We start from the raw sequence: 57,498 nt of genomic DNA on the forward strand, positions 1-57,498 counted from the left end.
GTCGAGGGCGATCCGGTAGACGGTCAGGCAGTGGCTGCACTGGGTGTACATCGGACTGCCAAGGTTAGCGGCCGCGAGAGCCGGCCATCGTGACCGGGTGCCGGTCCGGCATGCCGAAGCAGGCCATCAGGCGCGTTGCCCATGCAGCAGCAGCCAGCCTTCGCGTTCGCACCGGTCCATGTACCGAACGCCATGCGCGGCGTAGGCGGCGACCACCTCGTCGCCCTGCTCTGGCAGCACGCCGGACAGGGCGATCCGGCCGCCCGGCCGCAGCGCCTGGACCAGGGAACCGGCAAGCAGGACCAGGGTATTGGCCAGGATGTTGGCGACAACGACGGCGCAGTCGCCCTGCGCGGTCCAGTCCCCTGCTGCGACCGCATGCACCCGGTCGGCGACGCCGTTCGCGCTGGCATTGGCCTGGGTTGCCGTGAGCGCCTGCGGATCGTTGTCGACGGCGATCACCGATGCCGCGCCCAGGCGCGCGGCGGCGACCGCCAGGATGCCTGAGCCGCAGCCGAAATCGAGTACCCTGGCGCCATCCAGGTCCTGGCCGTCCAGCCATTCGAGGCACTGCGCGGTGGTGGCGTGGGTGCCGGTGCCGAACGCCAGTCCAGGATCGAGACGAAGCTCCACGGCGTCGGCGCCGGCCTCCTCCGGGAGGGTGTGTCCGCTCGGCACGACCCACAGCCGGCGACCGAAGCGCATCGGCCGGAAATCGTCCATCCAGGCGCGCGTCCAGTCGCGGTCGTCGACGCGGCTGACCTGCACCCGCCCCAGGTCGAGTCCCGGTTGCAGCGCCGACAGGCCGAACACGATGCCGACCTCGTCCATGTCGCCGGGGAACAGCGCCTGCACCGTGATCCTGCGCCACAGCGGCGTCTCGCCCGGTGCCGGTTCGTAGAGCGGCTGGTCCTCGGCGTCGAGCAGGGTGACGGCGACCGCGCCAAGGTCCTCCAGCGCCTGGCTCAGGCGCTGCTCGAAGCGCGGCTGGGTCGGCACGGTCAGCGCCAGCCACATGGCGTCACGGCCCCCCGCGCTGTTCGGCCAGGCGCTTCTCGAGGTAGTGGATGTTCATGCCGCCGGCCTTGAAGCCCTCGTCGGTCATGATCCGCTGCTGCAACGGGATGTTGGTGCGCACGCCGTCGATCACGGTCTCGGCCAGGGCCACGCGCATGCGGGCGATGGCCTCGGCGCGGTCGGCGCCGTGTGCGATCAGCTTGCCGATCATGGAGTCGTAGTTGGGCGGGATCCGGTAGCCGTCGTAGACATGGGTGTCGACCCGGATGCCGGGGCCGCCGGGCGCATGGAAGCGCTGCACGGTGCCGGGCGAGGGCATGAAGGTCTCCGGGTCCTCGGCGTTGATGCGGCACTCGATGGCATGGCCGCGGAGCACGATGTCCTCCTGGCGGATCGCCAGCGGTTCGCCGGACGCCACGCGGATCTGCTCGCGGACCAGGTCGATGCCGGTGATCAGCTCGGTAACCGGGTGCTCGACCTGGATGCGGGTGTTCATCTCGATGAAGTAGAAGCGGCCGTCCTCGTACAGGAACTCGAAGGTGCCGGCGCCGCGGTAGTTCATGCGCTTGCAGGCCTCGACGCAGGTGGCGCCGATCCGCGCCCGCTCGTCCTCGGTGATGAACGGCGCCGGCGCCTCCTCGACCACCTTCTGGTGCCGGCGCTGCATGGAGCAGTCGCGCTCGCCCAGATGGATGGCGTTGCCCTGGCCGTCGCCCAGCACCTGGATCTCGATGTGGCGCGGGTGCTCCAGGAACTTCTCCATGTACACCTGCGGGTTGCCGAACGCCGCCTGCGCCTCGCGCCGGGTGGTGACGATGGCGTTGAGCAGGGCGGCCTCGGTGTGCACCACGCGCATGCCGCGGCCGCCGCCGCCGCCGGCGGCCTTGATGATCACCGGGTAGCCGATCTCCCGGGCGGTGGCCAGGGCGCGCTCGGGATCGTCGCCGACCGGGCCGTTGCTGCCCGGCACGGTGGGCACGCCGGCCTCCTTCATGGCGGCGATCGCGGTGACCTTGTCGCCCATCAGGCGGATGGTGTCGGCGCGCGGCCCGATGAACACGAAACCGGACTGCTCGACCTGCTCGGCGAAATCGGCGTTCTCGGCCAGGAAGCCGTAGCCGGGGTGGATGGCCTCGGCGTCGGTGACCTCGGCGGCGGCGATGATGGCCGGTGCGCTCAGGTAGCTCTGTGCGCTGGGCGGCGGGCCGATGCACACGCTCTCGTCGGCCATCGCGACGTGCTTGAGGTTGCGGTCCACCGAGGAATGCACGGCGACCGTGCGGATGCCCAGGGCATGGCAGGCGCGCAGGATGCGCAGCGCGATCTCGCCGCGGTTGGCGATGACGATCTTGCCGATCTTCATGGCGGCGCGGCTCAGCCGATCACGAACAGCGGCTGGTCGTACTCGACCGGCTGGCCGTTGTCGACCAGGATCGCCTTGATCACGCCATCGAATTCGGCCTCGATCGGGTTGAACATCTTCATCGCCTCGATGGTGGCCAGGGTGTCGCCCTTGCTGACCGACTGGCCGACCTTCACGAACGGTTCGGCGCCCGGTGCCGGCGCCGCATAGTAGGTGCCGACCATCGGCGAGTTCACGGTACGACCTTCGGGCAGGTTCGCGGTCTCGGGGGCGGCGGCCAGGCTGGCGGGTGCGGCCACCGCCGCCGCCGCCGGCGCCGGTGCGTAGTTGGGCATCGGCGCCTGCATCATCGGCGTGGCGACCGGGTGCCGGCTCAGGCGCACGGTCTCCTCGCCCTCGCGGATCTCGAGCTCGGACAGGTTGGACTCCTCCAGCATCTCGATCAGCTTCTTGATCTTGCGCAGGTCCATGGGCGGATTCCTCGGGAAAGGGCGGTTCGGGGAAGGGCGGGACGCCGGCGTCAGGCCGCCGCCAGGCGGGCCAGCGCGGCGTCCAGGGCCAGGGCGTAGCTGTGCGGTCCGAACCCGGCCACCAGGCCGACCGCCAGGTCGGCCAGGTAGGAGTGGTGCCGGAACGGTTCGCGGGCGTGCGGGTTGCTCAGATGCAGCTCGATGAAGGGGATCGCGACCGCCGCCAGGGCGTCGCGCAGCGCCACGCTGGTGTGCGTGAACGCCGCCGGATTGATCAGGATGAACGCGGTGCCGTCGCCTCCGGCGGCCTGGATGCGTTCGACCAGGACGTGCTCGGCGTTGCTCTGCAGGCATTCCAGCCGGTGGCCGGCGGCCCCGGCCCGCTCGACCAGGCTGGCCTCGATCTGGGCCAGCGTGGCGCTGCCATAGATCGCCGGCTCGCGGTTGCCGAGCAGGTTGAGGTTGGGTCCGTTGAGCAGCAGCAGGCGGGCCACGGGCGATCCGGGGCGGGGCGGGCGGCCAAGTGTGAAGCCGGTGTCGCGATCTGTCCAGATGCCGGCCAGATCGGCGACGTTCGCGACAATTCGCGAGCGTATGGCGGGTGTCCGGGGGGGGCAGGGTGTCGGGAAGTGGAAGACGGCTGTCGGGAATCATTTCTCGGGCGGAGACTTCCGCAGTGGGCGCGATCCGGTGCGGGCGCTGCACCCGACACCCCGCCGCACCGGTGTGCCGCGCGCGGAAATTGTCCCTGACACCCTTCGCGGCGTATGCTGCATCGCCGCAACGGGAGCGATCCATGGCGCCACGCTACCGACCCGCCGAGGAACTGGCCAACAGCCTCAGCCACGGCCTGGGCGTGGTCCTGAGCATCGTCGGCCTGGCCGTCCTGGTCGGTTTCGCCAGCGCCCGCGGCAGCACGGTCGACGTGGTCGCCAGCAGCATCTTCGGCGCCACCCTGGTGCTGGTCTACACCACTTCGACCCTCTATCACGGCATTCCCATCGATGCCGCCAAGCGGGTCCTGCGCACGCTCGACCATATCGCGATCTTCCTGCTGATCGCCGGCACCTACACGCCGTTCACCCTGGCCGCCATAGGCGGCCGCGCCGGCTGGACGCTGTTCGCGGTGATCTGGGGCCTGGCCGTGCTCGGCATCCTCTTCGAACTGACCTTCCTGCGCCGCTGGACCTGGCTGGCGGTCGGCCTGTACCTGCTGATGGGCTGGGTCGGCCTGGTCGCGATCAAGCCGCTGGCTGCGGCCATGGACACCGGCGGTCTGGTGCTGCTGCTTGCCGGGGGCGCCGCCTACACGATCGGCGTGGTGTTCTACGTATGGCGCAAGCTGCCCTACGGCCATGCGATCTGGCACGGCTTCGTGCTTGCCGGCAGCGTCCTGCACTACCTGGCGATTCTCTTCTACATCGTGCTCGACTAGCGCGAGCGCGACAAGGGCGCGAAAAAGGTGTCAGGGCGAAAAGGGTGTCAGGGACATTTTCCCGTGCGGCGATCTCCGCACATCGCGAAGTCCGGCGCGGGAAAATGTCCCTGACACCCTCGCTGCCGCGGCGCGGGAAAATGTCCCTGACACCCTCGCTGCCGCGGCGCGGGAAAATGTCCCTGACACCCTCGCTGCCGACACCCCCGCTGCCCCCACCCCGCCGCGCCGCCCCCGCCCCGCCGCGTCCTGAAACGCCGCCATGCCGCGCGTCAAGGCACCTCGAAGCCATCGGCGAAGATCACGTCGCCGATCCCGAACGCGAAGGTCTGGCAGCGGCCGAGCTCGGAGGTGCCGAGGTCGCGGTAGCTGACGAACGGCGGCACGCCGCTGGTCTGCAGGCGGGTCGCGGTAGCCATCACCCGGCGCTGTTCGTCGAAGTAGGCCGGGTTGCCGGCGCGCTGCAGGCCCACACCCTGGAAGCTGCCGCTGCCGTTGGTGGAGAAGCTGCCGCCGCTGACCTGGATCACCGTCGAGCCCAGCCAGTCGCGCGCCTGGCCCCAGGCGCCGACCGGCACCGGTCCCAGGTTGAGGTTCGTGCAGCCGGGTGCGCCGTAGAAATCGATCCGGTACCAGCCGTTGGCCGTGTTCAGCGTTCCGGCGGCCCAGGCGGTGCCGGCGTCGCCGAGCACGCTGCTCAGGCGCGGCTTGTTCTGGGCGTCGTTGCCCGCGCCGATCGGGGGCGGCTGGGCATTGTTGACGTCGGCGAAATTGATGCCGTCGTCGCCCAGGTCGATGCCGATGCCGGCGTTGTCGTGGAATTCGTTGCGGCGCAGGGTGTTCTGCCGGGCCGCCGCGACGGTGATGCCATCCAGGCCGCTGAAGGCGATGCGGTTGTCGTTGACCCGGTTGCCGTCGGCGCCGTTGCGCACCAGCACGCCGTGGCCGCCGTTGCCGCGGTTGGCGCAGGTGGCGCAGACGGCCGGGATGCCGATGCGATTGCCCTCGATGCGATTGGCCATGGCCAGGGCGCCGTCCAGCTCGATGCCGTGCGAGGTGCTGTTGGATACGACGTTGCCGCGCACGATGCCGTCGAAGCCGCGGATCAGGATGCCGCGATTGTTGCCGCGGACGTCGCCGCCGCTCTGGGTGCCGATGTAGTTGTTCTCGATGGCGGTCCGCGACGGCTGGGTGCTGCCGCTGCCGGAAACGTTGATGCCGATGCCGGTGGCATTGGCGATGACGTTGCGGTCCGCCGGCTCCGGGCCGCCGATGCGGACGCCCTCGACGGCGGCGCCGACCCGCACGCCGGTGGCCGAGGGCAGCAGGGCGGTACCGACCGTGCCGCCGACCTGGTTTCCGGTGAAGCGGTGGTCGCGGCCGCCGATGAACTGCGCCGCGGCGATCGAATGGCCGGAGAAGGCAATGCCCTCGATGCTGACCGTGGCGTTGGCCGAAGCGCCGGTGTTGACGTTGAAGCCATAGGCACCGGTGATCTGGTTGGCACCGCTGAGCACCACGCACAGGGTGGCGTTCCAGCCCAGTACGGCGGTGTTGCGGGCCGAGCCCGGCTGGCTGTAGCCCTCGATGGCGACCGGATGGATGATGTCCGGCAGCAGGCTGGCCAGGGTGATGGTGCGCGGGCAGGCACCGGCGATGTTGAAGCGGATGGTGTTGAGGTCGGGCGCGGCATTGGCGTCGATCAGCGCCTGGCGCAGCGAACCGGGGCCCGAGTCGTTGGCGTTGGTCACGGTCAGCACCGGGCTGGTCGAGCCGATGTTCGACTCGAAGGCGCCGCGGTCCGGGGCCTGGCCGAACCAGCGCGGGTTGCCCTCGAAGTCCAGCTGGCCCACCAGGTTGACGTCGGTGCGTCCGGAATTGATCGCCGGCGAGGCGCCCTGCAACCGGAAGTTGCCGCCGGCGGCGTCCACGAACAGCGGGTCGACGTTGAGGGTCGCCACCGGTGCCGAGGTCAGCGGCCGGTTGGCGTCGAGGGTGGCGTAGATGTTGTTGCGCAGGGTGGCCGGGATGTTGGGTCGCGAGGGATGCTTCCTCAGCCGGATGTCCACTGGCCCGTTGTTGCGGAAGATGGTGCTGTGCAGGTTGATCGACCAGTCGTTGGCATCGGCCGCCAGGTCGGTGCCGACGCACAGGGCGCCGGCCCCTTCGCTGGCGACGAAGGTGCTGTGCCGGATCACCAGCCGCTCGAGGTAGTCGAACACCCCGTCGACCTCCAGCGCGCAGCTGGTGAAGGGCAACGCCGGTGAGGACGCGTTGCCGCCACGCCAGAACACGCTGTTGTCGATCACCACGTCGGTGGTGAACCCGACGAAGGTGGAACGGACGCGGTCGAAGACCACGCGCGAGATCCGCAGGCTGCGTTCGGGTGAACTGGAGGTCTCGGTACGCAGGTCGAGCGAGTTCAGGTTGAAGAAGCGCAGGCGCTCGAGCTCGAGATCGCCGGTTGCTCCCCCTGTGGTCTTGATGTTGACGAAGCGGGTGGTCAGCTCGCGGCTGCTGGTCAGGGTGGTCGCGGAAGGATCCTGGCTACGGCTCGTGCAGGAAGCGTTGTAACCGCCCAGGAGCGAGACCGGACGCCCGGCCGGCGTCCCGGCGGCATCGTTGCCGAGCGGCGTCAGCGCCAGGTCGTAGGCGCCCTGCGCAAGGCGGATCACCAGCGGCTCGCTGGAGCTCGCCTGCGCCACCGCCCAGGCCAAGGTGAACTCGGGCTCATTGCGGACGCAGCGTTCGACCTGGGCAGCGGCCTGGGACGCCGCCAGCAGCGGGAGGGTCAACACGATCGCGCGGGCGGCAAGTGGCATCTCGGGGCTCCTTTCGATGGTGGCGCATGCGACCGGCGCTCCGGGCCGGCCAGGATCGCCCTTGTCCAGGCCGGTCCACTGACGCCTGGGACTGGGCGCCAGGGACGCCGTACCTGCCAGCTCGCCGTTCCTGGCTCTGGGGCGCAGTCCGAAGGGTCGATTGCGACCCGGGCCTCCACAGAATCCCGTGGCGCGGAAAAGCGAACAGCACTTGGGCCGGCGCCCCCGGACGGCGGATCGGCCGCTGCGCCAGCATGGTCGGCGCCAACGGGAGCGGGCAGATCCCCGATCTCCCGGCCTGGATGGCCAGCGGACTTGCCCTTGGCGAGTTGCTGGCCGGGGGGCGCGATCGATGCCGGCGCAGGCCGGCCGGCAGGGCCCCAGGCGCACCACTGAGCCTGTCGGTGCATGCACGGCCCTGCCGCCCGGGCAAGGGCGTCGGTCGTCCACCCGTCGCGCAGGTCGACCCGTCCGATGAGCATCGACCCCGACGTTTGCGTGAAATGCATCATAAAAACAACGACAGACAATGCATAAAACTGTAAATGAACACTGCGTATGATGAGGACGCCCACCACGCTCCTCCGGGGCACTTCGGCAACCCAGGGCCACGCGGCCCTGTCCGGTGGCCGAGGCAGTCCGGTGCGCGGTAGGCGACGCCTGTTGCATTCGTTCCCGCATCCGGCCTGCGGATGCGGCATTCATCAGACAATCGGAGAACGAGCACCATGAAATGCGAACGCGATTCCCGCAGGGCTTGGCTGCGGTCGCCGGCCTCCCTGTGCCTGGCGGTGGCGACCTCCCTCGTAGGCGCCGTGGCACTGGCGTCGCCGGCGGCATCGATCGACCCGCTGACGGTCCAGGAGCCCGACCTGCTCGTGGCCATGCAGCGCGACCTCGGTGTTGCGCCGCATGAGGCCGGCCCGTGGCTGCAGCAGCAGGCCCGGATGAGCGAGCTGACGGATTTCTACCGGGCCTATCTCGACGAGTCCTTCGCAGGCGCCTGGATCGCCCAGGACGCGCAGGGCGGTGCCAGGCTCGTGGTCGCTTCGAACGCGCCGGAGCGGCGACGCCCCCGCCATGCCGAGGTCGATCTGGTCCAGGTCGACTACAGCCTGAAGGAACTGCAGGCGATGACCGCCGCCCTCGACCACGTATACCGGGGTTCGGTGCTGCGGCGTCCGGGGGGGCTCGTGATCGCCGGCTGGTATGCGGACGTCGAGCGCAACCGGATCGTCGTCGAGTTCCTGGATGGGCACGTCGAGCCCGCAATCGACCTGGTGGCTGCCAGCGGAATCCCTGTCGCCGCGGTCGATCTGCGTGCGGTCGACTCGATGCCGGCGCTGGCGAACAGCATCGTCGGCGGTCAGCGCTACAACCTCAACAGCGGGGGCTGGTGTTCGATCGGTTTCTCGGCGCGCCGTGCCGGCCAGGACGGCTACGTCACCGCCGGCCACTGCGGCCAGGTCGGCACTGGAACCACCGGATTCAACGGCCTCGCCCAGGGCGTGTTCGAGTGGTCCGTGTTCCCGACCGCCGACAGTGCGTGGGTACGCATCACCAACCCGGCCTGGACCCTGACGCCGCAGGTAGAGACCAGCAGCGGACTGCTGGCCGTGGTCGGTCAGAACGAGGCGCCCGTCAACGCCGCGATCTGCCGGTCCGGCGCGCGTACGGGATGGCGTTGCGGAACGGTGACCGGCCTCAACCAGACCGTCAACTACCCGCAGGGGACCGTGTTCGGATTGACGCGGGCCTCGGCCTGCGTGGGCCAGGGCGATTCGGGCGGCGCCTTCATCACCCCGGACGGCCACGCCCAGGGCGTCACCAGCGGCGGCCAGCTCGGCTCGGACGGGACCAATTGCGGCTTCGCCAATCCGGTGACCTTCTTCCAGCCGCTGCAGTCCTTGCTGGCGGGTGCGGGTGCCACCCTGGTTACCGGCAGTGGCGGTGGCGGAAGCCCGCCGACGATCACGGCATTCGTGTGCCCGGATCGCTTCAACAGCGGCTCCCTCATGTTCATGTGCTACGTGGAGTACCAGTCCGCGTCCCCGGCCCAGGCCCAGTGGCAGAGTTCCCACCAGGTGCCCCGGCAGGGTGAGTGGTACTTCGGCCGTTGCGGCCGGTTCGACACGGTGGCGGTGAGCGTGACCGTCTCGAATGCCTTCGGGCAGGCCAGCCGCTCGACGACCTTCGCCTGCCCGACCTGGCCGATTCCGTAGCGGCCGGTCGCTGGGTGCGACCGGGGCGCCGCTTGCCGAAGGCTGGCGGCGCCCCGGCGTTCAACCCGTTTGCAGCGACCGGATCGCCTCGATGAACCTGCTGCCTTGCCCGGGCGTGAGGAGCACCACCGGGCCGCTGGCGGGCTCGAAGATCCACGCCGGGGTCCAGCGGTTGATCAATACGAAGGCACGACGGCGGTCGCGCAGGCGGTACCAGCCCCCACGGAAGCGGGGCAGCCCGGTGCCCATGGTGCGCAGCAGGGGGCGCGAGCCGCGCTCCTGGTCCAGGTCCACCTTGCGCCAACGGGTCGGGTCCAGTTCGGCGAGCGGCACGGTGTGGCGAAACAGGCCGTGGCGCAGGTGCAGCCCCCGGGCATCCAGTCGCAGCCGGCATGGCCAGACCAGCACGCCGACCAGGGCGAGCACGAACACCATGGCCGGGAGCAGCACCGGCGTGGCGTCCGGGTCCCTGGCCAGCGCCGCTGCCATGAAGCCGATCGGCAGCAACAGCAGGCCAGCGAGCACAGCCCAGGCCAGCGGAGGCGGAGCGATGGTCTCCTGGAACGCGGGCGGGCGGGTCATCTGCGGCCCCTTGCGGTGGGTGGATGGCAGTGTTCGATTGTCCATGCCAGGCCCGCCAGGGCAAGGCGCCGCCGGTGCGCGGTGCACGCGGACGGCCGGCGTCACGCCTTCCTGCTAACGTCGGCGCCTCTTCAGACGACTCCATGACCCCAATGAGCGAACACCTGCGCCGAACCAAGATCGTCGCCACCCTGGGTCCGGCCACCGATCCCCCGGATGCCCTGGCGCGGGTCCTGGAGGCTGGCGTCGATGTGGTCCGCCTGAACTTCTCCCACGGCGATGCCGAGGAGCACGGCCGCCGCTGCCGGGCGGTGCGCGAGGCGGCGGCGAGGATCGGTCGCGAGGTGGCGGTCCTGGGCGACCTGGGCGGGCCGAAGATCCGCATCGAGCGTTTCGCCGCAGGGCGCGTCGATCTGGTCGCCGGACAGGACTTCGTGCTCGACGCGCGCCCGGATGCACCGGCCGGCGACCACGCACGGGTCGGGGTGAGCTATGCCGGCCTGCCCGGCGACGTCGTGGTCGGCGACACCTTGCTGCTCGACGACGGCCTTGTCGCCCTTGAGGTCACCGCGGTGGAGCCGCCGCGCGTGCATACCCGGGTGCTGACCGACGGCCAGCTGTCCGACCGCAAGGGACTCAACAAGCTTGGCGGCGGCCTGTCGATCGACGCGCTGACCGCCAAGGACCGCGCCGACATCGAGCTGGCCGCGCGCCTGGGCCTGGACTTCGTGGCGGTGTCGTTCTGCCGCAGCGCCGCCGACATGGAGCTGACCCGCGAGCTGATCCGCCAGGCCGGCGGCGAAGCCGGAGTGATCGCCAAGATCGAACGCGCCGAGGCGATCGCCAACCTCGCGGAGATCATCGATGCCAGCGACGCGGTGATGGTCGCGCGCGGCGATCTCGGCGTCGAGATCGGCGACGCCGAGCTGCCCGGCCTGCAGAAGAAGATCATCCGCGAGGCCGTACAGCGGCGTCGCGCGGTGATCACCGCCACCCAGATGCTGCAGTCGATGGTCGATGCGCCGGTGCCGACCCGTGCCGAGGTGCTGGACGTCGCCAACGCGGTGATCGACGGCACCGATGCGGTGATGCTCTCGGCCGAGACCGCGGTCGGGCGCTACCCCGATCGCGCTGTGGCGACAATGGCCCGGGTCTGCCGGGGCGCCGAGCGGCAGTTCGAGGCGCGCCCGGACTTTGCGGCCCAGGACAGCGCGCTGGAGCGCACCGATCAGGCGATCGCGCTGGCCGCGATGTTCCTGTCCAGCCAGGTCGGGGTCCGTGCCATCGTCGCCCTCACCGAGTCCGGCGCCACCGCCCGCTGGCTGTCCCGCTACCGGACCCAGGTGCCGATCCTGGCGCTGTCCCGCAGCCAGGCCGCGCGCCGTCGCATGGCCCTGCTGCGCGATGTCTACCCGATCGACTTCGACGCCCCCGGCGGCAACCCTCAGCTTGCCGCCCGCGAGGCGGTGCGCCGCCTGCACGAGCTCGAGTACCTGGCCGAGGGCGACCGCGTGCTGCTGACCACCGGCGACCACACCGGGGCCCTGGGCGGCACCAACACCCTGAAGCTGCTGCGGGTCGGCGTCGGCGGCATCGCCGAGGGCCTGGGCGAGCTGTAGTCAGGCGCCGTCCGCGACGATCAGGCGCCGGCGCGGCGCGTGGCCAGGCCGCACGCCGACGGCGTGGCAACCGCCGCCGACACCCGCGCGGGATGGATGGCGCCGACGCAGTCGCGCGGCACCCATACCGGGCAGTCGCGCATGTGCGTGGAGAACGCAGTGGCCAGCACACTGCACCTGGACCTGGCGGCCCAGGGTCGCGAGCAGCACGAACGACGCCGCCCAGCCCAGCCAGTCGGCCGGTTCCATGGCCCTCAGTGCCGGGCCTTGGCCATGCCGTCGCGGGCCTGTTCGGCGCGCGAGGCGCCGATCGCGGTCTCGACGTTCTTCACCTCCTCGGGCGGCGGCAGCACGGCGGGCAGGCCCAGCGCCTTCAGCCACAGCTCCCGGGTCCAGCCGCTGGTGTGGTAGAGGTGGTGGGCCTCTTCCTGGGCGACCTCGTCATGCGCGGCGCGCAGCACGGCGACGTCCTCGCCCTTGCACTTGTCGGCGACCAGGCCGATCAGCGACCAGTTGAGGTGGTCCTTGGTCTCGGCGTGCACCACGCACTCGCCGGCGACCAGCTCGGCAGCGGCGGGATCGCCCTTGGCCTTGGCCAGCTGCATGGCCTTGACCAGGGCGGCGCCGATGTGGGCGACCACCTCGCGTCCCGGGGTGCGTGTCTCCGGGTCGAGGCCGAGCTGCTCGAACACCCCGAGCAGGATGCGGTGGTGGTTGCGGGTCTCATCGAGATAGTCCTGCCACTCCTCGCGCAGGTCTTCGTTCTGGGCACAGGTGAGGGCGGTCTGGTAGACGGCGATGCCGCCGATCTCGGTCTCGAGGGCCTGGTAGAGCAGTTCGTGCAGCTGTTCGCTGTCGGGGGTGTGACGGGCCATGGTCGGGCTCCTGCTGGCAGCGGCCGCGGGGGCCGGGTGCTCAGTCACGCAAGGCGCGTGCCAGCGAGGGTGGGGCGCCATCACGCGCTCTGCACGACAGGTCGGGGCGGCGCTGCAATGCAGAATGCCGGGCAGCGGCCGCGTCCTGCACGGCAGGACCAGCCCGCTCAGAATCCCCAGCGCAGCTTGACCAGCACCTGGTCGGCATCGCGCAGGTCCAGGGCGTCGCCGAACAGGCTGCCCATGCCGCGTCGGGGGCCGTGGTCGGGATCGTCGTCCCAGAGCTGTTCGCGGCCGCCTCGACCGTAGACCACGTACAGCTCGCGCTGTGGTGCGAACTCGTACCGATAGCGCAGCTGCACGCCGAAGCGGTTCACCGTGAACGGCACCAGGGCATCGTCGCTTTCCAGCAGGCGCCCGTCCGCGCCGATGCGATAGGCGGTGGGCCGCCAGGCGTCGATGCCGATCCATTGCACTTTCAGGCGCAGCTCGTGGCGTCGCCCCGGATGCCAGTTGGTGTCGAAGGCCAGGCGATTCTGGCGGCGGCGGTAGCTGGCGAGCAGGGTGTCCTGCTGCCAGATCAGCCAGTCCTGCGACCAGCGCGGCAGGAACGAAAGCCGGAAGTCCAGGTGGTCCAGCGGAAACCAGCGGACGATGCCCTCCGGCTGCGCGGCCAGACCGCCATGGTCGCCCTCCTGGGTGATCCACAGCCCGGCGAACCACGACCAGCTGCCGACGCGCGGGCTTTCCAGGTAGTTGTAGAGGCTGGCCAGGCGGGGCCGGCGATGGACGTTGCCATTGCCGCGCGAGATCAGGTCGTCGACGCCGCCGGACTCCCAGATCAGGTCGCTGTACCAGGTCGCGCCGGAACGGCTGACCAGGTTGCGGCTCAGAACCAGTGCCGACGGCAAACGGTCGCCCTGGTCGTTGTAGCGCAGTTGCGGCTCCACCGCCCAGGTCACGCTGCGCCGCCAGTCGTCGGCGGCGAAGCCGGTCTGCCGCCAGGTGCTGGTCCACTCCAGCTCGTTGTAGTCGGCGCGGCGCTGGTAGCCGATATCGTTGAAGTCCAGACGACGGTCGAAATGGGTGAGCTCCAGCTCGTGCTGGAAGCGGTCGGTCGGCGTGTAGAAGGCGCGCAACCAGGCGCCGGTGCCGTCGCGGCGGACCCCGGCCTCGCGGATCCGGCTGGCCAGGAGCTGGCCGCTGACCAGCCAGCGGGCGTCGGGTCGCCAGATCACGTCGACGCCGTTGACCAGGGCCTGCCGGTCCCGGAACGGGCGGTCGGCGAAGGTGCCCAGCCAGCCCAGGCTGACACCGTCGAACTCGCCCTTGAGCCGCTGCACCAGGAAGGCGCGGCCGAGGTCGTCGGCGTGGTCGGCTTCGAGCACCGCCAGGGTCCCGTAGTCGATGCCGGCCAGGCTGCCGTTGAGCTTGACCGCGGCATCGATGCGCGCGGCCTCGCCGTCGTGGTCGCTGCCGCCGCCGAACCGGCGCGTGTAGACCAGGCGCCCGCTGTCCGGCGTGCGCAGGTCGAAGATGCCCTGGTTCTCGGTGAAAAACGGCCGCTTGTCGGAGAAGAACACCTCGATGGCGCTGAAGTCGACCACCAGGTCGTCGGCCTCGACCTGGCCGAAGTCCGGGTTCAGGGTCGCGCTGAGCTGGAATCTGCCGGACGGCTTCCAGAACAGGTCGGCGCCGGCGCGCAGCTCGCCGGTATCTTCCAGCAGGTCGTGCTGCGCCGAGACATAGGGCACCACGGACAGCAGCCCGCGGTTGCGGTGGTTGTCGACCTCGATCCGGGTGAACTCGGAGACGAAGCGCGGCCGCTGGTAGCTGACCGGCGCCGCGGCGCTGCGCTCGTTGCGGCTGGCCACGACCCGGTCGAAGTAGACGCCGAGGGTGCGGGTCGGTGCGTCCGACTCGCGCATCGAGGCGACGCTCCAGGGGATCAGCATCTCCACCGACCAGTGGTCGTCCGCCTCGTGCAGCCCCCACTGCCAGACGCCATCCCAGTCGGTGCTGTAGATGTTCTCGTTGGTGATCACCTCGTCGGCGATGCCTCGGCCCAGGGTGACCATGAAGTTGTAGGCGATCCGGCCGTCGCCGTCGAAGTCGACCGCGAAATTGACGCGATCGGCGTTGATGCCGGAGTCGCGCGCGGCGCGCGGCCTGACCCGCGGCGTGCCGGGCGGCTGTTCGGCGACGAAGGCCACGGCCAGGCCCTCTGGCAGGGCGCGCAGCAGGGCCCGGGTCGGGTGGGTCGGCGCGCCCAGGGTGTACGGCACCGTGACCTGGAAGCGGTCGAACACCTGGGCCTGCGACCACAGGGGTTCGTCCGGGATGCCGTCCAGGACCAGCCCGGCCTCGCCCCGGGCGGACGTGGCGGACACCAGGAACAGCAGGAGGACTGTCGGGCGCACTGCGCGGTCCGGCCGGAACGGGCGCACAGGGTGGAGCCGGACGACGTTTGCGGCAAGCCCGCTGCGACGTCCGGTGGCCTTGGCGCGCCCGGGCGCCCGGCCGCCCCCCGGCTATACTGGGCGGCCCCGCGGCGGTGGTTGCGCCGCCCCCGGATCTTCCCCAAGGAGTTGCCGCATGAGCATCGAGGACCTCGAAGACATCGCCCAGGCGATGGTCGCGCCCGGCAAGGGCATCATCGCCATCGACGAGTCCACCGGCACCATCGCCAAGCGCTTCGCCGCGGTCGGCGTCGCCGACAGCGAGGAGAACCGCCGGGCCTACCGCGAGATGCTGCTGACCACGCCGAACCTGGCCGAGCACATCTCCGGCGCGATCCTCTACGACGAGACGCTGCGCCAGTCGACCCGCGACGGCGTGCCGTTCGCCAAGGTCATGGCCGACGCCGGCATCCTGCCCGGCATCAAGGTCGACAAGGGCACCTCGCCGCTGGCCGGTTGCCCGGGCGAGCTGGTCACCGAGGGCCTGGACGGGCTGCGCGCCCGCCTGGAGGAGTACGCCCGTCTGGGTGCGAAATTCGCCAAGTGGCGCGCGGTCATCAACATCGGCGAGGACATCCCGACCGGCACCTGCATCGAGGCCAACGCCCATGCCCTGGCGCGCTATGCGGCGCTGTGCCAGGAGCAGGGCCTGGTGCCGATGGTCGAGCCGGAGGTGCTGATGGACGGCGAGCACGACATCGAGGTCTGCTACGACGTCACCGAGGCCGCGTTGCGGGCGCTGTTCAAGGCGCTGTACGAACACAACGTCATGCTCGAGGGCACCATCCTGAAGGCCTCGATGGTGATCGCCGGCAAGGACTGCGAGGACCAGGCCGACGTCGACGACGTCGCCGACCTGACCGTGCGCTGCCTGAAGTCCGCGGTGCCGGCGGCGCTGCCGGGCATCGTCTTCCTGTCCGGCGGCCAGAGCGACGAGCAGGCCACCGCCCACCTGAACGCCATGAACCGGTTCGGTCCGCACCCCTGGCCGCTGTCGTTCTCCTACGGCCGCGCCATGCAGCAGGCGGCGCTCAAGCTGTGGGCGGCCGACATGGCTGGCAACTACGGCAAGGCGCAGCAGACGGTCTACGAGCGCGCCCGCGCCAACGGCCTGGCCGCGCTCGGGCAGTGGCAGGGCTGAAGCCGTCCGACCCTGACTTCCGTAAGTTGCCCGTCCGCGGGCACCTGCCACACTGGCGGCGCCGGCCGGGACCTTCCCGCCGGCGCCGCTTCGTTTCCATGACCCGTTTCGAGGATCCAGCCGCGATGAACGCGATCACCGTGCAGCCCCTCAAGCAGCTCGACAAGGCCCTGTCCGGCCTGCGCCAGATCGGCCTGCTGCCCGCCGACACCCGCTCCGAGGAGGCGCCGGTGGTGGCGCTGATCGATCGCATCGCCCACCTCGACCAGGACAAGGCGGTGGCGATCGCACGCACCCTGGCGCAGGCCAGCCTGTTCAACCAGGTGGTGCGCGACAACATCGACGCGATGCGGATCGGCGAGCGCTACAAGGCGATCGCCCAGGGCTTCGACTCGATCCGGGACGACGCGAAGCGCATGGTGCAGCAGGTCGAGGACGGCCGCATCGACACCTTCGAGCGGTTGTCCAACATCTGGATGAAGGTCACCCGCGGCGACATCCCGGCGCGCTTCGACAGGATCCGCGGCACCTACCTGGAGGTCGCCGCCGATTCGCGCGACCAGATCCAGCGCGAGCAGGTGATCCTCGAGGCCTACCGCGACTTCCGGGTCGCCCTGAAGGAGTCCCAGGTGCTGGCGTTTGGCCTGCTGCGCCAGGCCGAGGCGGTGCTCGAGCAGGCGCGCGCGTCACTCGCCCAGGCCGGGCAGGCCCTGGCCGATGCCGGCACCGACGACCGCGAGGCGCTGGCCGGGCTGGAGCTGGAGCGCGACCGCCGGCTGCGCGAGGTGCAGGACGAGGACAAGCGCTACCAGATCGCCAAGGACCTGGCCGAGAACCTGTCGATCGCCTACAACACCTCCGAGGTGATCATGGCCCGGCTGATGCAGATCACCGATGCCAAGGAGCGCGTGTACTCGCAGGCGGTGACCTTCTTCGGCACCAACGAGACGGTGTTCACTGCGCTGTCGGCCTCGTTCACCGGCATGCACGGCCTGCACGAGTCCACGCAGACCCTGGAGGCCATGAAGGAAGGCATCAACAAGAGCCTGGAGACCCTTGGCGAGGTCGGCGACGCGGTCCAGGAGGCGGCGATCCGCGCCGGTTATGGGCCGACCATCCGTGCCGAGTCTGTGCAGAAGCTGGTCGACGCCGTGGTCGGCTTCCAGCAGCGCGCGCAGGCGATCGTCGAGGAGATGCGCGCGCTGTCCGAGCGCAACGAGATCGAGGTGCGCGAGGCGGTCGAGGACGGCAAGCGTCGCCTGGTCGAGCTGGCCAGCCAGGCGCGGTCGCTGCCGGGTCCGGCGGCGACCGGCGCCTGAGGCCGGCGGCGGTCCAGCGACCATGCGCCCGGCTCCGCCCGAGTCGTCGGTCGGGACGTCGCGAGCAGCGGCGCCAACGGCGCTGCCCCTGGCCGATCCGGCCGGCGCGGGCGACGCCGATCGCCTGCAGGGGCTGATGCTGGCCATGGACGTCGTCGACACCCTGCGCCACCAGGTCGACCTTGCCGAGCACGCGCTGTCCGAACGCGAGCGCGACGCCGCCCTGGTGGCCCGCATCCGCTCGATCTACGCCGGCCAGGGCATCGAGGTCAGCGATGCGGTGATCGTCGAGGGCGTCGAGGCGCTCAAGCGCGACCGTTTCGTGTACCGGCCGCCGCGGCCCGGCCCCGGGCAGTTGCTGGCGCGCATGTACGTTGCCCGCGACCGCGCCTGGCCCTGGCTGCTGGCGGGCGGCGCGCTGCTCGGGCTGTCCTGGCTGTTGGCCCGCCTGCTGACCGGGCTGCTGCCATGATCCGCGGCCACCGCGCCTATGCGGAGATCAACGGCCGCATCGAATCGCTGCGCGGTCAGGTCGCCGCCCACGCGCGCAGGATGGGCGTACTGAGCGCCCGCATCGAGCAGCTGCATGCCGAAGAGGCGCGGCATGCCGCGGCGCTGGCGAAGGTGCGCCTGGACGCTGTGCAGGCGCGCGAGGCAGGCGAGGTTCTGGGTCGCGCCGAGCGCATCGCCGCCGAGGAGATGAGCCGCTGGCAGTCGGCGCTGGACGCTGTGGAGTCCGGGCTGGTCGCATCGCAGGCACGACAGGACGCGCTGGAACGGCAGCGCGAAGACCTGGCAACGGCAGTCGCCGCGCGCCAGGACCAGCGTGCCCGGCTGGCCGCCGCGGTGCGCGGCCGGCATGGCGACGATCCGCAATGGCGGGCCCTGTCGGAGCGTGAGCAGGCGCTGGCCTCGCAGGCGGCGCTGGCGCTCGAGAAGGCTGGCATTGCCGAGTCGGATCGCGTCGACAAGGGTCGCCCCTACGAGCGCGACCCCCTGTTCACCTACCTGTGGCTGCGCGGTTACGGCGGGCCCGATTACCGGGCGGGCGGCCTGGTGCGAATGCTCGACGGCTGGATCGCGCGGCGGGTCGGCTGGACGGTCGCGGCACGCGACTACCGGCTGCTCATCGCCCTGCCATTGCATCTGGCCGAGCATGCCCGGCGCCTGGAGGCCGAGCGCGCGGCGGCCCATGCGGCCCTGCTCGGCCGCGAGGCGCAGTTGCTGTCCGATGCCGGCGATGCCGAGCTGGCGTCGGCACAAGCCGAAGACGAGGCGCGTCTGGCCGGGCTGCTGCCGGCGCTCGCCGCCGAGGAGGCCAGCCACGCCGGCCTGCTGGCGCGCCGCGCCGAGCTCGCCCAGGGCGGCGACGAGTTCACCCGCCGGGCGCTGGAGACGCTGCAGGCGGCCGTGGCCGGCGTGCCGGCCGAGCGCCTGGCGCAGGCCGCCAGCGGAACCGCGCGGCTCGACGACGACCACCACGCCGCGGCGATCGCCGCCCTGCGCGAGCAGCGCTCCGGCCTGGACCGCGAGCTGGCGCTGGCACGCGGCGAACATGCCGGTGCGCTCGCCGCCCTGGACCGGGTCGAGGCCTTGCGCAGGCGTTTCCGGCAGTCCGGTTACGACCATCGCGATTCCGAACTGGACGATGGCCTGGACTGGACCGGCCTGCTCGACGGCGTGCTGCGCGGCGCCCTGGAGCTGGCACGGGCCTGGGAGCAGGTGGCCGGTCACCAGCGTTTCAAGGTGGCCAAGGGCATGCGCGTTCCTGAAGGCGTGTTCGACGACGGTCGCCGGCGCGACTGAAGCCGGGCGGTCTGTTCCGGACCAGAAGCGACCCGACGGACCGTTGTCCGGTCCGCCCGGCGTATACCCCCGGTCCCGGCCGGGATTCGCAGGCGCGGCAAGGAACAACGGCCGGGCGCGGGTCGCAGGTCCATCTGGCGCAGCCACCGAGACGATCCGAGTGCCGTCATCGGTGAACCGTTGGTGCCGCCGCCAGTCCACGGAAGCACCACATTTGCGCAGTATCATCAGCGACATAGCCGCCCGACGGCGGCCAGGCACGCGGCTGCCCGGCGCCTGTTTCCGCTGGCGTCCCCGCCCGTCCCTGCAACATGGATGTCACTCATGCCCTCTTCGCGCCCCGCCCTTGCGCGTTTCCCCCGTGCTGCCGTCCTTGCCCTGGCCGCGACCGTGCTGATCCCGGCGTGCGGCGGCGGTGGCGGGGGGCAGGCGCCGCGTGGCGCCGCGCCCCCGGCGACGGTCACCGCGCAGGCAGTGGCGGAGTCCGCCTGGACCGACAGCATCGAGGCGCTGGGCACGGCCCAGGCCAACGAGTCGGTGACGATCACCGCGAAGGTCACCGAAGTGGTGCGCTCGGTGCGCTTCCGGGACGGCGATGTGGTGCGCCGCGGCGACGTCCTGGTGGAACTGACCGGCGCGGCCGAGGTGGCCAACCTGCGTGAGACCCAGGCGGCTCTCAACGAGGCCCAGCAACAGCTCGAGCGGCTGGAGCCGCTGGTCGCCCAGGGGACCCTGCCGCGCGCCCAGCTCGACACCCAGCGGGCGGCGCGCGACAGCGCGCGGGCGCGCGCCGACGCGATCCGTGCCCGCCTTGCCGAGCGCGTGATCACCGCGCCATTCGACGGCGTGCTCGGTTTCCGGCAGGTGTCCGACGGCGCCCTGGTGAGCCCCGGCACCGTGATCACCACCCTGGACGATCTCTCGGTGATCAAGCTGGACTTCAGCGTGCCCGAGTCGCTGATGGCGAACCTCGCCGGCGGCCAGGAGATCGCCGCCACCAGCATCGCCTTCCCCGAGCGCGAGTTCAGCGGTGTGGTGACTTCGGTCGGCAGCCGGGTCGACCCGGTCAGCCGCGCGGTCACCGTGCGCGCCGAACTGCCCAATCCCGACGGGCTGCTCAAGCCGGGCATGCTGATGACGGTGGCGCTGATGAGCGCCCCGCGCCGGGCGCTGGTGATTCCCGAGCTCTCGCTGATTCAGGTCGGCAACCGCCAGTCGGTGTTCGTGGTGCGCGGCGACGGCACCGTCGAGGAGGTGCCGGTACGGTCCGGCGCGCGCCGGCGTGGCGAGGTCGAGGTGGTCCAGGGCCTCAATGCCGGCGAGGTGATCGTCGTCGAGGGCGTCGGCAAGTTGCGCTCGGGCCAGGCGGTGACCGTCGTCGATCGGCCCGCAACGGCCTCCGGCCCGCGCGACGCCGACGCCCCCGCCGAGGCGCCGCCGCAGGCAGTGGCCGATGATCCGGCCGACGCGCCGGCTGACGACCCGGAGTCCTGAGCCATGATCCTGTCCGATGTCTCGATCCGGCGCCCGGTGTTCGCAACCGTGATGAGCCTGCTGCTGATCGTGCTGGGGGTGATGGCGTTCACCCGCCTGACGCTGCGCGAGCTGCCGGCGATCGACCCGCCGGTGGTGTCGGTCTCGGTGGTCTACCCGGGCGCTTCCGCCGCGGTCGTCGAGACCCGCATCACCCAGGTGCTCGAGGACGCCGTGAGCGGCATCGAAGGCATCGAGACGCTGCAGTCGCGCAGCGTCAACGGGCGCGCCTCGCTGACCCTGGAGTTCCGCCTGAGCCGCGAGATCGAGGCCGCCGCCAACGATGTCCGGGACAGCATCAGCCGGGTGCTGAACCGGCTGCCGCCGGAGGCCGACCCGCCCCAGGTCGAGAAGGCCGAAAGCGATGCCGAGACCATCATGTGGCTGAACATGAGTTCGACCACCATGGACACCCTGGAGCTGTCCGACTACGCCGACCGCTACGTGGTCGACCGCCTGGCGGCGCTGGACGGGGTCGCCCAGGTGCGGATCGGCGGCCAGCAGCGCTACGCCATGCGCATCTGGCTGGACCGCACCGCCCTGGCCGCGCGCGGCCTGGCCGTCGCCGACGTCGAGACGGCGTTGGCCCGCGAGAACATCGAGCTGCCGGCCGGGCGCCTGGAATCGGCCGAGCGCGACTTCACGCTGCGCGTGCAGCGCGGCTACCAGCGTCCGGAGGACTTCGCGCAGATCGCGCTGGCGCGCGGCGACGACGGCTATGTCGTGCGCATCGGAGACGTCGCCCGGGTCGAGCTGGCCTCGGCCGAGCGGCGCGCCTACTTCCGGAGCAACGGCGCGCCCAACGTCGGCCTGGGCATCGTCAAGACCTCCACGGCCAACAGCCTGGACGTCGCGCGCGCCGCCCGCGACGAGGCGGTGGAGATCCAGAAGTCCCTGCCCGAGGGCACCCAGATCTTCGTCGCCTTCGACAGCACGGTGTTCATCGACGCGTCGGTCAAGCGCGTGTACTGGACCCTGTTCGAGGCGCTGGCCCTGGTCCTGGTGGTCATCTATCTGTTCCTGGGCAGCCTGCGCGCGGCGATCATCCCGGCGGTCACCGTGCCGGTCTGCCTGGTCGCCGCCTTCGTCGCGCTGGCGGCGTTCGGGTTCAGCATCAACCTGCTCACCCTGCTGGCGCTGGTGCTGTGCATCGGCCTGGTGGTCGACGATGCGATCGTCGTGCTGGAGAACGTCCAGCGCCGCGCCGACCTCGGCGAACCGCCGCTGGTCGCGGCGCGCCGTGGAACCGCGCAGGTCGCGTTCGCGGTGATCGCGACCACCGCCGTGCTGGTCGCGGTGTTCCTGCCGGTCGGCTTCATGGAGGGCAACACCGGACGGCTGTTCCGCGAACTGTCGGTGGCGCTGGCGGGCGCCGTGGCGATCTCCGCGTTCGTCGCCCTGACCCTCACGCCGATGATGTGCAGCAAGCTGGTCCGGCCGCATCGGGAGCCGCGCGGCCTGAACCGCTGGGTGCAGGGCCGTCTGGATGCCCTCGGCCGGGGCTATCGCGGCCTGATCGAGCGGACGGTCGGGCGACCGCTGCTGTTCGGCGTGCTGATGGTGGCAAGCGTGGTCGCCAGCGTACTGATGTTCCTGGCCGTACCCAAGGAGCTGGCGCCACCGGAGGACCGCGGCGCGTTCTTCGTGATGGTCTCCGGTCCCGAGGGCGCCGGCTACGACTACACGGTCGGCCAGATGCAGCAGGTCGAGGACGTGCTGATGCCGCTGGTGGGCGCCGAGGGTCCCCTGCAGCGCGCCAACGTGCGCGTGCCCGGCGGGTTCGGGGCCAGCGAGGAGATGCACACCGGCATGGTGATCGTCTTCCTGAAGGACTGGAGCGAGCGCAGCGTCACCACCAACGACGTGGTCACCAGCCTGCGCGGCGATTTCGACCGCCTGCCGGGCGTGCGGGCCTTTCCGCAGGTGCGCACCGGGCTGGTGCGCAGCGGCGGGCAGCCCCTGCAGGTGGTGCTGGGCGGTCCGGACTACGCGGAGCTGGCGCGCTGGCGCGACCTGCTGCTGGCCCGGATGGCCGAGAACCCGCAACTGTTCGGCGCCGATTCCGACTACAAGGAGACCCGCCCCCAGTTGCGCATCGAGATCGATCGGGTTCGCGCGTCCGATCTCGGCGTCTCGGTGGCCGAGATCGGACGCGCGCTGGAGACCATGATGGGCGGCCGGCGGGTCACCACCTTCGTGCAGGACGGAGAGGAGTACGACGTCATCGTTCAGGCCCAGGAGGCCGATCGCGCCACGCCGAACGATCTTCGCAACCTTTACGTGCGTTCGCAGCGCACCGGCGAACTCGTGCCCCTGGCCAACCTGGTCAGCCTGCAGGAAGTCGCCGAGCCGGGCAGCCTGAACCGGTTCAACCGCTTGCGCGCGATCACCGTATCCGCCGGCCTGGCGCCCGGATACCAGCTCGGCGACGCGATCACCTGGGTCGAGCAGGTGATCGAGGAGGAGCTTCCGGACCACGCGCAGATCGACTGGAAGGGCGAATCCCGCGAGTACAAGAGCGCCGGCAGCGCCGTGCTGTTCACCTTCGCGATGGCCCTGCTGGTGGTGTATCTGGTGCTGGCCGCGCAGTTCGAGAGCTTCATCCATCCGCTGGTGATCATGCTGACCGTGCCGCTGGCGGTGCTCGGCGCCCTGCTGGGATTGTTCGTCACCGGTGGCACGCTCAACCTGTTCAGCCAGATCGGCATCGTCATGCTGGTCGGGCTGGCGGCCAAGAACGGCATCCTGATCGTCGAGTTCGCCAACCAGCTGCGCGACGAGGGCCGTGCCATCCGGGACGCCATCGTCGAGGCCGCCGCGGTCCGCCTGCGGCCGATCCTGATGACCTCGATCGCGACCATCATGGGTGCGATCCCGCTGGTGGTCGCCGGCGGCCCCGGCTCGGCGAGCCGGGCGACGATCGGCGTCGTGGTGATCTTCGGCGTCGCCTTCTCGACGCTGCTCTCGCTGTTCGTGGTGCCCAGCTTCTACGCCCTGCTGGCGCCGTTCACGCGATCGCCCGAGGCCCTGGCCCGGCGCCTCGAGAAGCTCGAGGAGGAGACGCCAGAGGCGGCCGGCGGAATCAGCGCTGGATTGCCATCGTGACGGCGAACCGGCAGGCGACGGCGCCACCGGGGTCCGCGTCGGTGGATCCGGCGCAGGGTCCCGCGTCGCCCTGCGCGGCGCGTCGGCGTACGCGGTGCTCCTGTCGGACTCAGAGTGTCCGCAACCGCCGCATCCGGCGGTACACCACCGGCCGGCAGGCGAGGGCGAACAGCACGCCGCCGACGAAGCCCGCCACATGGGCGATCCAGGCCACCGCGCCGAACGTCGGATTGAGGTAGGCGATCAGCAGCTGCAGCAGGATCCAGAAGCCGATCAGCCACAGCGCCGGAATCCGTACGAACTCCAGGAACAGGCCGAGCGGGATCACCAGGCCGAGCTGCGAGCGCGGGAACAGCGTCAGGTAGGCGCCGACGATGGCGGACACCGCGCCGCTGGCACCGACGATGGCGCCGACCCGGTCCGGCATGCTCAGCGCCGCCGAGACATTGGCGAGGGCGCCGCCGACCAGGAACAGCGCCAGAAACAGCCCGCTGCCCAGACGACGCTCGGAGGCCAGTCCGAAAATCAGCAGGAACAGCAGGTTGCCGATCACATGCAGGAGGTCGGCATGGATCAGCAGGGCGCTGAGCACGGCGACCGGGCGAAGCTGCGCGAGGTAGGCCTGCCAGCCCTCGCCCAGATCGAACAGGCGTGCCGGCACCAGGCCCCAGCGCTTGACCAGGGCCAGGAAGTCCTGGGGATCCAGCGAGGACATCCAAAGGTACGAGGAAACGATCAGCGCGAGCAGCAGCGGCGTCGCCCAGCGCAGGTCGCCGCGTTGGCGTTCGTCGACCTGGACGAACATGGCGGCGGGGGCTCAGCTGCGCACGGGCAGGACGAACTCGGTGCCCTCGAAGCGCACCAGGATCCCGTCCGCGCGGATCGCCAGCACCTCGACCCCACCTGGCAGCGACTCGCCGTCGTGCACGCGGATGCCGTTGACGAGGGCAAACCTGCGGGCCGGATCCGCACTGTACATGTGCATGGTCACCGCCAGTGCCGGCAGGCCGCGGCGCACGGCGAACGGCAGTTCGTGCAGCCGGGCGGGTCCGGCACCGGCAGGATCTTCGGCGGCTGCGGACGGCGTCACCGGTGTCGAGTCACCGACCGGAGCCGGCGCCGGCGCCGGCGCAAGGGCCGTGCTTTCCGCGGGGGTGCCCGCAAGCCGCCCATCGGCGCCGTCCGGGCCAGTCCCCTCGACCGGCGCCGGGGGCGTGGCCGCAGGTGGCTCCTGGGTCCGGCCGCCGAAGAAGCGCGACCCGGGCTCGGCGGTCGGCGGGCGATCCGTGGCGGCCATCTGCCCGTCCTCCGGGCTTGCCGGTGCCCGGTCGGCGACGGGGGGGGCACCGTCGGCAGGCGACGGCGGGACGGGCGCGACTGCGGCCGGTTCCGCGATGGCAGCCTCGCCCGGTTCGCCGGCAACCTGTGGCGGCCGTTCCGCGGACGGGGTGTCGCCGCCGGCACCGAAATCGAACATGCCGACCCACCAGGCCAGGGTCAACGCAACGGCCGCCAGGGCGGGAAGCAGCCACGGCGGCCGACCGCGCCGCCGGGTCGCGAACGGGGTCGGACTGCCCAGGGTCGGCGGCTGGCCGCGGCGTCGCTCGGCGTCGGATCGGTTGAGGGCATCGAGGATGGAGGACATGGCGGCATTGTATCGGAGCGCCGGAATCGCGCCGGAGGACTCTGCGACCCTGCATGTGGCGGCCAGTTCCAGGGGCTGCCGGTGCGCGGTGGGCTGCGCTCGGCCGGCTGGGCGGCAGGAACGCCGGTCAGCGGGCGTGGGTCGCCGCCGGGTCGCCCGTGCCGGTCGAATCGTCGCCGGACGCGTCGGGGCTCGGCTCGCGGAGGCGGGGTCCGCCCTCCAGCCAGGCCGACAGCGCCCACCAAGTGTCCGGACCCAGCACGCCGTCGGCGCGCAGGCCATAGCTTGCCTGCAGGCGTCGCAGGCGCTGATCCGGCCCGGCGGGGGCGAAGTCCCGGGCGTCCTCGAACCGGTCGAGCGCGGCTGCGCCCCAGGCGGGCAGCGTCCCGCCGGGCTGGCTTCGCACTGCTCCCGGCAGCCGCATCAGGGCGAGGTACTCACCAGGCCAGGCATCCGCGAGGGATTGCCGGGCCAGGGTCACCGGGCCCAACCCGGCGTCGATCACGACCTGCTCGCCAGCCAGGGCCAGCAGGGCCAGTGGCGTGGCGCCGGTTGCCGTCGGCACCGACAGCAGCACCGGGCGGTCCAGGCCATCGAGCTGCGCCAGGGTGCCGCGGCTGCGCACGCAATGCAGATCGCCCTCGAGCCTGAACGGGCACGTCCCGAGCACGGCCCCGGCGAGCCGCTCCGGCGCCTGCCAGCGCGCCAGCAGTGCCGCGGCCGCCGCCTGGGCGCGGCCGGTGGCCAGGACCGGGCCGAGCGCGTCCGCGGCCGGGTTTGCCAGGCCGTCCCCCGGCGGGGCCTCGGCGAGCGGCGCTCGCGCGGCCTGCCACCACAGGGCCGCGCCCAGGGCGCTCGCCACGGCCAGCAGCGCCATCCACCCTGCCAGCCGCCAGCGCGGCGGCCGTGCAAGCACTTCATCGGCCGCGGCGTGCACGTCGCGCGCCCCGATCCGGCCGCGATCCGCGCCGTAGCCCGCCAGCAGGGCTCGTTCGGCGATCACGTTGAGCAGCCGGGGCACACCGCCTGCACGGCGGTGCAGCGCGCGCAGGGCGGCGTCGCTGAACGGGCTGCGGCGCAGGCCCGCCACCGCCAGGCGGTGGCGCACATAGGCCGCGGTCTCGGCCTCGTCCAGCGGCGTCAGGTGGTAGCGGGCGGTGATCCGCTGCGCCAGCTGCCGCAGTTCCGGCCGGGCCAGCAGGTCGCGCAGCTCGGGCTGGCCGAGCAGGATGATCTGCAGCAGCTTCTGGGTGGCGGTCTCCAGGTTGGTCAGCAGGCGCACCTGCTCCAGCGCCGGTACCGAGAGTTCCTGGGCCTCGTCCAGGATGACCACCACGGTGCGCCCGGCGGCATGCTCGGCCAGCAGGTGGCGGTTGAGGGCGTCGACCAGGGCCTTGCCGCTGCCGCGCGCCTCTCCGACCGGCACCCCCAGCTCCTCGCAGATCGCCTCCAGCAGCTCCAGCGGCTGCAGCCGCGGATTCAGCAGCAGGGCGACCCGTGTGCCCTCGGGCAACTGCTCCAGGAGCAGGCGGCTGAGCGTGGTCTTGCCCGTGCCGACCTCGCCGGTGAGCTGCACGAAGCCGCCGCCGCCGCCCTGCGAGATGCCGTACACCAGGTGCGCCAGCGCATCGCGATGGCGGTCCGACAGGAACACGAAACGCGGGTCGGGAGTGATCGAGAACGGCGGCTCGGAAAGGCCGTAGTGCGCCAGGTACATGGCGCGCAGGATACCCGGTCGGGGCGGTCGGGCCGCTGTCCGGCCGCCGTGCACGGTGGCGGGCGACGGGTCGCTGGCGGGCAGATCGGACAGCTGGCTGCCGCCGCGCGCGCGGCGACGGCCGGCGGCTGCGTTCCTGCTCGCGCCATGCGGCCTGATAGGCTGTGCCGATGGTCGACCGCGCACCCTCGATGCCGCTGCCGGCGCGGCGCCACTGGCGCCCCGTGGCCTTGCTGGCGGTGCTGGTCGCGCATGTCCTGGCGCCGGTGCTCTGGTTGGCGGGCGCAGGTGGAGACTGGGCGTTCGCGACGCTGCTGGCCGGCGGCGCACTGCTGGTCTGGGGTTCCCTGTACCCGCATTCCCGCCTGTTCGGCCCGGTGCTGACACGGCTGGCCACGGACCGTCCGCTGGTGTGGCTGACCTTCGACGACGGTCCCTGCGCCGATACGCCGGCCCTGCTCGACCTGCTCGATCGTCACCGCGCAAGAGCCACCTTCTTCCTGGTCGGCGCACGCGCACGTCGCCATCCGGGACTGGTGCGCGAGATCGTCCGGCGCGGCCACGAGGTCGCCAACCATACCGACAGCCATCCCGCGGGGCGCTTCTGGTTGCTGGGTCCCAGGGCACTGGCGGAGGAGATCGATGGCGCCCAGGCGACCCTGGCCACCCTGGCCGGGACACAGCCGCGCTGGTTCCGGGCGGTGGCCGGTCTGGGCAACCCGTTCCTCTCGCCGGCGCTGCATCGCGCTGGATTGACCCGGGTGTCCTGGACGGCCCGCGGCTTCGACGGCATCGACGGCAATGACGACCGGGTGCTGGCACGAGTCCTGCGGCGGCTGCGCCCGGGCGCGATCCTCCTCGTTCATGAGGGTGGCGCCCCCGGGCGCAGCACGGTGCTGGCCGGACGGCTGCTCGCGGCGCTTGCGGCGCGGGGCTACGCGGTGGCGTCGCCGGAAACGGCCACCACCAGCCAGTTGTTGAAGGGCGTGCGCCCCCACAGCGGCGCAAAGTGCGCGGACAGACCCAGTGCCGCCAGTTCGGACGCCAGGCCGGCGCGCGTCGGGTAACGGTCGGGCCCGACGTTCATCCAGCGCAGCCAGCGCGACAGCACGTCGACGGCACGTGTGACCCGGCTGCGCCAGTTGCCGTCGGCCAGGCCGGTGCGGATCACCAGACGGCCGTCGCCGGCCAGCGCGCGGGCGGCCTGGCCGAGCAGCGGCGTTTGCGCCTGGCGGGGCAGGAACTGCAGGACATCGAGCAGCACCACGCTGCCCTGATGGGCAGGGAAGCCGGTGGCCAGATCGACCGTCGCGAAGCGGGCCCGGGTCAGGCCGGCGCGCGCGGCGGCGTCACGCGCCGCGGCGATCTTGCCCGCGTCGTTGTCGACACCGAGATAGTCCAGGTCGATGCCGGCGACGGCCAGCACGTGGGCCAGCAGGCCAAGCCCGCAGCCCAGGTCGAGCACCGCGGCGCGGCTGCCGGCCAGCGCCGCAACCACCCCGGGATAGAGCGGGTCGCTGGCCAGCTTGCTGCGCACGTAATGAAAGTGCCAGCGACTGGGCAGGAAGGCCGTGGCCAGGTTGCGCGCCTGCCCCGGCTGCAGCGCCCGCCCGCCGCCGTGGCTCACGCGGCGCTGTCCTCGATCGCCAGCGCGACCTCGCGGCCGAGCAGGGTGCCGGCCAGCACCCGCCAGCGCAGGCCACGCGAGTCGGCGAACTCCTGCCAGGCGCGGAACTCGTCGGCGTCGCGGCCCGGATGACCGACAAAGTTGCCGAACAGCAGCACCGAGCCGGGTACCAGGCGCTCGCCGGCGTGACGCAGCACACTGGCGGTCGAGGTGTGCAGCGCGCAGTCGACGTGCAGCACGCGCACCGGCCCGGGGTTTGCGGCGAGGAAGGCGGGCAGGGTGTCGTCGAACCAGCCGGCGTGCAGGCGGGCATTGGCCGGCACCTCGGGCAGCACGCCCGCAGTGCTGTCCATCGCTTCCCCGGCGGAGCCATCAACAGGTGCGCCCTGGAAGCTGTCGAAGCCGTGCACCTCCTGTCCGGCCAAGCCAGCCAGCAGGGTAAGGCTGCGCCCGAAGTAGACGCCGCACTCAAGGACCAGGCCGTCCAGGCGGGCAGCCTCGACGGCGCGCTCCAGCACCTGGCTCGGACAACCGACGATAGCGGCGCCGGGCTGGCCGGCCAGCCAGTGCAGGCCGGACCACATCGCCGCGTACTGCGCCGGCAGGTTGGCACGCGCATCCGGCGCGCGGCCGTCAACCAGTCCATCGAGGGCTTCGTAGTACAGCGCCGCCAGGGCATCGTCGCGGTGCGGGGCGAGCGCATCGCGCGCCGCCGCCGGCCGGGCGGCGGCGAGCAGCTGGGCCCGGTGGATCGCCAGTTCGGGAAGGGGCGGACAGGCTGCCTCGGCGCGATCCAGCCAGCTCTCGGCCTGGTCCAGCCTGCCGAGCATGATCGCCGCCCGGATCAGGGCAAGATGGCCGTCCGGCGCCAGTGGCGCCCGTTCGCTGGTGTCCGCGAACTGCGCCAGTGCCTCCTCGTAGCAGCCGTTGCGCCACAGCGCCTTGGCCAGCATGAAACTGTTGTAGGCGCTGGCGTCGAAGGCATGCTGCGTGCGCAGGCGCTCGAGCTCTTCGGCGCGCGCCCTGGCCAGGATTTGGATGACGGAGTCGGTGGGCGTCGAGGTCATCTCGGTCAGTCGTCCAGGGTCAGCAGGCTGGCGTTGCCGCCGGCCGCGGTGGTGTTGACGGTGACCGTGCGCTCGCTGGCGAAGCGCGCCAGGTAGTGCGGCCCGCCGGCCTTGGGCCCGGTGCCGGACAGGCCCTCGCCGCCGAACGGCTGCACCCCGACGACGGCGCCGATCTGGTTGCGGTTGACGTAGCAGTTGCCGGCGCGAACGCGGCCGACGATGTGCTCGACGGTGCCGTCGATCCGGCTGTGCACGCCCAGGGTCAGGCCGTAGCCCAGCGCGTTCAGGCGGTCGATGACCGAATCCAGTTCGCGCGCCTTGTAGGGCAGCACGTGCAGCATCGGTCCGAACACCTCGCGTTCGAGCAGGTCGAGGGACGGGATCAGCCAGGCGCGCGGTGCCACGAAGCAGCCGTGCGCGGTGTCCGGGGGCAGCTCGACGGCGTGGATCAGGCGGGCCTCCCTGTCCATGCGCGCGGCATGGCCTTCGAGTGCGGCGCGCGCGTCCTCATCGATCACCGGCCCGACATCGGTCGACAGCAGGCCGGGGTCGCCGACCTCGAGCTGCGCCATCGCGCCGGCCAGCATGGTGGCGACCTTGTCGGCGATGTCCGCCTGCACCAGCAGGATGCGCGCGGCCGAACAGCGCTGGCCGGCGGAATCGAAGGCCGAGGCCACGGCATCCTTGACCAGTTGTTCCGGCAGGGCCGACGAATCCGCGACCAGGGCGTTCTGGCCGCCGGTCTCGGCGATCAGTGCCGCGATCGGCGCGTCGCGACCGGCCAGGGCGCGGTTGATCGCCCAGGCGGTCTGCGTCGAGCCGGTGAACGCGACGCCGGCGACGCGCGGATCGGCGGTCAGCGCGGCGCCGATCGTGGCGCCCTCGCCGGGCAGGAAGGCCAGCACCTCGCGCGGCACCCCGGCTTCGTGCAGCAGGAGGGTCGCGGCGTGGGCGGTGAGGGTGGTCTGCTCGGCCGGCTTGGCGACCACCGCATTGCCGGCCGCCAGGGCGGCGGCGACCTGGCCCATGTAGATGGCCAGCGGGAAGTTCCAGGGCGAGATGCACACGAACACCCCGCGGCCATGCAGGTGCAGGCGGTTGCGTTCGCCGGTCGGGCCCGGCAGGGTCAGCGGGGCGCCGAACTGCGCGCGCGCCTGGACGGCGTAATAGCGCAGGAAGTCGACCGCCTCGCGGACCTCGGCGACTGCCGCCGACAGCGTCTTGCCGGCTTCCTTGATGCACAGCGCCAGGAACAGCGGCCGCCGTTCCTCGAGCAAATCGGCGGCCTTGAGCAGGGCCTGCGCCCGCCGCTCGACGCCGGCACGGTCCCAGGCCGGCTGCGCGGCCACGGCAGCCGCCAGGGCGGCATCGACCAGGCCTGCGTCGGCAGGGCGCCAGGCACCGACCTGTTCTCTGCAGTCGGCTGGGTTGAACACCGCCGCCGGGTCGCCGCCCCCCGTGGCCGATCCGGCCACCAGCGGCCCCGCCTGCCAGGGCCGGGCGCAGGCCTGCGCCAGGGCCGGGGCGAGTCCGCGAAGGGCGTCGTCGTCGGCCAGGTTGAAGCCCTGCGAATTGCGTCGTTCGGCTCCGAACAGCGCCTCCGGCTGGGGAATGCGCGGGTGCGCCCGGGCCGGGCCGAACGCCTCGACGGTGGCGACCGGGTCGGCGACCAGGTCGGCGATCGCCAGCTTCTCGTCGACGATGCGGTTTACGAAGCTGGTGTTGGCGCCGTTTTCGAGCAGTCGACGCACGAGGTAGGGCAGCAGGTCCTCATGACTGCCGACCGGCGCGTAGACCCGACAGGCCAGCCCGGCGCCGCCGTCGCCCAGGACTTCCTCGTAGAGGTCCTCGCCCATGCCGTGCAGGCGCTGGAATTCGAACTGCGCGGCGTCGCCGCTGCCGCCCGCGGCGCGCGCATAGTGGCCGATCGCGGCGATGGTGTGGGCATTGTGGGTGGCGAACTGCGGGTAGAAGGCCGCCGGTTCGGCGAGCAGCGCGCGCGCGCAGGCCAGGTAGGAGACGTCGGTGTTGGCCTTGCGGGTGAACACGGGATAGGCGGCGTGGCCGTGCTCCTGGGCACGCTTGACCTCGGCGTCCCAGTAGGCGCCCTTGACCAGGCGAACGCACCAGCGCCGTCCGCAGCCCCGGGCCTGTTCGGCCAGCCAGGCGATCACCGCCGGGGCGCGCTTCTGGTAGGCCTGCACCGCCAGCCCGAAACCGTTCCAGCCGGCGAGGTCGGGGTGCGCGAACACCGGCGCCAGCAGGTCCAGCGACAGCTCCAGGCGGTCGGCCTCCTCGGCATCGACGGTCAGGGCGATGCCCTGGGCCATGGCCAGGCGCGCCAGGTCGAGCAGGCGCGGGCCGAGTTCGGCCATCACCCGGGCGCGCTTGGCGTGCTCGTAACGGGGGTGCAGGGCCGACAGCTTGACCGAGATCGAGGGCGCGGCGTGGATGTCCGGCCAGGGGCCGGCCTTGCCGATCGCCACGATCGCGTCGCGGTACGCCTGCAGGTAGCGGTCGGCGTCTGCGGCGGTCAGCGCGGCTTCGCCGAGCATGTCGAAACTGTGCCGGTAGGCGCGGTTGTCCTTGTCGCGCGAGCGCTTTAGCGCCTCGCCGATGGTCCGCCCCATGACGAACTGGTGGCCCATGATCTTCATCGCCTGGCGTACCGCCAGGCGGATCACCGGCTCGCCGGCGCGCCCGACCAGTCGGCGCAGCGCGCCGGTGAAGCTGGAGCGCGTGTCCTCGGACAGCGCGACCAGTCGTCCGGTCAACATCAGGCCCCAGGTCGAGGCATTGACAAGCACCTTGTCGCTCTTGCCCAGGTGCCTTTCCCAGTCGGCTTCGCCCAGCTTGTCGCCGATCAGCTTGTCGGCGGTGTCGGCGTCGGGGATGCGCAGCAGCGCCTCGGCGACGCACATCAGCAGCACGCCCTCCTCGCTGGACAGGTCGTACTGGCGCATGAAGGACTCCACCGCCGAGGCCTTGCCCGCCCGGGCACGCACCCGGGCGACCAGCTCGCCCGCGCGGGCCAGGACCAGGGCGCGCTCGGCGGGCGGCAGGGCCGCGGCGGCGAGCAGGTCGTCCAGATGGACGGCCTCGTCGAGGCGCCAGCCCGCAGTGATGGCGGCGCGCGCGGAGGCCGGCGCAGTGGGCAGTTCCGGGGACAGGATTGGGTTCACGGGGCGCCTGGCTGGATGGCAACGACGGATCGCGCAGTCTATCGGAAGCCTTCCGGTCCATTGGCGTCGCCTCCGGCGCCTACCCCGGCGGGCAGTCGGGGCCCGACGCGGGCGCCACCGCCCGCCCGGCCCTCACCGTTCCTGTACGCCGCCTCCACCGCAGCGGCGTTTCCATCCTCGCAAGTTTCCGCGCTCCGCCGGGTTCTGGCCGGGCCGGGCCGGGCGCCCGGGGGCTTCCGCGCCGGGCGGAAGTTGCCGCAAGGGGTGGCGGGGCCTAAACTTGCGAGGTTTCGAGCATCCCGACCATGATCGTGGAGCGTGACATGGCGGCGCAGTCCGTCGTCCGGAGCTGGGATCTTTCCCCGAACCGGTCGCTTGATCTGCGCGGTCTGCTGACGTTCTTCGCGCTGGTGGCGGCGGCTTCGCTGGCGGTCAGCAGCTACAGCTTCAGCCAGGGCAACGCCTTTGCGCCGGCCTTTGCGCTGGCGGAACTGGCGCTGCTGGCGGTCTGCCTGCGCCTGGTATGGCGCCGGCTCGCCCGACGCGAGCGCCTGGCGCTGACCGGCGACGGCCTGCTGGTCGAGGCCGGCGGCCGCAGCGAGCGCTTCCACCCGTACTGGGTGCGGGTGCGGCGCGACGGCGCGGGGGGCGTGCGGCTTCGGTCGCACGGGCGAGAGATCGAGGTGGGGGCGTTCCTTTGCCCGAGGGAACGCGACCAGTTGGCGGCAAGCCTGCGCGCGGCGCTGGCGCCGTGGCAGCGATGACAGGATCCAGCACGTGAAGGTGAACACCATGATGGCTCGACGCTTCCTGACCGCCACCGCCTTGCTGGCGGGTTACGCCGGCGCGGCGTTGGCCAGTCCGAAACCCTGGCAGCTCAACATGACGCCAGGCGTCACCGAGATGAGCCGCCAGGTCTACGACCTGCACATGCTGATCCTGTGGATCTGCGTGGTGATCGGCGTCCTGGTGTTCGGCGCCATGGCCTACGCCATGTTCAAGTTCCGCAAGTCCAAGGGCGCCGTCCCGGCGCGCTGGAGCCACAACACCACCGCCGAGATCATCTGGACGGTCATTCCGGTCCTGATCCTGGTGGCGATGGCCTGGCCCGCCACCAAGACCCTGATCGAGATGGCGGACACCGACGACGCCGAGCTGACCGTGAAGATCACCGGCTACCAGTGGCTCTGGCGCTATGAGTACGTCGGCACCGACGTCAACTTCGTGTCCAAGCTGGACCGCGATTCCGACCGCACCCGCATGCTGCGCTCCGGCCTCGACCCGGCCGCGGTCACCGTCGACGGCGAGAACACCTACCTGCTCAATGTCGACCGCCCGCTGGTGCTGCCGACCGACACCAAGATCCGCTTCGTGATCACCGCCAACGACGTCATCCACTCCTGGTGGGTGCCGGTGCTGGGCTGGAAGCAGGACGCCATCCCGGGCTTCATCAACGAGGCCTGGACGCGGATCGACACGCCGGGAACCTATCGCGGCCAGTGCGCGGAGCTGTGCGGCAAGGACCACGGCTTCATGCCGATCGTGGTCGAGGCGGTGCCGCCGGCGCAATTCGCTGCCTGGCTGGGCGAGACCGACGCGATCGCCAAGGCCGCCCGGGCCGCCGAGGGCGCGCCGGCCGTGGCCGCCGCCTCCATTGCGGACGCCGGCGCCAGCGCCGCCGACGCGCAGTAACCAACGAATCAGCAAAGGCACGCCGACATGGCCACCGACCACACCGCCCACCACGACGCGCACCACCACACGCCCAGCTTCGCGCAGCGCTGGCTGTTCGGCACCAACCACAAGGACATCGGCACCCTCTATCTGGTGTTCTCGCTGGTCATGTTCCTGATCGGCGGCGCGATGGCGCTGGTGATCCGCGCCGAGCTGTTCCAGCCCGGCCTGCAACTGGTCAATCCCGAGTTCTTCAACCAGATGACCACGATGCATGCCCTGGTCATGATCTTCGGCGCGGTGATGCCGGCGTTCGTGGGCCTGGGCAACTGGATGATCCCGTTGATGGTCGGCGCGCCGGACATGGCGCTGCCGCGCATGAACAACTGGTCGTTCTGGATCCTGCCGTTCGCCTTCGCGATGCTGCTGTCGACCCTGTTCATGGACGGCGGCGGACCGGCCGGCGGCTGGACCCTGTATCCGCCGCTCAGCATCCAGGGCGGCAATTCGATCGCCTTCGTGATCTTCGCGATTCACCTGATGGGCATCAGCTCGATCATGGGTGCGATCAACATCATCGCCACCATCCTGAACATGCGCGCGCCGGGCATGGACCTGCTGAAGATGCCGATCTTCGTGTGGTCCTGGCTGATCACCGCCTTCCTGCTGATCGCAGTGATGCCGGTCCTGGCCGGCGCGGTGACCATGCTGCTCACCGACAAGTTCTTCGCGACCAGTTTCTTCAGCGCGGCCGGCGGTGGCGATCCGGTGCTGTTCCAGCACATCTTCTGGTTCTTCGGGCACCCGGAGGTCTACATCATGATCCTCCCGGCGTTCGGCATCATCTCGGAGATCCTGCCGACCTTCGCGCGCAAGCCGCTGTTCGGCTACCAGGCGATGGTCTACGCGATCGCCTCGATCGCCTTCCTGTCGTTCATCGTCTGGGCGCACCACATGTTCACCGTCGGCATGCCGCTCGGCGGCGAGCTGTTCTTCATGTACGCGACCATGCTCATCGCGGTGCCGACCGGGGTCAAGGTGTTCAACTGGGTCTCGACCATGTGGAAGGGCTCGATGACCTTCGAGACGCCGATGCTGTTCGCGCTCGGCTTCGTGGTGATGTTCACCATCGGCGGCTTCTCGGGCCTGATGCTGGCGATCGTGCCCGCCGACTTCCAGTACCACGACACCTACTTCGTGGTCGCCCACTTCCACTACGTGCTGGTCACCGGCGCGATCTTCGCGATCATGGCCGGCGTCTACTACTGGATCCCGAAGTGGACCGGCTACATGTACAACGAGACGCTCGGCAAGTGGCATTTCTGGCTGAGCACCATCTTCGTGAACCTGCTGTTCTTCCCGCAGCACTTCCTGGGCCTGGCCGGCATGCCGCGGCGTATCCCGGACTACAACATCGCGTTCTCCGACTTCAACATGATCTCCTCGGTCGGCGCGTTCGGCTTCGGCCTCAGCCAGCTGCTGTTCGCCTACCTGGTGTGGTCGTGCGTGCGCGGCGGGGCCCGCGCCACCGACCGGGTCTGGGAGGGCGCCAAGGGTCTGGAATGGACGGTGCCGTCGCCGGCGCCGCACCACACTTTCACCACGCCGCCGCGGATCGACGACCGCGAGTTGGCGCACGGTGACGTCACCCACTGAGCGCGGACTGCCGGACCCCCCTGCAAGATCCGGCCCCGGACGACGACGACATGACCGTGGACGCAAGACGCAAGGGCGCGATGAGGACGGTGGCGGTGCTGGCGCTCGTGGCGCTGGCGATCTACATCGGCTTCATCCTGCGCGGGGTGCTGTCGGCATGACCGCGGCGGCCGACCGCGGCGCCGAGAACCGCCGCTTGCTGCGCAAGCTGGGCCTGGTGACGCTCGGCGCGTTCGCTTTCTGCTTTTCGCTCGTGCCGCTCTACCGGATCGCCTGCGAGCAGGTGTTCGGCATTCGTCTGGACGGCCGGCCGGTCGATGCCGCGACCGGCCATGCGCTGGTGGTGGACACGTCCCGGAGCGTGCGCGTGCAGTTCGACGCCAGCATCCACAACGAAAGCGAATGGCGCTTCGGTCCGGAGCAACTCGAGCTCACCGTGCATCCCGGGGAGACCGTGGAGGCCTGGTACGTGGCCAGCAACCTCACCGGCGACACCCTGGTCGGCCATGCCGTGCCCGACGTCCTGCCGCGCCCGGCCAACCCGTTCTTCGCAAAGACCGAGTGCTTCTGCTTCACGGAGCAGAAGTTCGCGCCGGGCGAGACCCGGCGCATGCCGGTGCGCTTCTTCGTGTCGCCCGATCTTCCGGCGAACGTCAACACCCTCACCCTGACCTACACCTTCTACAACAACGAGCAGGCGACCCGCCGCGAACAGGCCGCATTGGCCCGGGCAGCGGCGACGCCGGATCCTGACTCCCGAGGCTGACCATGGCGAACCCCACGCACGATCCGAACGTCTACTACGTCCCGCACGGCAGCAAGTGGCCGCTGGTGGGCTCGGTCGGCCTGTTCCTCACGGTCGGCGGCTTCGCCAACTGGATGAACGGCAGCACCGCGCTGGGACAGGTGATGAGCCTGGCCGGCGTCGCCGTGCTCCTGTGGATGATGTGGGGCTGGTTCGGCGATGTCATCCGCGAGAGTGTGCGCGGCATGTACAACCGCCAGGTCGGCATCTCCTTCCGGATGGGGATGATGTGGTTCATCTTCTCCGAGGTGATGTTCTTCGCCGCCTTCTTCGGCGCGCTGTTCTACGCGCGCGCCCTGTCGGTGCCCTGGCTGGGCGGCGTCGGCGACGGCGCCTCCACCAACGCCTTCCTCTGGTCCGGTTTCGATGCCGCCTGGCCGACCAACGGTCCGGCCGAGATCGGCGGCGAGTTCGGGCTGATCCCCGCCTGGGGACTGCCGCTGCTCAACACCCTCATCCTGCTGGCCTCCGGCGTCACCATCACCATCGCCCACCATGCCCTCAGGGCCGGCCAGCGCACGCGCCTGCTGGTCTGGCTGGGTGCGACCATCCTGCTGGGCACCGTCTTCCTGGTCTTCCAGGCCGAGGAGTACGTGCATGCCTACCGCGACCTCAACCTGACCCTGGGATCGGGCATCTACGGGTCGACCTTCTTCATGCTCACCGGTTTCCACGGTCTGCATGTGACCCTGGGCACGATCATGCTGATCGTGATCTGGTTCCGATGCCTGAAGGGCCACTTCAGCAAGGACGACCACTTCGGCTTCGAGGCGGTGGCCTGGTACTGGCACTTCGTGGACGTGGTCTGGCTGGGCCTGTTCCTGTTCGTCTATGTGCTTTGACGGCAGGGAGCAGGGGGGAGGGAGCAGGGAGCAGGGGGGGCGGAGCGCCAGGCTGCGCGCCCGCCTTGCTGCCATCCCGTCCGCCCCGCGCTAGCCTGTGGCGATGTCCGTGCCGGCCGGCGAACCAGAAGGCAGAGGCAGGCCGTTGGGCCGCTGCGACGCATCCGCGCCGACGGCAGCCAGGACGCGGCAAGCAGGGCAAGGGGGGCGGACAGCAGGAACGGCGACGAGCCGTCGGTCGCAGTTTCCTGCCTGCCGTCGGGTTTCGCGAGGCCTGAGGTGGCCGGTGGCTGGATTGTCCGTGGCGAGTACGCTCCAGGGCCCGCAAACACCGGTCCCCGGTCGTGCGCCCGGCACCAAGACCGCAGCGGGCGGCAGCGCAGGTCATGCCCGGCGCGGGTCCCGACCCGCCGCCACCCTGCGCCCTTCCCCCCGCCCCCTGCTGCCTGCTCCGCCGGCCTCAGATCCCGTGCGGCTTGATGTAACCGGTGGCGATGCCCAGACCGATCAGCGCGATCAGCAGCACCGACAGGCCGATGCGGCGCGTCAGCGCCCAGGCCATGCGGTCGCCGCCGCCCTTGTCCTGCATCATGTAGTACAGCGCAGCGCCCAGGTTCCAGAGAATGGCGATGAAGAAAGCGGCGACGATCAGGCGCAGGGCGGTGGGATTCATGGCATCGGGCCGTGGATCGGGGCGTCGATTATAGCGGTGCCGTCGTGAAGGGCTTTCCGCTGCGGCGACCCACGGCGCTGGCCTGGGCCCTCCTGCTTTCCGGACTGGCCGCCTTCATCAGCCTGGGCGCCTGGCAGCACGGCCGTGCCGGATTCAAGCGGGCGCTGATCGCCGAGCACGAGGCCGCCGGGCAGTCCGATCCGGTCGAATGGCAGCGTGGCATGGCCGCACCCGACGCGCCGCGCTTCGCGCGTGTCCGGGTCCGGGGTGAATGGCTGGCGCCGCGCTACCTGCTCGACAACCAGAGCCGCGACGGCCGCACCGGTGTGGAGGATTTCGCGCCGCTGTTGCTGGCCGATGGCGAGGTGGTTCTGGTCGGCCTGGGATTCCTGACCTATGCCGATGGTCGCCGTACCCTGCCGCCGCTGCCGCCGGTGCCGGACGGGGGGTCCGGAGTGACCGGGCTGGCGACACCGCCGCCCGCACACGGCCTGCGCCTGGGGGGTGACTGGTCGGCCGGGCAGGGTGCCGGGCCGGTCCGCCTCATGCCCTGGTTCGACCTTGCCGCGATCGCCGCCGACCTGGGCCGGCCGGTGGCGGCGCGCGTCGTCCGCGTCGACGAGGCGCCGGGCAGTCCATGGCGACGCGACTGGCGCCCGGTCGAAGCAGTGCCGCCCGAACGTCACCTCGCCTATGCCCTGCAGTGGTGGACCATGGCGCTGGCCGTCCTGGTCATCTTCCTGGTCGTCAACCGTCGTACGCAGCCATCATGACCCTTGCCCCCAGACAACGTCGCGGCCGCATCACCCTGATCGTGATCGCCGTCCTGTTCCTGACCCCCTTCGTGCTGGCCCTGGTGCTCAACCGCCTGGGTTGGCATCCGGCAGCGACCCGAAACCACGGCACCCTGGTCGAGCCACCTCAGCCCCTGACCGGCGTCGTGCTGCGCGACCGTGCCGGCGGTGAGCTGCCGCTGACCAACCTGGACCATCGCTGGACATTGCTGGTGCGGGTGCCGGTGGCCTGCGACAAGACCTGCCAGGCGCGCCTTGAGGAGCTGCACCGGGTACGGGTCAGCCTTGGTCGCCACGCCCCCAAGCTGGCGATCCGCCTGATCGCGCCGGCGGTCCTGCCGCCCCTGCCGGAGACCCTGGTGCCGCTGTCCGACGGCTCAGTGGCGGAGCTGGCGGAGGCATCCGCCCTGGTCGCCCAGGTCCCGGACTGGACCGGCCTGCTGGTCGACGACAAAGCCTTCCTCATGTTGCGATTCGATCCCGGACTGCCGGCGCGCCTGCTGCGCCGCGACCTTTCGCGCTTGGTCAAGTGACCGTCACGCCCCCGCCGCCCTCGCCATGAACGATCCTGTGATCCGCACCCTGGCCCGCCTGGCCACCGTCCTGACCCTGGGCGTGATCGTGCTGGGCGCCTTCGTCCGGCTCTCCGATGCCGGCCTGGGCTGTCCGGACTGGCCGACCTGCTACGGCAAGGCCACCTGGCCGCGCAGCGAGGCGGCGATCGCGACGGCGAACGAGGCCTTCCCGGAACGCCCGGTCGAACTGCCCAAGGCCTGGAAGGAACAGGTGCATCGCCACGCGGCCGCGGTGCTGGGTGTGCTGGTCCTGGCGCTGGCGCTTCGCTCGAACTGGCGGCGGTCCCTGGCGCGCAATACGCTGTTCGCCGCGGCCGCGGCCGCGGCCATCGGCACCGTCCTGTACATGCGGGGACATTCCGGCGCGTCGGTGACCTTCTCGGTGCTCGCCTTGGGCCTGCCGCTGCTGGTCGCCTGGCGGCCGGGCCAGAGCGCCAGGCCGTGGGCGCGCTATTCGGCCGTGCTGCTGACCGTGATCATGTTCCAGGCCATGCTCGGCATGTGGACGGTCACCTGGAAGCTTAAGCCGGTGGTGGTGATGGCGCACCTGATGGGCGGCCTGACCGTGCTCTGCCTGCTGGCCTGGCTTGCGCTGCGCAGCGGACCATCCACCCGCACCCTGCCTGGTGCGTACTGGCTCCGGCCCTGGCTGTGGCTGGGCTTCGCCGTGCTGGCCGCGCAGATCGCCCTGGGCGGCTGGACCAGCGCGAACTACGCCGCGCTGGCCTGTCCGGACTTTCCCACCTGCCTGGGCCAGTGGTGGCCGCAGACCGACTTCGCCGAGGCCTTCGTGCTGTGGCGCGGCATCGGCGTCGACTACGAGGGCGGCATCCTCGACGGCACCGCGCGCGCCACCATCCACCTCAGCCACCGGATCGGCGCGATCGTCGCCAGCAGCGTTCTCCTGGTCGTGGTGGCGGCGCTGCTCCGGATACGCGGTCTGCGCTGCGATGCGGCCGTCCTGGTCGGCCTGCTGGCCGTGCAGATCGCCCTGGGCATCAGCAACGTGGTGTTCGGCCTGCCGCTGGCCGTGGCGACCGCCCACAACGGCGTTGCCGCGTTGCTGCTGGCGCAACTGGTCCGGATCCTGTCGCGGGTCAGCCCGGTCCGGGGCTGACCGCGGCGGCGGCTACAATGGCGACCCGTTTCCGCCCGCAGTCGCCGTGAACCGTGCCCACGCCCGCTCGACCTTGGCGCAGTACCTGGAGCTGACCAAGCCCAAGGTGGTGGCCCTGCTGGTGTTCACCGCCGTGGTCGGCATGCTGCTGGCCGTGCCCGGCCTGCCGCCCTGGCAGCCGATGTTGTTCGGCACCCTGGGCATCGGCCTGGCCGCCGCCTCGGCGGCAGCCATCAACCACCTGCTCGACCGTCGCATCGACGCCGTGATGGCGCGCACCGCCCACCGGCCGCTGCCGGCCGGCGGCCTGGGCGCGCGACAGGTCCTGGTGTTCGCGCTCGCCCTCGGCGCGCTGGCGATGGCGATCCTGGTGCTGCTGGTCAACCTGCTGACCGCGGTGCTGACCTTCGCCTCGCTGATCGGCTACGCCATCGTCTACACCGTGTACCTCAAGCGGGCGACGCCGCAGAACATCGTGATCGGCGGCGCAGCGGGCGCCGCGCCGCCGGTGCTGGGCTGGACCGCGGTCACCGGCGAGCTGCACGCGCACGCCCTGCTGTTGTTCCTTATCGTGTTCGTCTGGACGCCGCCGCATTTCTGGGCGCTGGCCCTGTATCGGCGCGAAGACTACGCGCGGGCCGACATTCCGATGCTGCCGGTCATCTACGGAGAAACCTTCACCCGCTGGCACGTCCTGTTCTACACCGTCCTGCTGGTGCTGGTCACCGTGCTGCCCTGGTTGACCGGCATGAGCGGCCTGTTCTACCTGGGCGGAGCCCTGGTGCTGGGCGCCGGCTTCCTCTACTACGCGGTGCGCCTGCTCGACCCGCCGGATGAGCAGTTCGCGATGCACACCTTCGGCTATTCGATCGTCTACCTGATGGCGCTGTTCGCCTTCCTGCTGATCGACCACTATCTTGTGCCGCCGGGCAACGAGCTGATCTGGCGCTTCACCCCCACCTGAGTCTCCGGCCATGGCGAGCAACCGATTCCGACTGTACGACGCGGCCGGCCTGGCGCCGGTGATGGTGGCAATGGCCGGCCAGGCGCTTGGCCTGGTCGACGACCGGCCGTTGGTCCTGGTCGGCGTGCTGCGGCGCGGTGCGCCGCTCGCGGACCGCCTGGCCGACGCCCTGCGTGCATTGCGGCCCGAGATCGACCTGCGCCGCATGGACCTGAAGGTCAAGCGCTACGGCGACGACCTGACACTGCTGCACCCCGAGACCCGGCTCGAGGCCGACCCGGGGCAGGCGGCGGCGAACTTCCACGGCCAGCGCATGATCGTCGTCGACGACGTCCTCTATCAGGGCTGGTCGGCGTTCCGGGTGCTGGAGTTCCTGCGCGGACAGGGCGCCGATGCCATCCATCTCGCGGTTCTGGTCGACCGCTGCTGCACACGCCTGCCGGTCCGCGCCGACATCGTCGGGTTGCGCCTGCAGATCGCGCCCGGCGACGTCATCGAATGCAACGCGCCGCCCTACGAGGACGAGTTCGCAGTTGATCTGCTGCGCCTCTAGCAGGCTGTCAGCAACAGGCAGTCGGACGCCGATCTCCCGGTTCGAAGACGACCGCTTCGGTCGTTCTCCACGTCGTCCATCCGACGCCGGGCTCGAAGCGTTGCCGGGGCGCCGCTTGCTGGCGCGGTCGAGGGGTAGCGGTGCGGTTCCCGATTGCCGCCTGCGGGCGGCGCTTCGACGGGAGCGCGTCCGGACCTGCGCCGGACGGGCGACTTGAAAGACGACCAGGATGGTCGCTTCTCAACAAGCTGCTAGCCGAAGCCGGAACGAAGCAGGCGGTCCAGGATCAGATCGAGATCGTCCAGGGTGGCGCGATCCAGCGGCGTGATGTCGTAGCGGCTGCCGCGGAAGAACACCACGCCGTTCATCAACTCGTTGATCAGGCTGGCGCCCTCGAGGCGCAGGCGATCCAGCGCGCTGCCGGAGGGCGGCGCCGACAGGCTGAGCATCCTGCATCCCGGCTGCGGGGCCGGCCGGCCATTCCGCCACTGCACCTGCGGCAACGGCTGTCGCGTCGGGGCCGGCAGGCCGGCCACCGGGTTGCCCCAGTGCTTGTTGTTGCCGGTGGTCAGGTCAGGCGCGCTTCCCCAGCGCCTGACGGCGCGCGGGCCCGTGAACAGGGTCGGGGCCCCCGGCTGCATCCAGCGGTCGAAGGTGCTCCAGAAGGTCGGCGGCGGCACACCGGTCTGCAGATCGGCCCAGCCGTTGTAGCCGATGATGTGGCCGATCTCGTGCAGGGCCACGCTCATGGCGTCGGTACGGTCGGCCGGCACGGGTGCGATGCGCGCCACGGGATCGGGGTCGAACCACAGCTCGTCGCGCAGGTAGGCCAGTCCGAAGGTGACGAAACCGTCGGGTTCCCCGGCATTGGGATCGTTGCCGGTGCGCAGCTCGCTGGCCACCCCCTGCTCGAAGGTGTTTCGTCCATTGATCACGCCGACGAAGGTGCTGGTGACGCTGGATCCGTTGGCGGTCGGCACGTTGGCCACCCGCACCTCGATCTCGATGGAGCGGGCCGCGGTCACGCCCATGGCCGCCGCCCAGCGCCGCCCGGCCTCCTGGATGTGGCTCGTGACCTGGGCGCGCTCGGGCACGGTCAGCACACCGGCGCTTGCGTCGAAGCTGATGTTCCAGGCGACCTGCGCCAGGGCGGTCGGTGCGGCAAGCAGGGCTGCCAGCAGGGGCGGGAGGTATCGGGTCGGACGCATGGCGGATCCTTGGTGGCCTCACTGTCCATGACGCAGAACCGGGTCCGTTTGTGCCATGGCCCGGCCCGATCGCTTCATCGGGCCGCTACGGCGGTCGCCGCGCTCCGCGCGGTGGCTCGACCTGCCTCGTTGGCCGGTTCCACATGGAGACCACCATGCCGTCCCGGCCCGGCCGTCCGCTGCCCGGACTGCACCGAGATCTCGACGGCCTCGTCAGGCGTCCCCGCGAAACATCCGGGCAGGTGGATATCCGGAATCCGCGGCGCCGGCGCGTCGCGGTGGCAAGGGGACCTATTGGTTATCGGCCGGTGGCAGCAGGTAGCGCTTCCAGAACAGCATCGCCGCAGCCTCGTAGTGGTCGCGGTTGCGCTTCTTCGCGAAGCCATGCCCCTCGTCCTCGAACAGCAGGTACCAGACCGGGCTGCCGTTCTCGCGCACCCGGGCCACGATCTGCTCGGCCTCGCTGGCCGGCACGCGCGGGTCGTTGGCGCCCTGAGCGACCAGCAGTGGGCGGTCGATGCGGCCGGCATTGGTCAGTGGCGAGATTTCCTTGAGGAACGCGTGCATCGCCGGGTCGCGCTCGTCGCCGTATTCGGCGCGGCGCAGGTCGCGCCGATAGTCCTGGGTGTTGGTCAGGAACGTCACGAAATCCGAGATTCCGACCACGTCGATGCCGGCCCGCAGGCGTTCGCCGAAGTGCACCAGCGAGGCCAGCACCATGTACCCGCCGTAGCTGCCGCCAGCGACCCCGACGCGTCCGGCATCCAGCTCCTGCCGGGTGGCGATCCAGTCCAGCAGGGCGCCGATGTCGCGCACCGCATCCTCGCGCAGGCGGCCGTCGTCCAGGGCCAGGTAGGCCTTGCCGTAGCCGGCCGAGCCGCGCACGTTGGGCACCAGCACCGCAACGCCCAGCTCCCGGACCAGGAACTGGAACAGGGGCGCGAACACCGGCCGGGCCTGCGCCTCGGGGCCGCCGTGGATGTTGACCACGACCGGGAACGGGCCGTCGCCCGGCGGGCGGTAGTAGAAGGCCGGGATCGTCCGCGCGGCACCGTCGATCTCGTCGAAGGTCGGGTAGCGCACCAGGGTCGGGGCCACGAAGGCGTCGGCGTTCAGGCCGCCCACTTCGCTGCGCGTCCATCGGCTGATGCCGCCGTCGGCCAGGTCCACCACGTAGACGTCGCTCGGTGAGCGCGCGCCATTGACGGTCACTGCCAGGCGGTTGCCGTCCGGCGAGAAGCCGCCCAGCGCCACGACGCCGACCGGCAACGCGGGCAGGTCGACAGGCGTTTCTCCCGGCAGCGCCAGAACGTGCAGCCTGGAGATGCCGTCCTCGTTGGCGACGTAGGCCAGGTGCCGGCCGTCGGCGGCGACCGCCAGGCCCTCGACATCCCAGTGCAGGTCGGCGGTCAGCGCACGCCGGTGGTCGCCGTCGAAGCTGCGCCAGCGCAGCCGACGCACGTCGTCGTCCTGGTCGGCAACGTAGTACCAGCCCTTGCCGTCGGGTGCGAAGGCCATGGCGCCGTAGCCGACCCTGGCATCCTCGGCCTGCAGCGGCGTCAGCCGGCCGTCCGCCAGATCGAGCAGGTGCGGCCGGCTGTCGGCGATCGAGACGTAGCGCAGCACCAGAAGGCGGCTGTCGTCCGGGCTCCAGGCGGCGGCGTACCAGGTGCCTCCGGCCTCCAGAACCGGCTGGCTGATGCCGTCCAGTCCGACCACGTGGAGGTCGCTGTCGCGGCCGTTGCGGCGCGTCGTGGAGTAGACGATGCGGTCGCCGGCGTTCGACCACAGGGCCCGTTCGTTGCGCGACCGTCCGTCGCTGAGGCGCAGCTGCTCGCGGCTGTCCAGGTCGAGATGGTGCAGCTGCCAGAACTCGCTGCCGCCGACATCCATGCTGAACAGCACGCCGGCCCGTTCGCCGGGTCGGGCCGCCGGCGCCAACACCGGTTCGGCCTCGAAGGTGAGCTGCTCGCGCGCTGCGCCCGGTGCCGCCACGCGATGCACCTGGTTGGTATCGCCGAAGCGTGTCCCGATCAGCATGCCGCCATCGGGCAGCCAGCCCGCGAAGCTGGCGCCGCGGGTGTTCTGGTAGCGCGCCAGGCGTTGCCGCAGCTCGTCCGGGATCGCCGGGATGCCCTCGCTGACCACGTTGCCCGAGCGCTGCCGCTCGACCGTCGGGGCGGCGGGCTCGGACCGGGCGCAAGGCGCGCCACTGGTGGCGGCCAGCAGGCCGGCGATCAACAAGGCATTGCGCATCGGGAAGACTCCTTGGCGAGCGATCGCCCGAGTCTATCCGGCACGCGGTGCCGGGTCGGAGCGCAGCCGCGGCAGATGGCCGCCCCGTTGCGGCATGCGGAGCCGCCGCGCGGTATCCGCGACCGGGGCTACCAGGCGCCTGCCGTCAGCGCTGCCCCGAACACCCGTTCCGCGGTGCCCGCCTCGATGCGCACGTAAACATGCAGCTCGCGCTCGAACACGATCGGCTCGGGCAGGCCGAAGCTGGCGCGCACGCTGCCGGCCATGCCGGGGTCGTAGACCAGGCCGACGCCGCTGTTGATCTGGCCGCCCAGGCGGGCGGGACCGGCACCCAGTCCGGTCAGCCAGACCAGCCGGCCATCGACGTCGACGTAGGCCGCAAGCTGCGCGGCATCGGTCCCCATCGCGGTGACCTCGGCGGCCAGGAAGGCCCCGGGGCCGCGCACCCGCGCCAGGGTCCAGATGCCCGGTCCGGGCGCGACATGCAGGTCGCCATGGCGTTCGACCTTGCCGACCTGGGCCGGCAGCGGCAGGGCCAGGGCAAGGGCGAGCAGGGCCAGGGCGGCCAGCGCGGATCGACGGATCAGGCAGGGCTTTCGCATTTCGGGTCTCCATGGGCTGTTCCCGTCCAGAATCCCGGAAGGAGCCCGAGCGAACACCCGCGGCCGGCAGGGTCGCCGGCGTTCGACTCAACCGGCGATGGTGCGCGCGTGCTTGCGCTGCAGCAGGGTGCGCAGGGCCTGCTTGCCGGCCTCGTCGAGCTCGCCGCCGGCAAGCAGCGTCTGCAGGTGCGCCAGTTGCCGGTCCTCGGCCTGGGCGGACAGCCGTTCGATGGCGCCGACCAGATCGCTGCGCCAGCTGTCCAGGTCGCCCGGCAGGTCGAGCATGGCCAGCCTGCCAAGCGCTTCGCGTCCCGGGTGCTCCTGGAAGTGCTCGAGCAGGCTGGCGGTGTGCGCCTCCGGAAGGGCCCGGCACAGGTCGAGCAGTTCGATCAGCAGGGCGATGCCTGGCTGGTCCAGCGCCGCGAACGGCCACGGCGGTTCGACCGCACGCGCCAGGGCGGGCTGCTGCATCAGCAAGGCGATGGCATGCCGCACCAGGCTGCGTCTGGGGGCCGGAACGCGCCTTCGCGCGGGCGCCGCCGGCGCCGCTGGGGCGGGTATCCGCAGGCTGCCGGTGCGGGACTTGAGTTCGGCCAGCATCAGGTCGCGGAACACGCCGTCGGGGAGTTGCGCCAGCAGGGGCCGGGCACGCTCGGCGAGCTTGGCCTTGCCGTCCAGGCTGGCCAGGTTGGTGTCCCGGGACAGCTCCTGGAAAAAGAACTCGGACAAGGGGGTGGCGGCGGCAAGTCGCGTCTCCAGGCCGGCGGCGCCTTCCTTGCGGACCAGCGAGTCCGGGTCCTCGCCCTCGGGCAGGAACGCGAAGCCGGCCTGGCGACCGTCGGTCAGCCGGGGCAGGGCCGACTCCAGCGCCCGCCAGGCCGCCTGGCGGCCCGCGTGGTCGCCGTCGAAGCAGAAGCAGACCTCGGGCGCGTTGCGGAACAGCAACTCGGCGTGTTCGCGCGTGGTCGCCGTGCCCAGGGTGGCCACTGCCTGGGTGATGCCGTGCTGGTGCAGGGCGATCACGTCCATGTAGCCCTCGACGACCACCAGCCGGGCAAGTCGGCTGCCGACCTGGCGGGCCTGCCACAGGCCGAACAGCTCCCGGCCCTTGTGGAACAGCGGCGTCTCCGGCGAGTTCATGTACTTGGGCCCGTCGGCGGCCTCGAGGACCCGGCCACCGAAGGCGATCGGCCGTCCGCGCCGGTCCAGGATCGGGAACATCACGCGGTCGCGGAAGCGGTCGTAGCTGCCGTTGCGGCCGCCCTCGATGAGCAGTCCATGGCGCAGAAGCTCGGCGTGCCGGTCGGGCGAGGTGGCCAGCGCCCTGCGCAGGCCGTCCCACTCGCCCGGCGCGTAGCCCAGGCGGAAGCGCTGGCGCAGCGCCTCGCTGACGCCGCGTCTTTCGAAATAGGTGAGCGCCCCGTCGCTGCGTGCGAGCGCGGCTTCGAACCAGGCGGTCGCCGCCTCCAGCAGGGCGTAGGCCTGGCCGCCGTCGTCCCGGCGGGGCGCCGCCCCGCCTTCGTAGGGAACGGTCAGGCCGGCGCGCCGCGCCAGCTCCTCGACCGCATCGACGAACTCCAGGCGGTCGTACTCCATCAGGAAGCGGATCGCGCTGCCGTGCGCGCCGCAGCCGAAGCAGTGGTAGAACTGCTTGGCCGGGCTCACCGTGAAGCTGGGCGAGCGCTCGTCGTGGAAGGGGCAGCGCGCCTGCCAGTCGCGGCCGGCCTTGCGCAGGGGAACGCGTTGCTCGATCACTTCGACGATGTCGACGCGGGCGAGCAGGTCGTCGATGAACTGGGAGGGGATGCGGCCGGCCATGCCGCAACGATTCTCCCATGACTGGCCGGCGCCGGCCGCGGCCACCCAGGCGCGCCTGTAACGAAACCTGGACGTCGCGTCCACGCAGGCCGTGCCACGGTACAGCCGGCCGGCACCGCAGCCCTGGAGTGCCGGGCGAACCCGGAGGTCCGCTATGCACCTTTCCTGGCCTGTTCGCGCCGCAGGCGTGACGTTTCTCGTCCTGACCGGCATTCATGCTGAAGCCGCGGATATCCGGGTGCCGGCCGATGCGCCGTCGATCCAGGCGGCGATCGCCCTGGCGCAGGCCGGCGACCGTGTCCTGGTCGACCCGGGCACCTGGCCCGGCCCCGTGGACTTCGGTGGCAAGGACATCGTCGTCGAGTCGCTGGCGGGACCGGCCGACACCGTGATCGACGGCGAAGGCGCGGCGGGTTTCGTGGTCACCTTCGCCAACGGCGAAGGCCGCGATGCGGTCCTGCGTGGCTTCACGGTGACCGGTGGCTTCGGCCAGGGCGGATCCATGGGCGCAGGTCCGGGTGGCGGCGTGCGCATCGTCGGGGCCTCGCCCACGCTCGAGGGCAACCTCATCACCGGCAACGCCGGGGTGCTGGGCGGCGGCGTGAGCGTCGTCGACGGCGCACCTGCCCTGGTCGGCAACAGCCTGTCGGGCAACACGGCCCTGCAGGGCGGTGGCCTGTACGTCCAGGGCGGCGCCCTGGACGCCCTGGACAACCGCTTCGAGGACAACACGGCCGTGCAGTTCGGCGGCGGCGCAGCGGTGCTCTGGGGCGCGGCAGTGCGGATGACGGATTCGCTGTTCGTCGGCAACACCGCCAGCAGCTTCGGCGGCGGCCTGTACGCCGGACACGCCAGCCTCGATCTGGTCGGCAACGATTTCATCGGTAACGGCCGGGCCGATGCCGGCAGCTCGCCCGGCAGCTGGATCCTGCGCACCTCGGGCGGTGGTGCCATCTATGCCACGGGCAGCAGTGGACGCATCGACCGCAGCCGCCTGCTCGACAATGTCGCGGCCTTCGGCACCGCCCTCTATGTCGCCGGCGGCGGCAATCTCGAGATACTCAACAGCCTGTTCGCCGGCAATGCGCTGGCGTGCGGATGCGGGACCGGCGTGGTCTACGCGAATGCCGCCAGCCCCAGACTGGTCAACATCACCCTGGCCGACAACGGCGGCTTCGTCGGCGTGTTCACCACCTACAACGCGTTTCCGTCGATCGCCAACAGCATCCTCGCCGGCCAGGTCTCGCCCACTGCCGGCAATGGCCAGGCGCAGCTGGCCTGGTCGCTCTACCAGGGCACGCCGTTCGCGGCGTCGCTCGGCGACGGCAATCGCGAGGGCGACCCGCTGCTGGATGCGCAGGCAGACTGGGCGCCGCTGGCCGGCTCACCGGCGATCGACGCGGGCGACAATTTCGCCGTGCCGGCCGATGTCCTGGCCGACCTGGCCGGCAACCCGCGTTTCCGGGACGATCCCGACACACCCGACAGCGGCAACGGCGCGGCGCCGCTGGTCGACCTGGGCGCCATCGAGTTCGATCCAGGCGCTGCCCTCGTGGCGCTCCACGCCAGTCCGGCGGGTCGTGAGGGCGGATGGGATATCACCGTCGAGCTCGGTCGACCGGCGCGGCTCGAGGTCCATCTTCTGGACGGCAAGGGCAATCCGCTGCGCCGGCTTGCCGATGCCGACCATCAGCCCGGCACCGTCACCCTCCATTGGAACGGCACCGGCCCGCGCGGTGCGCCCCTGCCGCCGGGCGACTATCTGATCGAGGCGCGGGCCGGGCACGAACACCGGCACCTGGCGCTTTTCCTGGGTGCGCGGAGACCAAGATAGTCAGGCGTCGCGATGGACGTTTGTCTAGGGTCGGCGCTGCCTCTGAACCGGGATCCGAACCGCGATCCCGACGGTCAGGTCTCGCGCGAAACTGGCAATTGCCCAGACGGGTAACGTTCTTCCGCGCTTCGCGGTCGAACCTTCCCGATCGGGATCATGGCCGGTAGGCATGAGCGAGAACCTGCCCTGGCAGGGAGCAGCGGCGGAGGCGGTCGAATGGCGAGAAGCTGCTGGACGAGTGTCTGCCGCAAGTAGAGTTCGCCTGCCGGCTGTAGCTCTCGCGCCAGTGGGCGGCGCGCTGAGCGACCCTGTTGCGCGCGGGCTGCGAGGAGGCGCTGCAGGATCCGCTAGGGGAATCGCCCATGCTGCATCGCCGCTGCGGCACAGAGGCCTGTCGGCAATGGCCGGCGGAACCTGCTTGAACACCTGCTTCAGACCCGTCAAGGGCTCGATCGAGAGCGCGTAGATCATCGGGTTTCCCGACCCCCTCAAGCGGCAGATCGAAATGCCACTGCTCATCGTCCGGGATGGTCTGGCCGCCCACCGGGCCCGACAGGTGTGCCAGCGGGTCGACCGCTTCGACGGCGCGATCCGGCCCGAGCGCCTGCCCGCCCATGCTGTGGTACTGGGTATCGTGGAGCACAAGGGGGCCTGCCTGAAGAGCCAGACACTGCCCAACGCTTGCGCTCGCGGACTCGCCCAACTGACGGGTACCGCAGTGCAAGGCTGTCGTCGGTGCAACAAAGGCCAACGCTTGTGGCGGTGCTCTGGAAGCAGGCCAGGCTGTCCGGATGATTTGGCCTGGTGGCACCAGCATCAATGGGCCAGGTTGCCGAGCAGGGGCGGAGTTTCGAAGCCGTTTGCGAAAATCAGGTTCGCGCTGCGCAGGCGCTGACCGTGGATCTGCTGGCGGTGAGGCGCATCGCCGTTGTCCCAGATCACCATCGCACGACCATCAGGCTGCATTGCCACCCAGGGCCAGAACTGCGAACCGACTACAGTCGTGTTGACCCGGAACTCGGTCGAGGTCAGTGAGCCGTCGGCCGGAACGTGTCGTGCATAGATGCTCCACGGCGTCCCGTCCTGTAGCGCGCTGGCCCAGACGACCAGCGCGTTTCCCCCCGCATCGATGGCCGGCACCATGCCCTGCTTCTGGCTTTCGAACTGGTGAACCTGAAAGATCGTGCTTGCTGGTTGGCCGCTGGCGTCCAGCCTGCGGGCGACGATCCCGTTGAGCTGGCTTCCGGCAGGCCGCTCCCGCCAGATGACCAGGCCCGCTCCATGGCCATTGACGACCACTCTGGGCGCGGTTTTGATCTGGGCAGAGGCGGTGCTGATCACGATCGTCCCGCCCTGCGGACTGCCCGAGGCCGAGAAGCGCTGCGCCTCGATGGCATACTGACCGCCACTCCACTGCGGCCAGACGGCCAGGAAGCCTCCGTCCGGAAGGTGGGCCAGCGATGGCGCTGTAGCGGTCTGACCGCCGCTGCGGTATTGGAATTCGCCTCCCAGCGGCGTGCCATCAGCCGCGTAGCGCTGGCCGAAGTAGCCGAAGCCGCCGTCGCTGGACGTAGACTCCCAGGCGATGACAAAGGCGCCGTCGGGCGCCATAGCCACCGTGGGTCGGCGATGATTGCTGCCGGTACCGGCATTGGCCTGGAACTCGCCGCCCTGCGGCAGGCCGTTGCTGGCGAATCGCTGGCCGCGGATCATCCAGCGTACCTGACCGGCGATGAGTTGCTGACTCTCCCAGACGATAACGAAGCTGCCATCTGCGCTGACGGCCACTGCAGGCTCCGACTGGTGACGATCCCAGTCGGTGTTGACCTGGAACTCGTCCCCCAGCGGCAAGCCTTGGGCATCGAAGCGCCGGGCATAGACCCCCAGGAAACTACCGTCCTGATTGAAACTGGTCCAGGCGGCAATGTAGACGCCGGCGGCATCGGCGGCCAGTGCAGTGCGTTCCTTGTTGAAGGTGGTGTCGTTGCTGACCACGAACTCATCGCCGTCCGGCAGGACGCCGGCCTGTGTCGTCATCGTGATCAGGCCTAGGAACAGCGCCAAGGCCAGGCGCGACGCCCGTGCAAGGGAGTTGCCGTAGTGCATGGCGATTCGGGTGCTCATGGCGTCTCCAAATCAGACCACTACAGATCCGGTGCGCTCTGCAGCCCGTCGTAGAAGATCAGGTCGCTGTTGCGCACGATGTGCGAGGTCAGAAAGCGCTTCGGCCCGGTGTCGCCGTTGGAGTCTTCATCCGAAGCCCAGCCGGCCAGCGTGAACTCGCTGCCGCCCGGTCGCGGCACCAGCGCGGTGAACTGCGAACCGGGAAACACGCCGATGCTCTGCAGGGAGTTCAAGCTGCCGTCGTTGGCGTCGACATGCATGAAGATCGGGCGGCGGATGGTCGGGCCGCTGCTGGGGTTGCGCAGGAGATAGCCGGTGACGTAGACGCCGCTGCTATCGACGTGCAAGCCCCGGCCGGCGGCGATATGCAGGGTGTGCGTGGAGGCCGGCAAGGCGCCGCAGCCTTCGCCGACCGGAAAGAGTTGCGGAGTGAAGCCGGCGCAGCCGCCATAGACCCGTCGGCCCAAGGGCCCGAAACTGCTGTCGAAGACCCCATCGACCAGCTTCAGCACACCGATGCCGTTGGCTAGGTCGCGGTCGACATCCACCGAAAGAAACAGGTGCTCGGACGTATTCGACCCGACCCCGACGGCACGATTGTGCAGCGCTACGGCACGGTCGACGTTGTTGCCGCCGTCCCAGACCATGGAGCACACGATTCCGCTGGGCGCAAAACCGGCATCGGCCTGGTCGCTGGCGTTGACACGCAGCAGGCAGGGGTATCGGCCCGAGGTTGTGCTCGAACCGGTATTGAAGGTGTAGGCGACGTAGTAGCTTGAGTCGAGGAACACGGCGCTCTGGCGACGGAAGCGAATGTCCGCCGGGATGCGTCGCCCTGGCAGGAAGGTCGTCACCGAGCCCTGCGAGAGGCTGCCGTTGGCGTTGATGTCCCAGCGCGTGACCCAGAATCCGCCGTTCTCGCTGGTCGCCGAGGTGCTGCGCCGGCCGAGCACGATCAATTGCTGGCCGTTGCTGTCCATCGCCACGGCGTCCCGGATCGTTTCGGAGTCAGGGTTCGACGAGGACCAGCTGTAGTGACTGCCCCCGAGGCTGAAGCGGATGATGATCGGGCGGCGCTGGCCGTTTTGGAGCTGGGTGGCCAGCACGTAGATGAATGAACCTTGGATCAGGACATCCTGGACTGAGTGAATGAAGCGGGTGACGCCCCAGCCTGAGGCGGTGTCGTTGCCCGGGAAGCGGGCAGCCTCACCGCTGGCCAACGAGTAGTTCGTCTGGACGTGGGGCCAGGCCACGCGGCGTCCGTATCTGTCGTAGCGCACCAGCGCCACATGGGTCACGTTGTTGGTGCTCGTGCTTTCGCCGACCACCAGGATCTCCCCGCCGGGCATCCGGGTGGCTGCGCGGGCGCGATACACACCAGCATCGGGCTGGTTGAACTGATCGATCCCGAACCCGGCAGCGACGTTGCCGCGGCGCCACCGGCGGTGCGGGCTGTAGCCGGTGGCCGAGGGGCCGCCCTGCACCAAGGCATCTTCTATTGCCTGTGGGAGCAATCCGCCCAGGAGGTCCGCGATGTCCTGGTCGCTGAGACCGTTGTCCAGGGCGATCAGCTGGTCCCACAGCTCGTCGGTGAGCGCCGCCTCGCTGGGCGCCGGAACCGACAGTCCAGCCCTTGGTGGCTGGGCGCTCTCGCACAACGCCAATGTCGGCAGCAGTACGCCAACGCACAGGGTGCTGATGAATCGTGAGGAGAACACGGGGGAGCGCTTCATGGCCACATCCTCGAAGGGGAACCTGCCTGCTCAAACGCCCGTCCTCGACGAACCGAACATCGCCAGGCCACGCCTGGTGTCTCTTCCTGGCTGCCAGCAGGCGCCCGGTTCGGGCCGGTCAGGGCAACGTGCGGCGCCGCAGGCGCATCGATGCGTCCTGTCTGGCCGGGCGCAGACCGTCGCAACCACCCGATTGGACTCACGGCGGGCACCCTCGTCCGAGGTCCGGCCTGGGGGTGAGAGGGCCCTCCTCAACCGTGGTGTCGCCGGGCAACCCCGGTTGCACCAGCGAGCGGATTATCAGATTGGCCAGTCTGCTCGAGACTCGATCTGCGGCCGGAATAGTCGTGGCGATTCACCACCACGTCCACGGCGACGCCGATCAGGATCTCCGGCAGGACGTCGAACACCTTGTTGAGGACCGACCAGACGGTCGCCAGGCGGATGTCGCCGCGGCGATCGGCGGCATGGCCAAGCAGGCGCTTGAGTGGGTGCATGGTCGGGCGGTGGGGCTCGGCGGGCGACGCGGCCAGCAAGCATAGGGGGGGCGCCCCACCGCGCCGCGCGCGGGCGGCTATGCTTGCGCGGTCCATTCCCGGGAGGGTCCCCATGTCCATGCGCATCGGCCTGCCGGCCGCAGTCCTGCTGCTGGCCGCGTCCGCACTCGCCGCCCAGCCGCCCGACGCGCCGGTTGCGCCGCCGGAATTCGACGAGGCGATCGCCGCGCCCTTGATCCCGGAACCGACCCCGCCCCCGGCGGCGCTGGCCGGCGACCCGCTGGCCCTGCCTGGTGACGATGTACCGCCGGCCATCGAGTGGCTGCGTGCGCCCCGCGCCGAGCCGGTGGTCTGCCCGTTCCGGGGCCAGATCGACTACCGCCCTGGCGAGATCGAGTGCGGTCTGATCCAGGTGCCGGAAAACCGCGAGGTTTTCGGCAGCCGCAGCATCGAGCTGCACTATGTGCGGATCCTCGCCAAGGGTCGCGATGCCGACGGCAAGACGGTCGAGAAGCGCGCCGACCCGGTGATCTACCTGACCGGCGGCCCGGGCGCGCCGGCCACCTACTACGTGCAGCGCTTCAAGGACCATCGGCTGGTCGAGCGCCGCGACCTGTACATCCTGGAGCAGCGCGGCATCGGCAGCTCGAGCCAGTTCTGCCGCTTCTATGGGAGCCGCAACCGCGCCGACAAGGTGCGCGATGACTACGTGGCTCAGCAGCGGGTCGAGCTCGAGCAAGCGCGCGCCTGCGCCGACCAGGCCCGTGCCCAGGGCGTCGACCTGCGCGGCTACAACACCATCGAGAACGCCCGCGACGTGCGTGCGCTTCGTCTCGCCCTGGGGCTGGTCGACTGGAACGTCTGGGGCATCTCGTACGGCTCGGTGCTCGGCCAGGCGCTGGCCAGGATCGATCGCGAGGGCATCCGCGCCATGGTGATCGACGCGATCGTGCCGATCGACATGGGCGACCTGATGCGCATCGGCCGCTGGTACGCCCGCGACCTCGACAAGCTGGATGCGGCCTGCGCGGCGCAGCCCGCCTGCGCGGCCGCCTACCCCGACCAGCGCCGGCGCTACGAGGCGGCGATCGCCGCGGTGCTCGAGCAGCCGGTCGTCCTGGACGTGCAACCCTCCGAGACCTGGCCTGGCGGGCGGGCGGTGCTCCATGCCGACCTGGTCGCCGGCCTGCCGTTCATGCTTCTCTATGAGGAAAAGACCCACGCGGCGTTGCCGGCGATCATCGAAGGCCTGATCGATGCCGTCGAGCGCCGCGACCCGGTGGTGTTCAAGGCCCTGGCGCTGGGCGCCGATCTTGGCGGCCCGGGCGGCAACGACTTCGGCGCAGGCATGTCGATGGCGATCCGCTGCCAGGACGGCTACATGGACGCCATGGCGCGCCAGGTCGCCGAGGAGCACGCCGAGCAGCCGGTGCTCGCGCGTGCCTTCACCAGCCTGGAACTGGCCGCCGAGGCACCGGCGGCCTGCGCACAGGCCGGCCTGCCGATGCGCACCGGGGCGGACTATGCGCCATTGCAGACCGACCTGCCGATCGTCGTCGCCAACGGCGCCTGGGACCCGGTGACGCCGCCGCCGCTGGCGCGCTATGTGGCCGAGCGGCTGGGCAACGCCCGTTACGTCGAGTTCCCGCATGCCGGCCACGGGCCGACCCGCTCCCTCAAGTGCGGTGGCGAATTCCTCAACGCGTTCTTCGACGACCCGGCCGCCCCCCTGCGCATGGATTGCGTCGAGGAGGGTGGCAAGGCGGCCACCTACATCGCGCCGTACTGGGCCACCCAGGCGTTCGCACGTGGCGTCGCCTTCGTCGCCGAGCAGCCGCGCAAGGCGCTGCTGCCGTACCTGGCCTGGGCCGGCCTGGCCTTCGGCATTTCACTGCTCGGCCTGGTCGTGCTGCTGTTCTCCTGGCTCGGGCGCCGCATCGACCGCGCGCCGCGGCCGGCGGGCAGTCTGCCGCGCTGGGCGACCGGCCTGGCCGCGCTGGCTACGGTCGGACACGGTGCGGGCATCGGCGTGGCGGCCGCGCTGGCAGCGCGCGCGACACCGGCGATGCTGCTGTTCGGCCTGCCCGGTTGGGCACTGTGGGCCGCCTGGGCGGCGCCGGTGGCCGGCGCGCTCGGCCTGCTCGCCCTGGTCCTGGTGCTGGCCGGTGGCCAGGGTCGCGCCGGCAAGCTGGCCTGCGGGCTGGTCGCGTTGGCAGCGGTCGCAGCCTCCGGGTTCTCCTGGTGGTGGGGCCTGTGGCCAGTCTAGGCCGGGTCCTGCCGGACCGGCAGCGGGCGTTTCACTGCCCGCTGTCGCGCCCGGGCTACTGGCCGGCGACCATCGACTCGTACAGCCAAAGTCGCGTCGACTGCCAGTGCCGCTTGACCGTGGCTGGCGACTGACCGAGCGCCTGCGCGGTTTCCTCGATGCTGAGGCCGCCGAAGTAGCGCAGTTCCACCAGGCGCGCGCGTTCCGGGTCGACGTTTTCCAGCCGTGCGAGCGCGGCATCGAGGTCGAGAAGATCGACCCCGGGCGCCTCGGCGGGCAGATCGACCTGGGTCAGGCTGACCCGGGCGCCGCCGTCGCGCTTGCCACGCCCGCGGCCGCGCGCATGGTCGATCAGGATCTCGCGCATCACCCGCGCAGCCAATGCCATCAGGTGTCCACGGACCTGCGCGGTGGGCGGCTGGCCGCCGGCCAGCCGCAACCAGGCCTCGTTGACCAGGGCGGTCGGCTGCAGGGTGTGGCCGATGCGCTCGTGCCGGAACA

Annotated in this window: 46 protein-coding genes (2 of these 46 only partly in view); 22 read left to right on the forward strand and 24 right to left on the reverse strand. The window is 70.8% G+C overall.

The annotated features are described in order from the left end of the window. The 5 genes from KF823_03430 to aroQ all read right to left on the reverse strand — a co-directional run. Window positions 1-51, reverse strand: the beginning of a protein-coding gene (locus tag KF823_03430; GenBank protein MBX3724949.1) for a zinc-ribbon and DUF3426 domain-containing protein. 747 nt of this gene lie to the left of the window's left edge; 51 of the gene's 798 nt are visible here — the first part of the coding sequence; its start codon is at window positions 49-51; its stop codon lies beyond the left edge, outside the window. Between the two features lie 75 nt (window positions 52-126). After that, window positions 127-1,017, reverse strand: coding sequence for a 50S ribosomal protein L11 methyltransferase (prmA, locus tag KF823_03435; GenBank protein MBX3724950.1), 891 nt, complete (start codon window positions 1,015-1,017; stop codon window positions 127-129). 4 nt (window positions 1,018-1,021) lie between these two features. After that, window positions 1,022-2,380, reverse strand: coding sequence for an acetyl-CoA carboxylase biotin carboxylase subunit (accC, locus tag KF823_03440; GenBank protein ID MBX3724951.1), 1,359 nt, complete (start codon window positions 2,378-2,380; stop codon window positions 1,022-1,024). 11 nt (window positions 2,381-2,391) lie between these two features. Then, a complete protein-coding gene (locus KF823_03445; protein MBX3724952.1) occupies window positions 2,392-2,850 on the reverse strand; it encodes an acetyl-CoA carboxylase biotin carboxyl carrier protein in 459 nt (152 codons plus the stop codon). A gap of 50 nt (window positions 2,851-2,900) precedes the next feature. Beyond that, a complete protein-coding gene (gene aroQ / locus KF823_03450; GenBank protein MBX3724953.1) occupies window positions 2,901-3,344 on the reverse strand; it encodes a type II 3-dehydroquinate dehydratase in 444 nt (147 codons plus the stop codon). Between the two features lie 302 nt (window positions 3,345-3,646). Between aroQ and KF823_03455 the strand changes: the two genes are divergently transcribed. Then, window positions 3,647-4,285 carry a hemolysin III family protein gene (locus KF823_03455; GenBank protein MBX3724954.1) on the forward strand — a complete coding sequence of 213 codons (639 nt, stop codon included), beginning with the start codon at window positions 3,647-3,649 and terminating at the stop codon, window positions 4,283-4,285. A 272-nt stretch (window positions 4,286-4,557) separates the two neighbouring features. Here the strand turns inward: KF823_03455 and KF823_03460 are convergent, their stop codons facing one another. Beyond that, entirely contained in the window at window positions 4,558-7,107 is a 2,550-nt protein-coding gene (locus KF823_03460; GenBank protein MBX3724955.1) for a right-handed parallel beta-helix repeat-containing protein, read from the reverse strand. 728 nt (window positions 7,108-7,835) lie between these two features. Here KF823_03460 and KF823_03465 point away from each other — a divergent pair. Next, window positions 7,836-9,329, forward strand: a complete 1,494-nt coding sequence (locus KF823_03465) for a S1 family peptidase (GenBank protein MBX3724956.1) — start codon at window positions 7,836-7,838, stop codon at window positions 9,327-9,329. 60 nt (window positions 9,330-9,389) lie between these two features. On the opposite strand, the gene KF823_03470 is transcribed toward KF823_03465, so the two are convergent. After that, window positions 9,390-9,911 carry a hypothetical protein gene (locus KF823_03470; protein MBX3724957.1) on the reverse strand — a complete coding sequence of 174 codons (522 nt, stop codon included), beginning with the start codon at window positions 9,909-9,911 and terminating at the stop codon, window positions 9,390-9,392. A gap of 152 nt (window positions 9,912-10,063) precedes the next feature. Here KF823_03470 and pyk point away from each other — a divergent pair, with 152 nt between their 5' ends. After that, the gene (gene pyk, locus KF823_03475) at window positions 10,064-11,530 is read left to right on the forward strand and encodes a pyruvate kinase (protein MBX3724958.1); all 1,467 of its coding nucleotides are present in this window, start codon (window positions 10,064-10,066) and stop codon (window positions 11,528-11,530) included. A 20-nt stretch (window positions 11,531-11,550) separates the two neighbouring features. Here pyk and KF823_03480 read toward each other — a convergent pair whose 3' ends face one another. The 3 genes from KF823_03480 to KF823_03490 form a co-directional block, all read right to left on the reverse strand. Beyond that, the gene (locus tag KF823_03480) at window positions 11,551-11,700 is read right to left on the reverse strand and encodes a hypothetical protein (GenBank protein ID MBX3724959.1); all 150 of its coding nucleotides are present in this window, start codon (window positions 11,698-11,700) and stop codon (window positions 11,551-11,553) included. Between the two features lie 84 nt (window positions 11,701-11,784). Then, window positions 11,785-12,405 carry a hypothetical protein gene (locus KF823_03485; GenBank protein MBX3724960.1) on the reverse strand — a complete coding sequence of 207 codons (621 nt, stop codon included), beginning with the start codon at window positions 12,403-12,405 and terminating at the stop codon, window positions 11,785-11,787. Window positions 12,406-12,572: 167 nt separating this feature from the next. After that, on the reverse strand, window positions 12,573-14,825 hold the full coding sequence (locus KF823_03490) for a hypothetical protein (protein MBX3724961.1): 2,253 nt from the start codon (window positions 14,823-14,825) through the stop codon (window positions 12,573-12,575). A gap of 175 nt (window positions 14,826-15,000) precedes the next feature. Between KF823_03490 and KF823_03495 the strand changes: the two genes are divergently transcribed. The 6 genes from KF823_03495 to KF823_03520 all read left to right on the forward strand — a co-directional run bounded on the left by KF823_03495 (window position 15,001) and on the right by KF823_03520 (window position 23,768). Continuing rightward, entirely contained in the window at window positions 15,001-16,005 is a 1,005-nt protein-coding gene (locus KF823_03495; protein MBX3724962.1) for a fructose-bisphosphate aldolase class I, read from the forward strand. A gap of 125 nt (window positions 16,006-16,130) precedes the next feature. After that, a complete protein-coding gene (locus KF823_03500) occupies window positions 16,131-17,324 on the forward strand; it encodes a cell surface protein (GenBank protein MBX3724963.1) in 1,194 nt (397 codons plus the stop codon). 22 nt (window positions 17,325-17,346) lie between these two features. Next, window positions 17,347-17,796, forward strand: a complete 450-nt coding sequence (locus KF823_03505; protein MBX3724964.1) for a hypothetical protein — start codon at window positions 17,347-17,349, stop codon at window positions 17,794-17,796. Beyond that, on the forward strand, window positions 17,793-19,130 hold the full coding sequence (locus KF823_03510) for a hypothetical protein (GenBank protein MBX3724965.1): 1,338 nt from the start codon (window positions 17,793-17,795) through the stop codon (window positions 19,128-19,130). The genes KF823_03505 and KF823_03510 overlap by 4 nt, the downstream gene beginning before the upstream one ends. A gap of 324 nt (window positions 19,131-19,454) precedes the next feature. Next, the gene (locus KF823_03515; GenBank protein MBX3724966.1) at window positions 19,455-20,624 is read left to right on the forward strand and encodes an efflux RND transporter periplasmic adaptor subunit; all 1,170 of its coding nucleotides are present in this window, start codon (window positions 19,455-19,457) and stop codon (window positions 20,622-20,624) included. Window positions 20,625-20,627: 3 nt separating this feature from the next. Then, a complete protein-coding gene (locus KF823_03520) occupies window positions 20,628-23,768 on the forward strand; it encodes an efflux RND transporter permease subunit (protein ID MBX3724967.1) in 3,141 nt (1,046 codons plus the stop codon). 109 nt (window positions 23,769-23,877) lie between these two features. On the opposite strand, the gene KF823_03525 is transcribed toward KF823_03520, so the two are convergent. From KF823_03525 to KF823_03535, 3 genes are all read right to left on the reverse strand, one after another. Continuing rightward, window positions 23,878-24,573, reverse strand: coding sequence for a rhomboid family intramembrane serine protease (locus tag KF823_03525; protein ID MBX3724968.1), 696 nt, complete (start codon window positions 24,571-24,573; stop codon window positions 23,878-23,880). A gap of 12 nt (window positions 24,574-24,585) precedes the next feature. Then, entirely contained in the window at window positions 24,586-25,413 is an 828-nt protein-coding gene (locus tag KF823_03530; GenBank protein ID MBX3724969.1) for a general secretion pathway protein GspB, read from the reverse strand. A 127-nt stretch (window positions 25,414-25,540) separates the two neighbouring features. Then, complete coding sequence (locus tag KF823_03535) at window positions 25,541-27,130, reverse strand: AAA family ATPase (protein MBX3724970.1); 1,590 nt, start codon at window positions 27,128-27,130, stop codon at window positions 25,541-25,543. Window positions 27,131-27,300: 170 nt separating this feature from the next. Here KF823_03535 and KF823_03540 point away from each other — a divergent pair, with 170 nt between their 5' ends. Then, window positions 27,301-28,197 carry a polysaccharide deacetylase family protein gene (locus tag KF823_03540; protein MBX3724971.1) on the forward strand — a complete coding sequence of 299 codons (897 nt, stop codon included), beginning with the start codon at window positions 27,301-27,303 and terminating at the stop codon, window positions 28,195-28,197. A 556-nt stretch (window positions 28,198-28,753) separates the two neighbouring features. Here the strand turns inward: KF823_03540 and KF823_03545 are convergent. Further along, the gene (locus KF823_03545; protein MBX3724972.1) at window positions 28,754-29,824 is read right to left on the reverse strand and encodes a class I SAM-dependent methyltransferase; all 1,071 of its coding nucleotides are present in this window, start codon (window positions 29,822-29,824) and stop codon (window positions 28,754-28,756) included. 5 nt (window positions 29,825-29,829) lie between these two features. Then, window positions 29,830-32,997, reverse strand: a complete 3,168-nt coding sequence (putA, locus tag KF823_03550) for a bifunctional proline dehydrogenase/L-glutamate gamma-semialdehyde dehydrogenase PutA (protein MBX3724973.1) — start codon at window positions 32,995-32,997, stop codon at window positions 29,830-29,832. Between the two features lie 314 nt (window positions 32,998-33,311). Here putA and KF823_03555 point away from each other — a divergent pair, with 314 nt between their 5' ends. From KF823_03555 to KF823_03575, 5 genes are all read left to right on the forward strand, one after another. After that, the gene (locus KF823_03555; protein MBX3724974.1) at window positions 33,312-33,770 is read left to right on the forward strand and encodes a DUF2244 domain-containing protein; all 459 of its coding nucleotides are present in this window, start codon (window positions 33,312-33,314) and stop codon (window positions 33,768-33,770) included. Between the two features lie 28 nt (window positions 33,771-33,798). Continuing rightward, complete coding sequence (gene coxB, locus KF823_03560) at window positions 33,799-34,698, forward strand: cytochrome c oxidase subunit II (GenBank protein MBX3724975.1); 900 nt, start codon at window positions 33,799-33,801, stop codon at window positions 34,696-34,698. Window positions 34,699-34,725: 27 nt separating this feature from the next. Next, window positions 34,726-36,336 (forward strand): cytochrome c oxidase subunit I, encoded by a 1,611-nt coding sequence (gene ctaD / locus KF823_03565; GenBank protein MBX3724976.1) that lies wholly within the window; start codon window positions 34,726-34,728, stop codon window positions 36,334-36,336. Window positions 36,337-36,493: 157 nt separating this feature from the next. Next, window positions 36,494-37,102, forward strand: coding sequence for a cytochrome c oxidase assembly protein (locus KF823_03570; GenBank protein ID MBX3724977.1), 609 nt, complete (start codon window positions 36,494-36,496; stop codon window positions 37,100-37,102). A 2-nt stretch (window positions 37,103-37,104) separates the two neighbouring features. Beyond that, window positions 37,105-37,983 (forward strand): cytochrome c oxidase subunit 3, encoded by an 879-nt coding sequence (locus KF823_03575; protein MBX3724978.1) that lies wholly within the window; start codon window positions 37,105-37,107, stop codon window positions 37,981-37,983. A gap of 460 nt (window positions 37,984-38,443) precedes the next feature. On the opposite strand, the gene KF823_03580 is transcribed toward KF823_03575, so the two are convergent. Next, window positions 38,444-38,656, reverse strand: a complete 213-nt coding sequence (locus KF823_03580; GenBank protein ID MBX3724979.1) for a twin transmembrane helix small protein — start codon at window positions 38,654-38,656, stop codon at window positions 38,444-38,446. 11 nt (window positions 38,657-38,667) lie between these two features. Between KF823_03580 and KF823_03585 the strand changes: the two genes are divergently transcribed. The 5 genes from KF823_03585 to KF823_03605 are packed head-to-tail and all read left to right on the forward strand — an operon-like array spanning window position 38,668 to window position 42,659. Further along, window positions 38,668-39,429: an SURF1 family protein gene (locus tag KF823_03585; protein MBX3724980.1), complete on the forward strand. Its 762-nt coding sequence runs from the start codon at window positions 38,668-38,670 to the stop codon at window positions 39,427-39,429. Then, window positions 39,426-39,983: a hypothetical protein gene (locus tag KF823_03590; protein MBX3724981.1), complete on the forward strand. Its 558-nt coding sequence runs from the start codon at window positions 39,426-39,428 to the stop codon at window positions 39,981-39,983. Before KF823_03585 ends, KF823_03590 begins: the two co-directional genes overlap by 4 nt. A 25-nt stretch (window positions 39,984-40,008) precedes the next feature. Continuing rightward, entirely contained in the window at window positions 40,009-41,142 is a 1,134-nt protein-coding gene (locus tag KF823_03595) for a COX15/CtaA family protein (protein ID MBX3724982.1), read from the forward strand. A gap of 46 nt (window positions 41,143-41,188) precedes the next feature. Continuing rightward, window positions 41,189-42,106 (forward strand): heme o synthase, encoded by a 918-nt coding sequence (locus KF823_03600; protein MBX3724983.1) that lies wholly within the window; start codon window positions 41,189-41,191, stop codon window positions 42,104-42,106. 10 nt (window positions 42,107-42,116) lie between these two features. Further along, window positions 42,117-42,659 carry a hypothetical protein gene (locus tag KF823_03605; protein MBX3724984.1) on the forward strand — a complete coding sequence of 181 codons (543 nt, stop codon included), beginning with the start codon at window positions 42,117-42,119 and terminating at the stop codon, window positions 42,657-42,659. A gap of 251 nt (window positions 42,660-42,910) precedes the next feature. Here KF823_03605 and KF823_03610 read toward each other — a convergent pair whose 3' ends face one another. From KF823_03610 to dnaG, 4 genes are all read right to left on the reverse strand, one after another. Then, window positions 42,911-43,867 (reverse strand): hypothetical protein, encoded by a 957-nt coding sequence (locus tag KF823_03610; GenBank protein ID MBX3724985.1) that lies wholly within the window; start codon window positions 43,865-43,867, stop codon window positions 42,911-42,913. A 291-nt stretch (window positions 43,868-44,158) separates the two neighbouring features. Beyond that, a complete protein-coding gene (locus KF823_03615) occupies window positions 44,159-46,123 on the reverse strand; it encodes a S9 family peptidase (protein ID MBX3724986.1) in 1,965 nt (654 codons plus the stop codon). 128 nt (window positions 46,124-46,251) lie between these two features. Continuing rightward, on the reverse strand, window positions 46,252-46,725 hold the full coding sequence (locus KF823_03620; protein MBX3724987.1) for a hypothetical protein: 474 nt from the start codon (window positions 46,723-46,725) through the stop codon (window positions 46,252-46,254). A gap of 87 nt (window positions 46,726-46,812) precedes the next feature. Next, on the reverse strand, window positions 46,813-48,543 hold the full coding sequence (dnaG, locus tag KF823_03625) for a DNA primase (protein MBX3724988.1): 1,731 nt from the start codon (window positions 48,541-48,543) through the stop codon (window positions 46,813-46,815). A 154-nt stretch (window positions 48,544-48,697) separates the two neighbouring features. Here dnaG and KF823_03630 point away from each other — a divergent pair, with 154 nt between their 5' ends. Continuing rightward, window positions 48,698-50,377, forward strand: coding sequence for a hypothetical protein (locus KF823_03630; protein MBX3724989.1), 1,680 nt, complete (start codon window positions 48,698-48,700; stop codon window positions 50,375-50,377). A gap of 816 nt (window positions 50,378-51,193) precedes the next feature. Here the strand turns inward: KF823_03630 and KF823_03635 are convergent. The 3 genes from KF823_03635 to KF823_03645 all read right to left on the reverse strand — a co-directional run bounded on the left by KF823_03635 (window position 51,194) and on the right by KF823_03645 (window position 54,770). After that, window positions 51,194-52,501: a hypothetical protein gene (locus KF823_03635; GenBank protein MBX3724990.1), complete on the reverse strand. Its 1,308-nt coding sequence runs from the start codon at window positions 52,499-52,501 to the stop codon at window positions 51,194-51,196. Between the two features lie 20 nt (window positions 52,502-52,521). Beyond that, window positions 52,522-54,240, reverse strand: coding sequence for a hypothetical protein (locus KF823_03640; protein ID MBX3724991.1), 1,719 nt, complete (start codon window positions 54,238-54,240; stop codon window positions 52,522-52,524). A 245-nt stretch (window positions 54,241-54,485) separates the two neighbouring features. Next, window positions 54,486-54,770 carry a hypothetical protein gene (locus tag KF823_03645; GenBank protein ID MBX3724992.1) on the reverse strand — a complete coding sequence of 95 codons (285 nt, stop codon included), beginning with the start codon at window positions 54,768-54,770 and terminating at the stop codon, window positions 54,486-54,488. 73 nt (window positions 54,771-54,843) lie between these two features. Here KF823_03645 and KF823_03650 point away from each other — a divergent pair, with 73 nt between their 5' ends. After that, window positions 54,844-56,997 carry an alpha/beta fold hydrolase gene (locus tag KF823_03650; GenBank protein ID MBX3724993.1) on the forward strand — a complete coding sequence of 718 codons (2,154 nt, stop codon included), beginning with the start codon at window positions 54,844-54,846 and terminating at the stop codon, window positions 56,995-56,997. Window positions 56,998-57,052: 55 nt separating this feature from the next. Here the strand turns inward: KF823_03650 and KF823_03655 are convergent, their stop codons facing one another. Next, on the reverse strand, window positions 57,053-57,498 hold the 3' portion of the coding sequence (locus KF823_03655) for a sigma-70 family RNA polymerase sigma factor (GenBank protein MBX3724994.1). Its footprint extends 112 nt past the window's final position; 446 of the gene's 558 nt are visible here — the last part of the coding sequence; its start codon lies beyond the right edge, outside the window; it ends in the stop codon at window positions 57,053-57,055.

Source organism: Lysobacterales bacterium (assembly GCA_019634735.1).
In the GTDB taxonomy this organism is placed as follows: domain Bacteria; phylum Pseudomonadota; class Gammaproteobacteria; order Xanthomonadales; family UBA2363; genus Pseudofulvimonas.

What these genes read in the sequence shown, in the direction of transcription:
- KF823_03595 (MBX3724982.1), top strand. Translation starts at nt 40,009, where the DNA reads ATGAACGATCCTGTGATCCGCACCCTGGCCCGCCTGGCCACCGTCCTG.
- KF823_03470 (MBX3724957.1), bottom strand. Translation starts at nt 9,911, where the DNA reads ATGACCCGCCCGCCCGCGTTCCAGGAGACCATCGCTCCGCCTCCGCTG.
- KF823_03605 (MBX3724984.1), top strand. Translation starts at nt 42,117, where the DNA reads ATGGCGAGCAACCGATTCCGACTGTACGACGCGGCCGGCCTGGCGCCG.
- KF823_03525 (MBX3724968.1), bottom strand. Translation starts at nt 24,573, where the DNA reads ATGTTCGTCCAGGTCGACGAACGCCAACGCGGCGACCTGCGCTGGGCG.
- prmA (MBX3724950.1), bottom strand. Translation starts at nt 1,017, where the DNA reads ATGTGGCTGGCGCTGACCGTGCCGACCCAGCCGCGCTTCGAGCAGCGC.
- KF823_03530 (MBX3724969.1), bottom strand. Translation starts at nt 25,413, where the DNA reads ATGTCCTCCATCCTCGATGCCCTCAACCGATCCGACGCCGAGCGACGC.
- KF823_03465 (MBX3724956.1), top strand. Translation starts at nt 7,836, where the DNA reads ATGAAATGCGAACGCGATTCCCGCAGGGCTTGGCTGCGGTCGCCGGCC.
- KF823_03650 (MBX3724993.1), top strand. Translation starts at nt 54,844, where the DNA reads ATGTCCATGCGCATCGGCCTGCCGGCCGCAGTCCTGCTGCTGGCCGCG.
- KF823_03535 (MBX3724970.1), bottom strand. Translation starts at nt 27,130, where the DNA reads ATGTACCTGGCGCACTACGGCCTTTCCGAGCCGCCGTTCTCGATCACT.
- KF823_03570 (MBX3724977.1), top strand. Translation starts at nt 36,494, where the DNA reads ATGACCGCGGCGGCCGACCGCGGCGCCGAGAACCGCCGCTTGCTGCGC.
- KF823_03545 (MBX3724972.1), bottom strand. Translation starts at nt 29,824, where the DNA reads ATGACCTCGACGCCCACCGACTCCGTCATCCAAATCCTGGCCAGGGCG.
- KF823_03455 (MBX3724954.1), top strand. Translation starts at nt 3,647, where the DNA reads ATGGCGCCACGCTACCGACCCGCCGAGGAACTGGCCAACAGCCTCAGC.
- KF823_03460 (MBX3724955.1), bottom strand. Translation starts at nt 7,107, where the DNA reads ATGCCACTTGCCGCCCGCGCGATCGTGTTGACCCTCCCGCTGCTGGCG.
- KF823_03630 (MBX3724989.1), top strand. Translation starts at nt 48,698, where the DNA reads ATGCACCTTTCCTGGCCTGTTCGCGCCGCAGGCGTGACGTTTCTCGTC.
- KF823_03515 (MBX3724966.1), top strand. Translation starts at nt 19,455, where the DNA reads ATGCCCTCTTCGCGCCCCGCCCTTGCGCGTTTCCCCCGTGCTGCCGTC.
- KF823_03575 (MBX3724978.1), top strand. Translation starts at nt 37,105, where the DNA reads ATGGCGAACCCCACGCACGATCCGAACGTCTACTACGTCCCGCACGGC.
- KF823_03500 (MBX3724963.1), top strand. Translation starts at nt 16,131, where the DNA reads ATGAACGCGATCACCGTGCAGCCCCTCAAGCAGCTCGACAAGGCCCTG.
- KF823_03495 (MBX3724962.1), top strand. Translation starts at nt 15,001, where the DNA reads ATGAGCATCGAGGACCTCGAAGACATCGCCCAGGCGATGGTCGCGCCC.
- KF823_03505 (MBX3724964.1), top strand. Translation starts at nt 17,347, where the DNA reads ATGCGCCCGGCTCCGCCCGAGTCGTCGGTCGGGACGTCGCGAGCAGCG.
- KF823_03590 (MBX3724981.1), top strand. Translation starts at nt 39,426, where the DNA reads ATGACCCTTGCCCCCAGACAACGTCGCGGCCGCATCACCCTGATCGTG.
- accC (MBX3724951.1), bottom strand. Translation starts at nt 2,380, where the DNA reads ATGAAGATCGGCAAGATCGTCATCGCCAACCGCGGCGAGATCGCGCTG.
- KF823_03510 (MBX3724965.1), top strand. Translation starts at nt 17,793, where the DNA reads ATGATCCGCGGCCACCGCGCCTATGCGGAGATCAACGGCCGCATCGAA.
- KF823_03540 (MBX3724971.1), top strand. Translation starts at nt 27,301, where the DNA reads ATGGTCGACCGCGCACCCTCGATGCCGCTGCCGGCGCGGCGCCACTGG.
- pyk (MBX3724958.1), top strand. Translation starts at nt 10,064, where the DNA reads ATGAGCGAACACCTGCGCCGAACCAAGATCGTCGCCACCCTGGGTCCG.
- KF823_03610 (MBX3724985.1), bottom strand. Translation starts at nt 43,867, where the DNA reads ATGCGTCCGACCCGATACCTCCCGCCCCTGCTGGCAGCCCTGCTTGCC.
- KF823_03620 (MBX3724987.1), bottom strand. Translation starts at nt 46,725, where the DNA reads ATGCGAAAGCCCTGCCTGATCCGTCGATCCGCGCTGGCCGCCCTGGCC.
- KF823_03485 (MBX3724960.1), bottom strand. Translation starts at nt 12,405, where the DNA reads ATGGCCCGTCACACCCCCGACAGCGAACAGCTGCACGAACTGCTCTAC.
- dnaG (MBX3724988.1), bottom strand. Translation starts at nt 48,543, where the DNA reads ATGGCCGGCCGCATCCCCTCCCAGTTCATCGACGACCTGCTCGCCCGC.
- KF823_03520 (MBX3724967.1), top strand. Translation starts at nt 20,628, where the DNA reads ATGATCCTGTCCGATGTCTCGATCCGGCGCCCGGTGTTCGCAACCGTG.
- ctaD (MBX3724976.1), top strand. Translation starts at nt 34,726, where the DNA reads ATGGCCACCGACCACACCGCCCACCACGACGCGCACCACCACACGCCC.
- KF823_03635 (MBX3724990.1), bottom strand. Translation starts at nt 52,501, where the DNA reads ATGAGCACCCGAATCGCCATGCACTACGGCAACTCCCTTGCACGGGCG.
- KF823_03580 (MBX3724979.1), bottom strand. Translation starts at nt 38,656, where the DNA reads ATGAATCCCACCGCCCTGCGCCTGATCGTCGCCGCTTTCTTCATCGCC.
- KF823_03615 (MBX3724986.1), bottom strand. Translation starts at nt 46,123, where the DNA reads ATGCGCAATGCCTTGTTGATCGCCGGCCTGCTGGCCGCCACCAGTGGC.
- KF823_03555 (MBX3724974.1), top strand. Translation starts at nt 33,312, where the DNA reads ATGATCGTGGAGCGTGACATGGCGGCGCAGTCCGTCGTCCGGAGCTGG.
- KF823_03445 (MBX3724952.1), bottom strand. Translation starts at nt 2,850, where the DNA reads ATGGACCTGCGCAAGATCAAGAAGCTGATCGAGATGCTGGAGGAGTCC.
- coxB (MBX3724975.1), top strand. Translation starts at nt 33,799, where the DNA reads ATGATGGCTCGACGCTTCCTGACCGCCACCGCCTTGCTGGCGGGTTAC.